44 protein-coding genes and 1 pseudogene (2 of these 45 running past the window's edge) are annotated in these 57,671 nt (G+C 44.8%); 17 read left to right on the top strand and 28 right to left on the bottom strand.

The features are described from left to right. On the top strand, positions 1-1,112 hold the 3' portion of the coding sequence (gene hemN, locus IDJ75_RS03695; RefSeq protein ID WP_191174250.1) for an oxygen-independent coproporphyrinogen III oxidase. It extends 256 nt beyond the left edge of the window; the window shows 1,112 of its 1,368 coding nt (coding positions 257-1,368); the start codon falls outside the window, past its left edge; it ends in the stop codon at positions 1,110-1,112. Here the strand turns inward: hemN and IDJ75_RS03690 are convergent. The 20 genes from IDJ75_RS03690 to IDJ75_RS03595 form a co-directional block, all read right to left on the bottom strand. Then, complete coding sequence (locus IDJ75_RS03690) at positions 1,092-1,841, bottom strand: YoaK family protein (protein WP_191174249.1); 750 nt, start codon at positions 1,839-1,841, stop codon at positions 1,092-1,094. The genes hemN and IDJ75_RS03690 overlap by 21 nt on opposite strands. Before the next feature lie 2 nt (positions 1,842-1,843). Then, positions 1,844-3,625, bottom strand: coding sequence for a hypothetical protein (locus IDJ75_RS03685; protein ID WP_191174248.1), 1,782 nt, complete (start codon positions 3,623-3,625; stop codon positions 1,844-1,846). Positions 3,626-3,700: 75 nt separating this feature from the next. Continuing rightward, entirely contained in the window at positions 3,701-4,051 is a 351-nt protein-coding gene (locus tag IDJ75_RS03680) for a hypothetical protein (RefSeq protein WP_191174247.1), read from the bottom strand. 118 nt (positions 4,052-4,169) lie between these two features. Then, positions 4,170-4,856, bottom strand: a complete 687-nt coding sequence (locus IDJ75_RS03675; RefSeq protein WP_191174246.1) for a sulfite exporter TauE/SafE family protein — start codon at positions 4,854-4,856, stop codon at positions 4,170-4,172. Beyond that, the gene (locus tag IDJ75_RS03670) at positions 4,853-5,266 is read right to left on the bottom strand and encodes a FixH family protein (protein WP_224746468.1); all 414 of its coding nucleotides are present in this window, start codon (positions 5,264-5,266) and stop codon (positions 4,853-4,855) included. The genes IDJ75_RS03675 and IDJ75_RS03670 overlap by 4 nt, the downstream gene beginning before the upstream one ends. 9 nt (positions 5,267-5,275) lie before the next feature. After that, a complete protein-coding gene (gene ccoG / locus IDJ75_RS03665; RefSeq protein ID WP_191174244.1) occupies positions 5,276-6,655 on the bottom strand; it encodes a cytochrome c oxidase accessory protein CcoG in 1,380 nt (459 codons plus the stop codon). A gap of 2 nt (positions 6,656-6,657) precedes the next feature. Further along, positions 6,658-7,572, bottom strand: a complete 915-nt coding sequence (locus IDJ75_RS03660; protein ID WP_191174243.1) for a cbb3-type cytochrome c oxidase N-terminal domain-containing protein — start codon at positions 7,570-7,572, stop codon at positions 6,658-6,660. Further along, a complete protein-coding gene (locus IDJ75_RS03655; protein WP_191174242.1) occupies positions 7,569-7,760 on the bottom strand; it encodes a hypothetical protein in 192 nt (63 codons plus the stop codon). The genes IDJ75_RS03660 and IDJ75_RS03655 overlap by 4 nt, the downstream gene beginning before the upstream one ends. A 4-nt stretch (positions 7,761-7,764) precedes the next feature. After that, positions 7,765-9,897 (bottom strand): cytochrome-c oxidase, cbb3-type subunit I, encoded by a 2,133-nt coding sequence (gene ccoN / locus IDJ75_RS03650; protein ID WP_191174241.1) that lies wholly within the window; start codon positions 9,895-9,897, stop codon positions 7,765-7,767. Positions 9,898-9,991: 94 nt separating this feature from the next. Continuing rightward, positions 9,992-10,150: a cbb3-type cytochrome oxidase assembly protein CcoS gene (gene ccoS, locus IDJ75_RS03645; protein WP_191174240.1), complete on the bottom strand. Its 159-nt coding sequence runs from the start codon at positions 10,148-10,150 to the stop codon at positions 9,992-9,994. Continuing rightward, positions 10,147-12,537, bottom strand: coding sequence for a heavy metal translocating P-type ATPase (locus IDJ75_RS03640; protein WP_191174239.1), 2,391 nt, complete (start codon positions 12,535-12,537; stop codon positions 10,147-10,149). Before IDJ75_RS03640 ends, ccoS begins: the two co-directional genes overlap by 4 nt. A gap of 100 nt (positions 12,538-12,637) precedes the next feature. After that, positions 12,638-13,525 carry a universal stress protein gene (locus IDJ75_RS03635; RefSeq protein ID WP_191174238.1) on the bottom strand — a complete coding sequence of 296 codons (888 nt, stop codon included), beginning with the start codon at positions 13,523-13,525 and terminating at the stop codon, positions 12,638-12,640. Positions 13,526-13,554: 29 nt separating this feature from the next. Then, positions 13,555-15,009 carry a L,D-transpeptidase scaffold domain-containing protein gene (locus IDJ75_RS03630; RefSeq protein ID WP_191174237.1) on the bottom strand — a complete coding sequence of 485 codons (1,455 nt, stop codon included), beginning with the start codon at positions 15,007-15,009 and terminating at the stop codon, positions 13,555-13,557. Between the two features lie 145 nt (positions 15,010-15,154). Continuing rightward, a complete protein-coding gene (locus IDJ75_RS03625; RefSeq protein ID WP_191174236.1) occupies positions 15,155-15,673 on the bottom strand; it encodes a hypothetical protein in 519 nt (172 codons plus the stop codon). A 141-nt stretch (positions 15,674-15,814) separates the two neighbouring features. Further along, positions 15,815-17,245 carry an arabinose isomerase gene (locus IDJ75_RS03620; RefSeq protein ID WP_191174235.1) on the bottom strand — a complete coding sequence of 477 codons (1,431 nt, stop codon included), beginning with the start codon at positions 17,243-17,245 and terminating at the stop codon, positions 15,815-15,817. 50 nt (positions 17,246-17,295) lie between these two features. Continuing rightward, positions 17,296-20,283 (bottom strand): glycosyl hydrolase, encoded by a 2,988-nt coding sequence (locus IDJ75_RS03615; protein WP_191174234.1) that lies wholly within the window; start codon positions 20,281-20,283, stop codon positions 17,296-17,298. A gap of 134 nt (positions 20,284-20,417) precedes the next feature. Further along, positions 20,418-20,729, bottom strand: coding sequence for an L-rhamnose mutarotase (locus IDJ75_RS03610; RefSeq protein WP_191174233.1), 312 nt, complete (start codon positions 20,727-20,729; stop codon positions 20,418-20,420). A gap of 6 nt (positions 20,730-20,735) precedes the next feature. Continuing rightward, positions 20,736-22,205, bottom strand: coding sequence for a GH39 family glycosyl hydrolase (locus tag IDJ75_RS03605; RefSeq protein ID WP_191174232.1), 1,470 nt, complete (start codon positions 22,203-22,205; stop codon positions 20,736-20,738). Between the two features lie 112 nt (positions 22,206-22,317). Then, complete coding sequence (locus IDJ75_RS03600; protein ID WP_191174231.1) at positions 22,318-23,829, bottom strand: RagB/SusD family nutrient uptake outer membrane protein; 1,512 nt, start codon at positions 23,827-23,829, stop codon at positions 22,318-22,320. Between the two features lie 18 nt (positions 23,830-23,847). Next, entirely contained in the window at positions 23,848-26,940 is a 3,093-nt protein-coding gene (locus tag IDJ75_RS03595; protein ID WP_191174230.1) for a SusC/RagA family TonB-linked outer membrane protein, read from the bottom strand. Positions 26,941-27,014: 74 nt separating this feature from the next. Between IDJ75_RS03595 and IDJ75_RS03590 the strand changes: the two genes are divergently transcribed. From IDJ75_RS03590 to IDJ75_RS03575, 4 genes are all read left to right on the top strand, one after another. Further along, positions 27,015-27,152 (top strand): hypothetical protein, encoded by a 138-nt coding sequence (locus tag IDJ75_RS03590; RefSeq protein WP_191174229.1) that lies wholly within the window; start codon positions 27,015-27,017, stop codon positions 27,150-27,152. A 226-nt stretch (positions 27,153-27,378) separates the two neighbouring features. Continuing rightward, positions 27,379-28,938: a family 43 glycosylhydrolase gene (locus IDJ75_RS03585; protein ID WP_191174228.1), complete on the top strand. Its 1,560-nt coding sequence runs from the start codon at positions 27,379-27,381 to the stop codon at positions 28,936-28,938. 177 nt (positions 28,939-29,115) lie between these two features. After that, positions 29,116-30,000 carry an AraC family transcriptional regulator gene (locus IDJ75_RS03580; protein WP_191174227.1) on the top strand — a complete coding sequence of 295 codons (885 nt, stop codon included), beginning with the start codon at positions 29,116-29,118 and terminating at the stop codon, positions 29,998-30,000. Between the two features lie 40 nt (positions 30,001-30,040). After that, the gene (locus IDJ75_RS03575) at positions 30,041-31,066 is read left to right on the top strand and encodes a GntR family transcriptional regulator (RefSeq protein ID WP_191174226.1); all 1,026 of its coding nucleotides are present in this window, start codon (positions 30,041-30,043) and stop codon (positions 31,064-31,066) included. A 135-nt stretch (positions 31,067-31,201) separates the two neighbouring features. On the opposite strand, the gene IDJ75_RS03570 is transcribed toward IDJ75_RS03575, so the two are convergent. Further along, positions 31,202-33,877: an alpha-L-rhamnosidase gene (locus IDJ75_RS03570; protein ID WP_224746467.1), complete on the bottom strand. Its 2,676-nt coding sequence runs from the start codon at positions 33,875-33,877 to the stop codon at positions 31,202-31,204. A gap of 77 nt (positions 33,878-33,954) precedes the next feature. Then, complete coding sequence (locus IDJ75_RS03565; protein ID WP_191174225.1) at positions 33,955-37,218, bottom strand: glycosyl hydrolase; 3,264 nt, start codon at positions 37,216-37,218, stop codon at positions 33,955-33,957. Positions 37,219-37,437: 219 nt separating this feature from the next. On the opposite strand from IDJ75_RS03565, the gene rhaT reads away from it, so the two are divergent. The 9 genes from rhaT to IDJ75_RS03520 all read left to right on the top strand — a co-directional run bounded on the left by rhaT (position 37,438) and on the right by IDJ75_RS03520 (position 49,662). Continuing rightward, the gene (rhaT, locus tag IDJ75_RS03560) at positions 37,438-38,520 is read left to right on the top strand and encodes an L-rhamnose/proton symporter RhaT (protein WP_191174224.1); all 1,083 of its coding nucleotides are present in this window, start codon (positions 37,438-37,440) and stop codon (positions 38,518-38,520) included. 59 nt (positions 38,521-38,579) lie between these two features. After that, positions 38,580-40,697 carry a bifunctional aldolase/short-chain dehydrogenase gene (locus IDJ75_RS03555; RefSeq protein WP_191174223.1) on the top strand — a complete coding sequence of 706 codons (2,118 nt, stop codon included), beginning with the start codon at positions 38,580-38,582 and terminating at the stop codon, positions 40,695-40,697. A 71-nt stretch (positions 40,698-40,768) separates the two neighbouring features. Next, entirely contained in the window at positions 40,769-42,043 is a 1,275-nt protein-coding gene (locus IDJ75_RS03550; RefSeq protein WP_191174222.1) for a TIM barrel protein, read from the top strand. Between the two features lie 12 nt (positions 42,044-42,055). Next, entirely contained in the window at positions 42,056-43,438 is a 1,383-nt protein-coding gene (locus IDJ75_RS03545; protein WP_191174221.1) for an FGGY-family carbohydrate kinase, read from the top strand. Continuing rightward, the gene (locus IDJ75_RS03540; protein ID WP_191174220.1) at positions 43,435-44,169 is read left to right on the top strand and encodes a (Fe-S)-binding protein; all 735 of its coding nucleotides are present in this window, start codon (positions 43,435-43,437) and stop codon (positions 44,167-44,169) included. The genes IDJ75_RS03545 and IDJ75_RS03540 overlap by 4 nt, the downstream gene beginning before the upstream one ends. A 1-nt stretch (position 44,170) precedes the next feature. Beyond that, entirely contained in the window at positions 44,171-45,547 is a 1,377-nt protein-coding gene (locus tag IDJ75_RS03535; protein WP_191174219.1) for a lactate utilization protein B, read from the top strand. After that, positions 45,544-46,140: a LutC/YkgG family protein gene (locus IDJ75_RS03530; RefSeq protein ID WP_224746466.1), complete on the top strand. Its 597-nt coding sequence runs from the start codon at positions 45,544-45,546 to the stop codon at positions 46,138-46,140. The genes IDJ75_RS03535 and IDJ75_RS03530 overlap by 4 nt, the downstream gene beginning before the upstream one ends. A gap of 7 nt (positions 46,141-46,147) precedes the next feature. Next, positions 46,148-48,832: a glycoside hydrolase family 78 protein gene (locus tag IDJ75_RS03525; protein ID WP_191174217.1), complete on the top strand. Its 2,685-nt coding sequence runs from the start codon at positions 46,148-46,150 to the stop codon at positions 48,830-48,832. Next, positions 48,829-49,662: an SGNH/GDSL hydrolase family protein gene (locus IDJ75_RS03520; RefSeq protein ID WP_191174216.1), complete on the top strand. Its 834-nt coding sequence runs from the start codon at positions 48,829-48,831 to the stop codon at positions 49,660-49,662. Before IDJ75_RS03525 ends, IDJ75_RS03520 begins: the two co-directional genes overlap by 4 nt. Here the strand turns inward: IDJ75_RS03520 and IDJ75_RS21435 are convergent. From IDJ75_RS21435 to IDJ75_RS03495, 5 genes and pseudogenes are all read right to left on the bottom strand, one after another. Then, a pseudogene (locus IDJ75_RS21435) lies at positions 49,640-49,714 on the bottom strand (AgrD family cyclic lactone autoinducer peptide); the annotation flags it as partial. The gene IDJ75_RS03520 and the pseudogene IDJ75_RS21435 overlap by 23 nt on opposite strands. An 88-nt stretch (positions 49,715-49,802) precedes the next feature. Beyond that, the gene (locus IDJ75_RS03510) at positions 49,803-51,500 is read right to left on the bottom strand and encodes a hypothetical protein (RefSeq protein WP_191174215.1); all 1,698 of its coding nucleotides are present in this window, start codon (positions 51,498-51,500) and stop codon (positions 49,803-49,805) included. Positions 51,501-51,962: 462 nt separating this feature from the next. Then, positions 51,963-52,877: a helix-turn-helix domain-containing protein gene (locus tag IDJ75_RS03505; RefSeq protein ID WP_191174214.1), complete on the bottom strand. Its 915-nt coding sequence runs from the start codon at positions 52,875-52,877 to the stop codon at positions 51,963-51,965. 9 nt (positions 52,878-52,886) lie between these two features. Then, positions 52,887-53,816, bottom strand: coding sequence for an alpha/beta hydrolase family protein (locus tag IDJ75_RS03500; protein ID WP_191174213.1), 930 nt, complete (start codon positions 53,814-53,816; stop codon positions 52,887-52,889). A gap of 72 nt (positions 53,817-53,888) precedes the next feature. Further along, entirely contained in the window at positions 53,889-54,050 is a 162-nt protein-coding gene (locus IDJ75_RS03495) for a hypothetical protein (RefSeq protein WP_191174212.1), read from the bottom strand. A 130-nt stretch (positions 54,051-54,180) separates the two neighbouring features. Between IDJ75_RS03495 and IDJ75_RS03490 the strand changes: the two genes are divergently transcribed. From IDJ75_RS03490 to IDJ75_RS03480, 3 genes are read left to right on the top strand one after another with little or no spacing between them, the layout of a single operon-like run. Next, complete coding sequence (locus IDJ75_RS03490) at positions 54,181-54,663, top strand: hypothetical protein (RefSeq protein WP_191174211.1); 483 nt, start codon at positions 54,181-54,183, stop codon at positions 54,661-54,663. Then, the gene (locus tag IDJ75_RS03485; RefSeq protein WP_224746465.1) at positions 54,656-55,270 is read left to right on the top strand and encodes a CDP-alcohol phosphatidyltransferase family protein; all 615 of its coding nucleotides are present in this window, start codon (positions 54,656-54,658) and stop codon (positions 55,268-55,270) included. The genes IDJ75_RS03490 and IDJ75_RS03485 overlap by 8 nt, the downstream gene beginning before the upstream one ends. Before the next feature lie 3 nt (positions 55,271-55,273). Continuing rightward, complete coding sequence (locus IDJ75_RS03480; RefSeq protein ID WP_191174210.1) at positions 55,274-56,347, top strand: AI-2E family transporter; 1,074 nt, start codon at positions 55,274-55,276, stop codon at positions 56,345-56,347. Here the strand turns inward: IDJ75_RS03480 and IDJ75_RS03475 are convergent. Continuing rightward, on the bottom strand, positions 56,344-57,671 hold the end of the coding sequence (locus IDJ75_RS03475; protein ID WP_191174209.1) for a cation-translocating P-type ATPase. Its footprint extends 1,336 nt past the window's final position; the window shows 1,328 of its 2,664 coding nt (coding positions 1,337-2,664); the start codon falls outside the window, past its right edge — the gene reads right to left on this strand; it ends in the stop codon at positions 56,344-56,346. The two genes, IDJ75_RS03480 and IDJ75_RS03475, sit on opposite strands and share 4 nt — an antisense overlap.

The raw sequence follows: 57,671 nt of genomic DNA, 5'->3' as shown, positions 1-57,671 counted from the left end.
ACATCAAAGCTGTATTATTGGAATGGGCTATGTACCGCAAGGTTTTTAAAGCTACACCAGTTATCCGCGAACTGCATTTAGGTGGCGGTACACCCACTTTTTTTAGTCCGGAGCATTTAAAGGCTTTAGTGGATGGGATACTTAGCGGCTCTGAGATCCACCCCGAGGCCGAATTCAGTTTTGAAGCCCACCCGGGTAATACAACAGAAGAGCACTTAAAGGTTTTATACCAGCTTGGGTTCCGCAGGTTAAGCCTGGGTATACAGGATTTTGACCCGCATGTACAATTTATTATTAACCGGATACAAAGCTTTGAGCAGGTTAAAACCGTAACAGAGCAGGCAAGGGCCATTGGTTATACATCTATAAATTTTGATTTAATATATGGCCTCCCGAGGCAAACTATAACCGGCCTGCATGATACCATTACATTGGTTAGCCAGCTAATGCCCGATAGAATAGCATTTTACAGCTATGCCCACGTACCATGGATAAAACCCGGCCAACGCAGGTTTACAGAAAAAGATTTGCCCGACGCAAATAACAAAAGAGCTTTGTATGAGCTTGGGCGCCTCCTTTTTACAAATTTAGGTTATCATGAAATTGGCATGGACCATTTCGCGCTGCCAACAGATAGCCTTTACAATGCCGGATGCGAAGGTAAACTACACCGCAACTTTATGGGTTACACCCATCAGTATACACAGTTAATGGTTGGCCTGGGCGTTTCTTCTATAAGCGATACCTGGTATGCTTTTGCGCAAAATGTTAAAAACGTAGAGGAATATACAGCGTTAGTGAATGCCGGCGAATTGCCTGTATTTAAAGGGCATTTTTTAACGCCTGATGACCTTATTATCCGTAAACACATCCTTAATATTATGTGCCGGGGAAACACCAGCTGGAACCATCACCTGCAGCCTTGTATCCCTTTGTTGGAAGGGCTTGAACGTATGGAAGCCATAGCTGACGATGGTTTGGTAGAACTCGACTCTCACAGCCTTACAGTAACACCATTGGGCAAACGCTTTTTACGTAATGTTTGTATGGCCCTTGATGCCAGGCTATGGGCAGATAAACCTGCTACGCAGTTATTCAGCATGGCTGTTTAAAGCGTGTTTTACCCGCCTGTAAAATTTAATGGTTTTTATTCTGAAGATATCTAACAACATGCCAAAAACCAGCAGCCCTGCCGGTATGTAAAAAGTTTTGTAATGCAGGGCGTGGAAAATATAAGATGATGCAATGCATCCGGCGAAAAAGAAAAATATAATTACCAGCCGTAAAAACATCTTACCATATAAAACAGCGTTTTTCTTATCGGTACCTTTACCGTACAAACTGGCGGCCAGCTCAATGCCCAGGTCTGTAAACATCCCGGTTAAATGTGTGGTACGAACCACCGATCCTGATATAATAGATACCATTGCGTTTTGCAAACCCATAGCAAACAGCAGGCTACCGGCAGCAACCCTATTATTTGAAATTGTTGTAGCAAACCAGTGCAGGTTACTACCGGCTACAACCAATATTATAATTTCAATAATAATAGGTAAGGTATAAGCATAACGCTGGTTGCGGCCAACCATATTAATGATCATGCTGGATACAAACGCCCCTGCAAAAAACAGCAGCATCCATGCCCCCACCACCAATGCCGATTGTGTATCGCCACCGGCAAGCTTTTCTGCAAACAAGGCAACATGCCCGGTTACATTTGTAGTAAGCACCATAAACGACAAAAAACCCGCGGCGTTTACAAACCCCGCAGTTAGGGAGAGTAGTGCCGCAAGTTTTATGTTATGAGCGTTAGTACGTTTATGCCCAATATGCTGTAACATCTTTATAAATCAAGTAACGAAAGTTGTTGCTCAGATAGTATTAGTTCGCGATAGGTATTTTCTATATAGGCTTGTGTTTCGTTAGTAAGCTTTGGTATGAGTTGTTTATAGTAATTAATACCCTGCTGCAGCTGCTCTTTAAATTTAATAAGGTACTTGCCTTTTTTCTCGTTCAGGGTTTGAACATACAGGGCAATATCTTTCTTCAAATAATCTATGTACAGGTTAAGCTCATTAATAAATATATTGGGCCTGTTCGTATTTTTCAACAGATCTTCATCACCATAAATATGTTTAACCATCTGCTCTAACGAGTAAATGTTTTTAAAGTAAGCCAGGTTTGGCCCCGGGCAAATGGTAACGGCGGTGCTCTCCTTAGGTTTTAGCAACCCATTCTTAATATATACCGACGCACATAAACCTTCGCACAGGCATACCTTCTCGGTAATGGCTTCATACCTTGCCTGGTATTCGTCATCGTTTATTGCGGCCGCCTGCAGTTCAAATATCTTTAAGGCCTGGTACTTACGTGATGCTGTGCAAATGGGTTGCTCGGTAAATTCGGTGTTGGTACACAAGTACTTTTTGGTACAGGGGCTGCCCGGCCTGCCCTGTTCTATCCTTTGCAATCGCTGGCGCTCGGCCGAACTATTTTTAAAATTATTGAACAGAATACCAAGCGGTGATGAGTTGCTCAAATAAAAATCATCCTGCGTAGCGCCGGCCAGGTGCATTAGCGTTTCATCATCAACATTGGTAACCTCGGGCACCAATAAAAAAGGGCTGCCCCAGCCGGTGGCATCCAGTTGATAATGCTGTATCAAAAAATCATTCTCATTGGCGGTACCTATTCCACCTTGCACGCTTAAACGTTGCGGAGGCATTTTATCGCAAACCAGTCCCTTGGTCAATAACGTCCCCAGGTAAAGCGCGTACAGTTCCTCCTGCATCTCGCCGCGCTTTAATTTAAACTCCTCCAGTATTGGGCCAAGTAACAAACCATCGGTGGCAAAGGCATGGCCGCCACAGTTAAGGCCCGATTCGATCCTGAACTCAGATACCCATAAACCTTTTTTGGCCAAAAATTTTGCCTGTATAAAAGCCGATCGGTAGTCGCTCACCTTTAATATGATCCTTTTTTTCAAGCGCCCGTTTTTATCCGGGAAAAAATCCCCGAACTTTTCTATATAGCTGTACAGGCGCGGGTTCATCCCTGCCGATAACACAACCGACGAATCCAGGTCGCTCATTGCAAAAGCACGCAGGGCCGATAATGCGTCAGAATTTTCGTCGCCGGCATAATCGCCGTTGGCGTCAAAATTCAGCTTATCAACTTTGGCCATAATGTTTACATCAATTGCGCCAACTTGCATCCTTGTTTTTAGGATGCGGCCAAAAATTTGTTTGCTTTCGCCTTCAGGATACTCATTCATCAGTTCATACCCCTGTTTAATGGGCGACGAAACCGGCAACAGGTTAAAATACTGGTCTATATCATTTTCCCCGGTAAACGGCTGCCTCAGCAGGTCATCAAACTGCGTATTCACCAATTCGTTTAACAGGTTCAGGTAAGCAGTTATCCTTCGTGCCCGGGCATCAGGTTCTGTTTTAGCAATGGGGTGGTACAACATATCATTTTGCAGGCAGTGAAACTCGCGCATGCGTTCTATCAAATCGTCATCAACCACCGAAACAACCGACGATATGCCGTATCTGGCAACTTTTAAAGGGGTATCTATTGAAAAACCAAGGCCCAGAACAGGGATATGAAATTTGTGAAGCATAATAATTTTATAAAAATTATGAATTATAAAAAAAAGCGGTGGTTAACCGCTTCAAATTAATTAGGGGTATAAATATTAAATAACAAATGCTAATATCATAGCCAGGTGAATAAGTACGCTGGCTGCGAAAAAGAAGATTGTAGTGCGGATGCCCTCGCCACCCATGTTGGCTATGATATTTGCAAAAAAGCAAAACATGGTTACGCCAAGTACAATTATAGGTGCATTAAAATAGTACATAAGCACTGCGGGTACAGGCAATATCATTACGCCCATAAATATCAGCGATACCATAAACCATAAAGTATGGCGATCTTTCTGGCTATCGGCAAATGCGTTAAATCTGTCTTTTAAAGTTGTGTGTTGGGTATTGGTATGCGTATCTGTGGCCCAGTTTGATGTTGATATTGTTTTAAGAGTTGCCATAATGTTATTGATTTTGTTTCTTACTGATGCAAATATGGCCAGAACAGGATCCTCCTGCCATGATGCTTATCAGCCAAAAATGTGATGGTAGGCACATTTTTAATTACGGTTAATGAGGCTATTTGCAAACCGCAGGTACAGCTTTTATCTGGGGGCTTAAATAGGGAATATTAAGTGCGAGCCCCCTTAAAACAAACCAAACGCCCAGGCAGAGCATAAAGTAAGGTACTGCCCTGTTTAACCTGCGGCGAACGCCTATATTAATAAAGCCGCTGCCAGCAGTAGCAGCCAGCATTAACGGTATGGTGCCCAAACCAAACCAAAACATATACTGCACCGCGCCAAAAACCGATGGCGTATTTACCGCGCCAATAAGTGCTACATATACAAACCCGCATGGCAAAAAACCATTTAGTATGCCTACTATTAAATGGCCCGAGCGTTGCTTTAACGCGTATGCCAATAAATTATTTACCGGCTGTAAAAGCCTGTTTGTAAAGCGCCCGCGTGTAAGTGGTTTACGCATCAGTTTTGATGTGGCTGCCATAATGATTAAAACACCACTTATAATGCTTACACTTTGCTGTAAACCATACAGCCACAACTGCTTACCCAACAAGCCTACCAATAGCCCCAGCAGCGCATAACTAAGCGTGCGCCCCAAATTATAGATAAGCTTATCCATAATAATTAGCCAGCCACGGTTAGGTTGTACGGGTATGGCAAAGGCCAGCGGGCCGCACATGCCTATGCAATGCACACTGCCAAATAAGCCTATTAAAAATGCTGTTTCATTAAAACTCATGGCAACAAAACCTCTTGCTTATATAAATATGCATGGCCATTTGCGGTCCACTCTATTACAAGCTGCCATTGCCCCGCCAACAAACCGGAAAGCGGTATATTTACTGCTGCTGTGCCCGGTAATTCTATCTTCTTATCCAACTTTCCGTCAGATGGCCTTACAAAATTTATTGTACCGTTAACCGGCGTGGCAAATTTTACCTGCAGCTGGGTTTTAGTTAAACCGATGGCTGGTTTGGCATTATCAATAATTACCTGTTTTTCTTTTTTATAATCGGCATCAAAGGCCAGGCCTTTTTCATAATAGCGCTTGTCATAATCATCCGGCTGGCGAAACATAAACACCACCATCCCCACTATGAAGGCCATAAATAAACACATCCCTAATATTATTCCTTTTCCCCAATTCATGATTCTCTTTTAGTTTACAGGACCTATAAATGTTGTGTTAATGGTGGCAAGCACTTTATTTTGCTGCATAACTTTTATGGCTATATCCGTTTTGGCTTTATGGATACTACCCGCCGGTATCATTAAAAAGAATACGGCTTTAGCAGATCCTTCTTTTTCGAGCGCGCCCGGTGCTTGCAGGTATTTAATTTTAACTACGGGGTCGGCAGCAACCAGGGTGATGGTTTGTCGCTTATCGGTCTTGTTAATAATATCCGCATTGTAAACATTACTGATATACCCACCCGCCTGCTCCTGGTAAAGCATGCCAGCCGAACGTAACAGCGTAACATCCACATCGCTGCGCTGAAATACAAACCAGGTGAGCGCACCAAGCAAAATAATTATGATGGCACTATAGCCTGCCATACGCCCTGTAAAAGACGGGCGTTTGTTCCCAACTATCATTTCTTCCGAATAAAACCCGATGAGGTTTAACGGTTTATTGATCTTTTCCATTACGTAATCGCATGCATCTATGCAGGCTGTGCAGTTGATGCATTCCATTTGGTTCCCCTTCCTGATATCTATCCCTGTAGGGCAAACATCTACACATAAGCCACAGTCAACACAATCCCCTTTCGGGGTTTCCGGTCCGCGGGTTAGTTTCCCGCGGGGTTCGCCGCGGGGATAGTTATAAGCAACATTTAAGGTGTGACTATCTGTTAGTACCCCCTGCAAACGGCCATAAGGGCATATTACGGTACAAACCAACTCGCGTACCTGGCTATAAACAAGGTAAAATACAGTGGTAAATATTAAAATGCTAAAAAAGCCCGACCAGTGCATATTAACCGGTTCGGTGATGATCTTTAATAAATTTTCGCTTCCAATAATATAAGCCAAAAATGTATTGGCTATAAAGAAGGAAATAATAAGGAACAGCACATGCTTAACGGTTTTTTTGCTGATCTTTTCTTTTGTCCAGGGCCCGGCATCAAGTTGTTTCCTTTTTTTATGATCGCCCTCTATCCAGATCTCTACCTTGCGGAAAACCATTTCCATGAAGATGGTTTGCGGGCAGATCCATCCGCAAAAGATACGGCCGAATGCTATGGTAAACAGCACCACACAAACTATAAAAGCAAGCATAGCCAATACAAACAAGAAAAAATCCTGCGGCCAGAAAACCTGGCCAAGTATTACAAACCGCCGTTCCAATATATTCAACAGCAATAGCGGCTGCCCGTTTATCCTGATGAACGGGCCTGCAAAAAAAACAATCAGGTAAGCGTAACTTAACCAGCTACGGTATTGGTAAAACTTACCTTTACGAATAAGCGGATACATCCATTTACGGCTGCCGCTTTCTACGGTTAAAGGCTGGTCAATATTATCTTTTACAAACATGTTTATTTCTTAATAACCATTGCGGTTTTCTCTGGAGCACCTGCCGCATCGTCAACCTCTTTTGTTCCCTGTGCTTCTTTAGCGTTTGCGGGATTACTGCCATGTAATGATTTTATATAGCTGGATACATCGGCAATTTGCTTGGGCGTTAACTGTTTTTCCCAGGTAGGCATCCCTTTAGCGGTTATGCCGTACTTAATTGTTTTAAAAATATCTCCTATTTTACCCCCGTGCAGCCAATAATCATCTGTAAGGTTGGGGCCAACAACACCCTGCGCGTGGTCGCCGTGGCATGGCGCGCATGTTTGTTTAAACACGGCCTCACCGGCGGATAATACTGCCGCGTCTGTACTTAGCTTTACGTTGCTTTCATCTACACGGTTTGCAGCCTTTGCCAGGTACAAGGTGCGTTCTTTTGCAGCTATATTCATCTCGGTAGCATATTCGGCGTTTTGCAATTGCCCTATACCAAATACATGGTATATTAAAAGGTAAGCTACCGCAAATACAATGGTTGAATAAAACAATACCATAAACCAGGCCGGCGTTGGGTTATCCAACTCCTGTATCCCGTCGTAATCGTGCTCAATCAGGATTGATTTCTCTTCGGATAATGGCTTAAGTGATAAAAGTTTTTCAACCACATTCACCTTTGGTTTCTTATCCTTCATTTTTAAAGCCTTCTCTTCGGCCAACATATCGACATAGGCCTTACGGCCCATTATGGCCATGGTAAGCACCTTAAAAGTGCGCAATAAAACAAGCAGCACTACCAGGAAAAGCACCAGCATTAACATAATTGCGCCATAGCCCCAATAGTTCATTAACTGGGCCGATGTCAGGCTTTGATCCTCTGCTAAAACAGGTTGTACGGCCAGGAGTATAAAAAATAGTAAGATTGCTTTAAGAGGCTTCATGGCTGCATATTTTTTTCTGTTTCCAATGTGTTATCGTTTAAGGGCATTCCGCTCATGTGTTCTACATGCTGCTTTTTAAGGCGGATAAGTAATACACTTACCACGATGAAGAAGACCATAAATATGCTTAGGGAAAACAACAGGTATTGTTGTGTGCCGGTAATGTGTTCTGTAAACTGCTTAAACATGATATTATTTATTAGATGATACGGTTTTGTTTGCTTTAATATCGGTACCAAGGCGTTGCAGATAGGCTATGATGGCTACTATCTCTTTATCGCTTTTTACTTTAATGTGGTCTTTACCGAGGTTATCGGCAATAGCTTTTGCCTGCTTATCAAGATCACGGTTAGCTATTTTATCGTACCCAATTGCGTATGGTACACCCAGGCTGCGCATGGCATTAATTTTTGATGCCGTGGTGGTGGTATCCAGTGTTTGGTTAAGCAGCCAGTCGTAATTTGGCATAATGCTACCCGGCGACATCAGCCGTGGGTCCATCAGGTGGTTATAGTGCCAGGCATTACCATATTTGCCACCCTCGCGCTGCAGATCGGGCCCGGTACGTTTAGAGCCCCAAAGGAACGGGTGATCATAAACAAACTCGCCGGCCTTGCTGTATTCTCCGTACCGCTCGGTTTCTGACCGGAAAGGCCGCACCGTTTGCGAGTGGCAGTTAACGCAACCCTCGCGGATATAAATATCCCTCCCCTGCAACTCAAGCGGCGTATAAGGTTTTACACTGGCAATGGTTGGTATGTTTGATGATATGGTTAGCGTTGGCATTAGTTCAACAAATGTGCCCACCAGTATAACCAGCAGTGATACAATCATTAACTGAATAGGTTTACGCTCAAGCAAGCGGTGCCAGTGGTCGCCGGTTTGTTTTACGTAAACAGGTTCAAGCGGCATAGCCTCGGCAGCTTCATTGGCAACCAGCTTGCCTCTCAGCGCCGTGCGGCAAAGGTTATAGGCCATTACAATTACACCTAAAAGATACATGCCACCACCAATTGAGCGCATTACGTGCATAGGTAATATGCGCATAGTAGTTTCTAAAAAGTTAGGGTATTTAAGCATGCCTTCGACATTAAACTCTTTCAGCATTAACCCTTGTGTAAAGCCCGACCAATACATAGGCACCGCATAAAACAATATGCCCAGCGTACCAATCCAAAAGTGAAAGGCTGCCATTTTTTTAGAGTACAATTCGGTTTTATAAATGCGCGGTATTAACCAATACAGTATAGCAAAGGTCAGAAACCCATTCCAGCCTAAGGCGCCAACGTGTACGTGTGCAATTATCCAATCGGTAAAGTGCCCTATTGCGTTTACCTGTTTAAGTGAAAGCAAAGGCCCTTCAAACGTGGCCATACCGTAAGCGGTTAAGCCAACCACCATAAATTTCAACACAACATCATCGCGTACTTTATCCCAGGCGCCACGCAGGGTAAGCAACCCGTTGATCATCCCGCCCCAGCTTGGTGCAATCAGCATAACGGAAAACGCCACACCTAACGATTGCGCCCACTCGGGCAATGTGGTATACAACAAATGGTGAGGGCCTGCCCATATATAGATGAATATAAGGGCCCAGAAATGCAGGATACTTAATTTATAAGAGTATATAGGCCGGTTTGCCATTTTGGGTAAAAAGTAATACATCATACCCAGGTAAGGCGTAGTCAGGAAAAACGCAACTGCGTTGTGCCCGTACCACCATTGCACAAGGGCATCCTGCACACCTGCGTATACATAATAACTTTTAAAAGCTGATATAGGAAGTTCAAAAGAGTTTACGATATGCAATACCGCAATGGTTACAAACGTGGCTATATAAAACCATATGGCAACATATAAATGCCGTTCGCGGCGCTTAAATATGGTACCGAACATATTGATACCAAATACAACCCATATAAGCGTTATAGCGATATCAATAGGCCATTCAAGTTCGGCATACTCATGCGAGGTAGTAAGCCCCAAAGGCAAGGTAATTACTGCCGATACAATGATAAGCTGCCAGCCCCAAAAGTGGATACTGCTTAAAATATCGCTAAACATACGTGTTTTTAGCAGGCGTTGCAGGGAATAATATACGCCCATAAAAATGGCATTGCCTACAAAAGCAAAAATAACAGCGTTGGTATGCAGCGGCCTTATACGCCCAAATGTGGTGTATTGGTTACCCATGTTTGCTGCCGGGTGAAATAGCTGTATAGCCACAATGAGGCCCACCGTCATGCCGATGATGCCCCAGATTACGGTAGCTATACCGAAATTGCGTACAATCTTATTATCGTAGTAAAATTTTTCGGGTTGCATAAATGTTCAGTGTATATTGTTTTTGGATGGTGTAAAATTAGGTTTGTGTGTTAGCAGGCGGAATGACGGGCGTTTGCTTAAATAATGACACGGGTCACTTTTTTTCTTCCTGCGGTTCATCATCAAGCAGTATGCGTACGCCCGGGGTGTACATATCGTCATTTTGCCCGGTGCGCTGCGCCCAAAAAAAAGCGCCTAAAAAAACAAGTGCGAGCATAATGCTGCAGCCAATTAAAAAATAAATAATGCTCATGATAATTCTCTTTTTTTTGCTGCCAGGTGCGTGGCAATACTGGTGAATGATATAATAGTTGCCGTGCTAAGCGGCATTAATATGGCGGCTATAATGGGCGATAGCATGCCTGTAACGGCAAAGCTTAAACCAATGAGATTATAAACAACCGATATCAGGAAGGATGCGTGTATAATACTTACCGTATTTTTAGAGAACCGCAGGAACTGGGGAAGCTTATTCAGCGAACGGCCATCCAGTATGGCATCGCTCCCCGGCGAAAAATTGTTTACATTATCGGTAACAGCCACACCTAAATCGCTTTGCTTAAGCGCGCCCGAATCATTAAGCCCATCGCCCATCATCATTACCTTGCGCCCGGCCAGTTGTAATGATTTTATAAAATCGAGCTTTTGCTGAGGCGATGCATTGAACTGCATATAGCCGCTATCTTTAAAGTACGGTAGCAACGCGTTACGTTCCTGGTCGTTATCGCCCGATAAAAGATAGATCTTATACTTTCCTGCCAGGTCTGTTATCTCTTTTAAACCCGGACGGTAAGCCTGTTCAAAGCTTATATACCCCGCATATTGCTCATCAAATTGTATATGCACCCGGGTTGTTATTTTATCTTCTGCTTTTACACGCGGCACATTCACAAACCTGTTACTGCCAATACTAACAAAGTAACCGGCTACATAAGCCGTTATACCCTTCCCGGCGTACTCGCGGTACGATACTACCGGCAACCGCTCGTAATCATTAAACAACTCACATATCTGCCTGCTTAGCGGGTGGCCAGAATTACTGCAAACGCTGTATATGATTTGCTTTTGATAATTTGTAAGGTTTGCATCCACCAATACCCCCGCCCTTCCACCCAGGGTAATGGTGCCGGTTTTATCGAGTACTATGGTATCAATAGCCGCTAAACGTTCAACAATCGCGGTATTTTTAAGATAAAACAAATTTCTATCTAAAACCCCTAACGCTGCCGACATGGTAAAGGGCGTGCTTAAAGCTAATGCACACGGGCAGGCTACTATAAGTACAGCAGTAAAGGCAGCTACCCCTCTGCGTGCATCTGTTGGCAGCCAATAAGCCATTGCGCCAAAAGCTATTATGAGTAGTATAACGGTAAAGTATTTGCTAACCCGCTCGTTAAAAGTTTGCATACGGTTATCCTGTTGGCGGGTAAACGCCTCATTATTCCACAGTTGGGTAAGGTAACTTTGTGATACGGGCTTTATTATATCAAGTTCAATGGCCTCGCCCATTTGGCGGCCACCTGCGTAAATAACTTCGCCAAGTGTTTTATTAACAGGGATAGATTCGCCCGTTACAAAGCTAAAATCTATCCGGGCATCGCCCTTTAACAATATGGCGTCAGCCGGTATGATCTCGTTGTGACGAATCCGTACACGTTGCCCCACCTTTAACCCCGATAGTGGTAATGGGCTTTCTCTATCCCCCTCTATTACCTGCACAGCAACCGGGAAGAATGAACGATAATCGCGTTCGAAAGACAGATGGTAATAGGTTTTTTGCTGAACAAACTTTCCAACCAGTAAAAAGAAAACCAATCCGCATAAGGTATCGGCAAATCCGGCACCTGTATGCGTTAATATTTCGGCTACGGTGCGTATAAATAACACCGCGATACCCAGAGCTAGCGGGAAATCGATATTTAAAACTTTATTGCGCAGGTTATGCCATGCCGATACAAAATAGCCGCTGCCCGAGTATAACAGCACCGGTATAGCAAACAATATATTTAACCAGCCAAAAAACTGCCTGAAATTTTGCTCATAACCAGATAAGCCAAAATACTCGGGGAAACTAAGCAGCATTACGTTACCAAAGCAAAAGCCGGCAACTGCTATTTTTTTTACCAGGTTGTCTTTTTGCCCAACCACCTGGTCTTTCACAATATCATGCAGGCTAATGAGTGGTTCATAACCAATGTCTGACATCAGCTCTACCACCTGCCGCAAGCTCACCTCTTTTTTATTAAAGCGGATGTTTACCTGTTTTTTTATAAAATCAACCCGGCTGTAATAAATGGCAGGGTTTATTTTATGTAGCTGCTCAAGCAACCAGATGCACGAGCTGCAGTGGATGTATGGGATGTAAAGGGTTACAATGGTTTTGGTATCGTCCGAGTAATCTATCAGTTCACTGATGATAGATTCGTTATCCAGGTACCCGAAGCGTTTATCGGTGCGCGCGCGGTTAGCGCCCGGATGGTCGTTGTAATTATAGTAATTACATAACCCGTTGTTTGATAGTATGCTGTAAACCTGCTTACATCCGTTACAGCAAAAGGTTTTTTCGTCAAATTCAATCGCCTTGTTGCAATCGTCTCCGCAATGGTAGCAGGTAGTTTTGGTAAGGGTATCAACAGCCATATATCATCATTAATTGATACCTCAAAAATGCATGACGACAGCCTATTGTAAAATGATGCGGATTTTTATAGAAAGTGATCCGCATCATTTTTTTTGCAGGTTAAAACACCGGCAACGGTGCCTCGGCCTTTACTTTAGGGAAAACCAGCAGCGGAATAGTGATATGCTTGGCAAGCTTTTGTGTGTGGCTTTTATCAAATAAGCTAAACATAACGGGCTTGTGATGTACAATGGCCAGCATATTGGCCTGCGTATGAAGGGAGATCCACTCTAAGCCTTCATCAATTTCTTTGGTTGATATCTGGCGGTAATATATTTTGGGGTAATCTACCTTGCAGGTAACGTCATTTAAAAAACTATCAACCATTTTTTGGTGATCTTGCTTATGCTTACCTGTGTCTGATAAATTGCTGATCAATAACTCGGCATTAAAGGGGCGCACTAAACCCGTTAAAGAATGAATTAAACCTATATCATCCTCGCTAAGGTTGGTGGCAAACGTTACTTTTTCTATGGGCTTAAATGTTGCCGTATGGGGTATTAGTAAAACCGGGAAATCTGCCACATCGATCAGGTCGCGGCTGTTACTGCCTAATAAAAAGCGGCTTACCTTACCCGCACCAGACATACCCATAACTACCAGGCATATCCTCTCTTTTTCTACTGTACTTTTTACCACATCGGTTACCGACCCTGCACCGCAGCATGTATCTACACGCGGATGAAAAGACTGCAGGCTGGTATTATCCCGGTCTTCAGTCATTAACCTGTCTGCAAGGTGTTTTAATTCTTTTAAAACATCTTTTTCAAGGTCATCATAATTATACGCTGGCCAAACCAAATTTGCAGCCATACTGCTTTCTAAAGGCACTTTAATGGCGTTACAAAATTTCACGTTAGCCTTTAAAGTTTTGGCAAGATGTATGGCATAGCGCGCTGCGTTATCGGCAGCTTCAGAAAAATCTGTTGGCACTAAAATAGTTTTCATTGTTGTAGCGGTTTATAGTTTACTGTATGTTAGCGCATGGTTAAAACCGGGCTGTCATTATACAAAGCCATCTCCAGGCTTTTGTCAAGGTTGTATATATCTTTATATATAATGAGTTCCCCTTCTTTCATTTCGCAGGTTAGGTAGGTAATGTTTATTGGCACCTGTTTTTTAAGCTTAAAGTTTTGGTTTGTGTATGCCATAACAGCTTTATGCATATCGGCAATTTTGCTTTCTGCGTCATCATTTTTTAAAAGTAGTGATGCAAGTTTTTCGGCCTGTTCTACCCGTACACAGCCATGGCTAAGCGCACGTTCCTTCTTTTTAAAAAGGCTTTGTTCGGGTGTATCATGCAGGTATACATCGTAGATATTGGCAAACCTGAAAACAATACGGCCTAATGAATTATCGCAGCCGGATGACTGCCTGGCGTAATAATTTTTTGAATTTTTCTTAACGCTTAACAAATTGTTTAAAAGTGGCTCAACGTAAACACCCCTGTTATTATAGATGGCGATGTGGTTGTCCTCCAGGTATTTTGTATTCTTTATGGCTTTTGGCAGCAATTCCTTTGTAAATATATTAGCCGGCACTTTCCACTCGGGCGCGGTTGTAAAGTAACTTATCCCGCTTAACAATGTAGGGGTTGGTGTTGATGGTTTACCTACTATTATTTTAAACAAATAGGTAGTATCGGGTTGGTGAAAACTGAGGGTGTATGTTGGTATGTTAACCTGTATATAACTGCTTTGTTCAACATCAGCCCAGCGCAGCCTTTCCATGTTGATGGCTGCTTTTCTTACATCGGCATCGGGCACCTCATAGCAATCATCAAGCTGTAAACCTTTTACTTTGTACAAGTACCGCTGTAAAGCATAATATTCTTTTGATTTTGGCTGCACAGCTAATACAGCGCTCATAAAATCGGGTTGCTGTATGGCGCTTGCCAGTACCAGTTCCGCATAAACATTCCCGGGGATACCGGCATCTATTTGAGCAGAAGAAAAATTAGGGTTTAACTTACCATAATGCAGGTGATTAATAAAAGCAAGCATGGCATCGGTAAGCATAACATCAAACCTGGCTTTTTGAGCATTGCTTATCTCATTTCCTTTATCCAGCATAATATGGAGCTTGTCGTACAAAAGCTCTTTGGGGTGATAATCATCGTATGATAAGCCAAACTGTAAAACGCAATCTATCATCAACATGGCATCCCATGTTTTCGCAGAATTAACAGGGCCTTTTATCCAGGAAGGTTTATAACCGCTACTCGCGTAAAAACGTTTAACCGAAGCAGGAAAATACAACTCATTGTTAATTGTTTTTTCATGCATCAGCATTGTAATTTCACCAGTAAGTGATGTATCTCTATCTATGCTTTTTGCGTAGCTATGAAACGATAAAAATTGTAACACTACGGAGTAAAGTATAGTTATACCAATTGCTTTAGCCGATTTTATTGATATCATCATCCTTTCCATAACTCGTTGATTTTATAATGTAAAATTGACTTAAAAGCGGCAGAAAATTAGTGACGACGGTCACATATTACCCTGATTGTGAACAAGAAAGGGCAGAAACAGAAAAAGCGCCGTAAAGCGCTTTTTCCGATAAGTGAGAGATAATTTATTTAGTTGATACATTATCCTCATGCATTGCAGTTTCAACAATTGCATAGATCTCTTTCTTTACCTGCCGGTATTGCCTTATAATAGTTGACATGAAGTTTTCTATCAATAATTGGTTCTCAGCAAGCTCTTCAGTAGTATCCGGAATGATGTTCTCTGCTATCATTTCCAGTTTTTTTATGTGATGTGATACCATAACATGTACATGATTTTTCTCTACCTCCATTTTGGATAACAGTTGGTTTGCCAATACCAGTTTATTAAGGTAGCCTTCGTTTGATAACGAGGTGAAATAGTTTTCCATTAGTTTATGAAGAAATTCGGCTTCGAACGTAAGGAATTCAAGGTCAGACAACCATTGTTTTGTAATAACGTAGTACTGTTGTGATCGCTCGGATAACTTTTGGGTGATTTCCATTTTCCAGTTTTTAACTACCGCCAATTTATTGCCGGTATAATGAAGAGATTTAGTGAAATATACACTGTAAAGTTCGGCGTTTGTGAGCAACGTGAACATGACCACCATTGGTTTAAACCATGACCCTGGTCATATTTGGGTAATCTCGGTTTTTAATTAACGGCATAAAAAAGCCATTTCTTAAAAAAAGAAATGGCTTTTTGCATTTTGACCAGGCATTATATTATATCTACGGTGCCTTTAACACACTTGTATCATCTCCATCCCTAATATTTTTGCTAATTTATCAAGCTTGCTGGTAATGTGGCCCACCCCAACCGCGCAATGATGCGCCGGGCCGTGGCTATTCCAATCGTTAACAAACTGGCGGGCACCAACAGGGAATTTGTACCGGCTGTTGGTATTCCCGATCTGCAGAATAGGGCCGCTTACCGATTCGCCTTCGGCAACCAGCATTACCAATTCGCCTTTGCTGTTTTCGAGTATTGAAAGGCAGGTAACAGGCCCGCTTTTAACAGCCATTTCTACCGAAAGCCCGCACCCTACCTTGCCATGATACACCTGCAAAGGCTTAACTTTTGTACGCCCTTCGGCAATGGCAATGTGGCCGGGACCGTCATGCCCCATCAACACTACATCGTCTTTATAATCCATAGCGTAGTATTCGGTAAAAGAGCCACCTGCGCCAAAGCTGTCCATTATCTTCATGGCCTGCGCGTTCTTTATCTCATACTCGCCTGCTACAGGCACACCATTCGCCGTAAGTAACGAGTTGCCTAAAATTATCGAGCTCATGGTATCCTCATTATCGGCATTACCCGTTCCCTTATGGTAATAAGCAAAAGAACCTAACTGGTGTTTAGCCACCAATTTATCCATCGCTACTGATGTTTTGGCGGCCCGTAACAATTCGCCATCGGTGCAATCATCCTGTATGTCAAATTTCGCGCGAAACTCGGCTACACGGCTGTCCGCCTCGGTAGTTGTAACTGTGTTTTTTATAGTGGTCAACTCTTCCACTTCGATATGCTCAAAATGACCGCCAAAGTATTTTATCTGCAGGGTAAGATCTGTGTAGATATCCAACATACCCGAGTAATAATTACCCATGCAGCCCATGCGGTTGTTTTGCATAATATGGGCAACGTTGGCAGCTTCTACCCATTCAATTATTTCATTATTGCTTTCTTCATCGTGCTGCAGCATACCTGTTACCTGGTAAAACTTAATGCCGGTACGTTTAAAAACGTTTGCAATTTCGGGCACGGGACAGGCCGAGCAATACTTCAACCATGTACCTGTCATCTGCGTACGATCATTAAGGTTATTAAAGGTTTCATAATCAATATTATCTTCAGGCGATAGATTGAGTATCACAACCGGTACATTTAATTTTTGTACCACGGGTAAAACTGTTGACGAAAGCGCGTATGTACCCACATACAGGAAAACCAGGTCTACATCCTCCTGCCTGAATTTTTTACCCGTTTCGAAAGCCTTATTCACAGTATCTACTAATCCGGCATTCACAACACGCACGGGCTGATCAGCAAATTTCAAGCATAGTGTTTGCAGGTAACCTTCCAGGCTTGTTTTTAATCCCTCGAATTGTTCCCAATAAACGTCTAATCCTATTCCAAATACTCCGATAGTTAAATTACTGTTGATCATTTTTATAAGTGGTGTTACCTGTTTTAATTTGTTTTAATGTATACGGGGTATTAATCATTTATTTTTATGATGGTAACCGGCCCTGTTAAGCCCGATGGTAATAAAGGTGAACCGGCTTTATACTGCGTGGTTGATGTAAAAGTATAACGGCCGCTGGTACGGGGCTGCCCTTTCAGCAACCACTCGGGCCACTTATCGTCAACAATACCATCATATGGTTTTTTCTCATCACCTATCAGCCGGTTTGGCCAAAGGTTTATCACTTCTATTTTAAGATCGTTATTTTTTGCCCGCACCATTCCGGATATATTTACATGCCACGGGGCTGTCCATACAATGCCAAGGTCTTTTCCATTCAAGGTTACGCGGGCCATGTTATTTACATTTCCGAGGTCCAGATACAATGATCCGGCTGGTGCTTCCTCAAGATCAAACTTTTTATGATACACCGCTTTGCCCGAGTAATATTTTATTCCTTCGTTTTTGTTTTTGGTCCAGTCGCTTAACTCATCAAACTGTACACTTGCCGGGCCGCCCCATATAGGGTCAAAATTCACTTCCCATGGGCCTGTTAGGGTTTGCAGCGTTTTAGTATTAATCCCGATATTGATGCCGGATGATGGCCAGATGTTCTCTTTTGCAAAAACGATGAACGCGCTTTCATAAGCAGCCAACCGAACAGATACCGATGTGCTGCCATTATTCTTCTTAAATTTTGTTATTTTTTTGGTTTTACCGGTCACGGCATCCCACAACTCGGGCGAACCTTTTACGGCACGGAACTGTGCCACAGTATTAACCGGCTTATCAGTTTTGTTTGATACAAAATATATGTCCCAATCTGTACCGGTACGGTGCGTATACCGCAGATCGCCGTTTGCTGTAAAATCGTCAATAACGCCCTTTGATTTGAGGATACCTGCAGTGAGGTTATAATGCGGGTATAGTTTATCGGGGTTATCACTTACAGGTTTACCCCATATCAAAATACCTTCGCCATATTTATGATGAGTTATATTTTCGGGGACAGTACTTGCGCCCCATATGGTTTTACCTAAAGCAACAATCCTTTCATCGCAGGCAGGGTAGCCCACAAGGCTTGGCGAACGTAATGGAGGGTTACCAACAACAGTAGCGCCCAGCTTCACCAGTTCGCCTATTTTGGTCAATAGTTGCGGCGTCATTGATTCATATACCGGCAGTACCAACAACCTGTAACTTGCCCCACCCGGGAATACCACCTGATGGTCTTTCACCGTTGCCTTCATTAACTGGCCTGGCGCACAGCCATCAAAATTATAACCTCTGCGGTCGCCTATGGTATCGCCGCCCACCATTGCCGAAGCCGGCGGCACGAATACCAGCGGAGAACCTTCGGGCGTTAAATAAAGCACATCGGCCACGGTGCGGCCCTGTTGCAGTATATACTGGCTGCGGGTAACGTAGTTATGATAACCGTTAGCCCATGGCCACCAGGTTTGGCTGCGATCCCAATGCACGCCATAAGGCCCCATGGTTGCCCCGGGTTTCAATGAATCGGGCAGAAACTGATTTTGGAACGTGTGGTACACAAAGCGGTTAATACCGGCTGCAAAAGCCCAGTCGCCCTGGTTTTTCATTGATGCCGGGTGTTGTTTCCAGCCTTCATTATCCTGCGCGGTAAAAGCCTCGGCAGGGATCAGCGACTTACCATTAACGTGCCCTATGGATGTAGATTCGATAACGCTGTAGCTTGAATTGAACCCGAAACCTTTGCTCCAAAATTCGGCCATAGGCACATCCGCTACCGATCCAAGTTCGAGGTCGGCCGTTGGCGTCATGTCATACGGTTCGATAGATAGCGACAGGTTATTACGCCTGGCATATTCTTTTACCTGCCTGGCATGGTTATCCAACACAAGTTCCTGCGCAGTTTGCCTCAGGTCCCACAAAAAGCGTTCGCTTTCTTCCAGGCTGCCAACAATATTGCCGGCATAAACCGGGTAATATTTAAGCGGGTCGTACCCTCTCCTTTTAATAAATTCCTGCCTGAACAATCCTGTCCAGTTTTGCGCGCCCATCTCCCAGCTATCCATGTGCAGGCGTTTTAAGCCACCTTTAATATTTTTGTTTGTCCGCCCGGTTTTTCTCAGCAGGTTGCCTACATACTTATCTAAATGATAATTCAGTGCCACGGTATCAAATTTATCAGCCTCGAGGCCTAAACCGGGTACCGGTGCCGGGCGGGTAATAGCCCCGTTATTGCGGCTTACAAAGCGCATAACTGCCCACTTGCCTGATGGTGGCGACCAGTTAAGCGTGCCATCGGGTTGCATTTTTGATGTCAGATCAATTATCTGGGTTTTGATTACTGCATTTTTATTTGCCCTATCATTAGCTGGCGATGGCATATACGGCCTCACCACACCCGAACTATAAGGCGCACGATAATATAAAGCCTTCTCCTCGTAATCTTTAATAGGCTTATCCTGTTCCGTTGCCGGGAAGGCTAAAACTGCTACATCCTGGTAAAATTTCAGCCATTCTTTTTTCACCCCGGGTGTTAAGCCGCCCTCGCCAAAAAAAGGCTTTTTGGGCGGTGGCAGAGGCAAAATAATTTTCTGCTTATCGCCTGCGGTTACTGTAACCTGGCTGGATACCAGGTGCTGCATAGATTGGCTGGCCTTAACCCATGGGCCGCCGCTGCCCGTCCAACCCGGGCCAATGCCTAAAGTTATTTCAATACCCAGGCGCCGGGCCTCTTTTTCGGCATGTACAAAAAGCGATGTCCATTTGTCACTTAAAAACTCTACCGGCCCACTGGGGATACCTACATTCACTTCAAGGAAAATAAGATTACCAATGCCTGCCTTTTTCATCGATTCCAGATCTTTGGTGATGGTTTCTGCCGACATATTGCCATCCATAAAATACCAGTAAACACCCGGTTTGTATTGATCGGCCGGGTGGGCAAAATTTTCCTTTATTGTTTTTAGCTGCGCATTGGCCACAGTAAAGCAACAAAAAGCAATAAGGTATGATAGTATATATCTAAGCATGGGTGGTATTTAATTGTGCGTATAAATGGCTAAGCGGTTTGGGCAAAGTTATATCCTTCACTCAAATTTACTTTATTTATTGCAACTGGTTTTTGTCTGTTATGCGATATGTTTTATACTTTTTGACATAAGGATCAGGGCATCGAAAAAACTTTCTCCAGATCCACCACCACTGGCGATTGACCCGGGTTAACCTCCATCAGATCTGCCATATGCTCCCACCATTTCAGCATCAACGGGTTTTCATGCAGATTAACGACAAGGCCTTCATCAACATGTTGAACCGCTATCAGCGTATCGGTTTCTTTATCTAAGTAGATATTGTAGTTTTTAATACCGTTCTGTTTAAGCAGGGTTACCAGCTCAGGCCAGATGACTTCATGCCGTTTCCGGTATTCAACTTCGCAGCCCGGCTTTAACTTCATTCTAAAAACCACCTGTTTCATATTGTTTTAATTTGCGGTTTTGATTAGCGCTACTGCAAAGGGTTTTAAATCGATGTAGCTGTTTTTTAGTGGAACATACACCGGTTGATTATCTCCTGATATTTCGTCAATAATGGCTATCTGCGCGCCCTTTAATTCGGCAGGTAGTGTTACACGCAAGGCTTTGTTACGTTTGTTAAGCAGCAATATACTTTTGCCGTCAGCATCCTTAAAGCCCTGGGCTAACAGATCATCGCCTTTGTTGTGATCGATGCTTGTATTAACCAGTTTGCTACCGGCTTTTATCTGGTCTTTGATCAGCTTAAGCACCCAAAAACGCGCGTTAGGTTTGTTGTTGATATAATTAACCATGCTCACATCCGGGAACTGCGTTGGGAAACCTACTAACTGTGATTCGCCAATAACATCGATACCGTTTTTGGTGAGTTCGATAAAGAAATAAGCATAAACACTTGCCGACAGGTTCCAATAGCGTGCCGGGATAGGCTGGGTACGCATCTCTTCGCTCACAAATGTGCCCAGTTCATTAATATCTGTTTTTGTATTGGGCGACAGGCGCTTTTTAATGTTTTCTACAAACCTTACCGTATTGATAAAATTCTCGGCCTTATCAAATACGGCGTATTCATAATCCTCAAATTTTTGCCCGCTGTTGGCGCTTGCATAACAATGGTAGGAGATCATATCCAACGGGATACCCGGTTTATGGTTAGCGGGATTCAAAAAGTATTCGAACCACTCCGGCTTTTCATAAGCAAGGCCTAAACCCACAAATTTTGTATTGGGCAAAACCTCTTTAAGCGCCGTAACCATGGCATCGTATATTTTGGTATAGGTTTGCGGCGACATGCTATGTTCCAGATCAGGCTCGTTCAGCACCTCCCAGTAAGGAATCTCGTAATGGTAGCCCGATTTGTGGTATTTGCCAAGCTCGTCTGTAAAACCACCTTTGGTGTACCAGCTCACCAACCGTACGTAATAGTCGGTAAGTTCTTTCATTGTGCTGTCCCTTAACTCGGTACCGCCGCCGTATGCCCAGCTCACCTGGTTGGGGTCTGCCGGATAGGCAACCGGTTTTTCAGTTTTAAACATCCATTGCGGTATGGTGCTAAAATTCATGATGATGGAATGTCCTTTGGTGGCTTCCAAAAAGTCTATGGTCATGGGGTCTATCAGGCTAAAATCCCATGATGTTTTTGTTGCTGTTGGTGGCTCAAGCTCCGCTACAGCTAATTTGGGGTACGGGAACCATGGCACGTAGCGCACAAAGTCGGCATTCAGCTCTTTAACGGCTTTAAACGATGCATCGTGCATGGCGGCCTTGCGGCGCAGCATTGGGTTGCCTACCACCTGTAAGGTAGGTGTAGATATTGAGGTGGATACCTCATCAGCCCAGTTTACCTTTAGCTGCGGCGTTTGCGCGTTGCAAATACCCACTGCAATTAAGGCAAGGTTTATGGTAATAAATTTCTTCATCTTTATTAAATTAATAAACAACCATCAAAACTGTATATAATACTTTTTTAGAAAGGCAGGAAGCACCATTTACCATCGGCAACTCCCTGCAACTTTCAACCAATTACCAATATTAGTACCCGGGGTTTTGTGTTAAGTTCTTATCCAGGAACAGTTGCCTGTCTGGTATAGGGTATAGTGCTTCATACCCATCAAATTTGTAATCGTTGCCGGTAAACGGTACACCGCCCCTATCCACGGTAGGCGATGCTTTTTCTGCCTGCCCATGCGCGTTTAAAAGCGTTACCATCTGCGCATTTGTTAGCGAGCGTTTCAAATCAAACCAGCGGTCGTTCTCAAAGGCAAGCTCTACGCGGCGTTCATGCCTGATTGCTGAGCGGAAGGTTTCCTGGCTTAAACCGGATAAGCCGCCAAGGCCTGCTCTATCTCTAACCTGGTTAATATACTGATAGGCATTAGCAGGGCCGCTTTGCTCATTAATAGCCTCGGCCAGCATCAGCAATACGTCTGCATATCTCAGCACCGGCCAGTTGTCGTCAGTTCTGCCCACAACCGTATGCGCGTGGTTATATTTAGCCACATACGGAATGGCTACAAACACACCTTTATCAGTTGTATAGCCTTCTTTTAGGGAAACGGCTTTACGCTCGTCACCAGCTTCAAACTCGGCTATAATACTTTTTGTAGGGATATTCCAACCTTGCGGGCGACTGGTAGGGAAACCGGTTACGGCACCTTCCGAACCCCTTGGCGCGAAAATGTATTCAAAGTTGCTCCACTCGCTCACCTTATCGCTACCCAGGTACTGTACTTCAAATAAAGATTCGCTGTTGTTTTTGTTGGCTGTAGAAAAAACATCGGCATACTTATTAACAAGCGAATAACCTAAAGTTAGTATTTGGCGTAAGGTACTTTCTGCTTTCGGATAGTCTTTCCTGGTCAGATATACCTTGCCCAATAAACCTAATGCCGACCCTTTTGAAGCACGCCCCACATCCCCTCCGGTATAGGTGCTTTTTGCAGGAAGGTTGGCAGCCGCATCGGTTAGATCTTTTATGACCTGCGCGTAAACATCATCCTCCGAACTGCGGGCCGTAGCAAAAGCATCCGAAGCGTTGGCAAGTGGCTCGGTAACTAATACAACCGGGCCAAAATAACGCACCAAATTAAAGTAATAGTAAGCACGGATAAATTGCAACTCACCTTTATACTGGGCCTTTTTCTGATCGCTTATCGCGGTTACGCCATCTATTTTAGATAAGGCCACATTAATATTGTAAAGCGCGTTGTAAGACTGATTGTACATGTCGGCGATGTTAACGTTTGTTGCCGTTACATTCCAAAACTCAAACGCTTCAACACGGTCGGTTTGCCCCCTGTCTGATGGGTCGAGCTGGATGGTCGTATTGTCTGACGACATTTCGGCGAAAACGTACTGGCTGTTTACATTGTCCTGCATAGAGCTGTATGCACCGCTGACCGCCTGTTTTATCTGATCTTCCGTCTGATAAAATTTATCAGCGGATTTCTTTGTAGGATCAGACAGATCAAGAAATGATTTTTTGCAGGCTGATGTAACCGCCAGAAAACCTAATAAGATTGATATTTTATATATTTTTTTCATCGTGTCGGTTCTTTTAAATTAAAAATTGATTCTGGTGCCGATTGATATAGTGCGTGGTACCGGGTACGATTCGCCGTCCCTTCCCGGGCTTATCACATCATTACCGTTGTTAGTCCTTGCGGCGTTAACCTCGGGGTTGTTACCCGGGTATTTGGTGAACAGGAAGGCGTTATCCACACTGACAAAGATCTTGGCGTCGAAAACATTTTTGATGCGTGGTATGGTGTAACCCAGTGTGATATTTTTTATCCACATGTAGTTGCCACTATATACATAATATGAGTTAGCCTCGCGTGTAAAATAATAAGTGTTTGAGCCGGGCCATTTACCAGCGCCCGGGTTTTGCGCGGAGCGCCAGCGGTTCTGAACATCCGACAGTACGTTAAACACACCATCAATATTAGCCAGGTTCATATCAACCGCACGGTAAATTTGCCCGCCCGATGAGCCGTTCAATAACATGCTCAGATCAAAGCGTTTGTAGCCAACATTCCAGTTCCACCCCCAGGTAAATTTAGGATTAGGATTACCTATCACCACCATGTCTTGTGTATCGTATGATATCTGCCCGTCGCCATTGCCATCAAAATACTGGTAAGTGCCGGGGATGTTATTGGCGTTATGCGGGGTGGCATCAATTTGCGCTTGTGTTTGGTAAATACCAAGCACTTTAAACCCGTAGAACATCCCTATTGGCTGCCCTACTGTGCTTATATTGTATCCGTCATAAAAGGCACCGGTAAGCAATGAGTTCCTATCGCCATCAATTGACAGTACTTTGTTCCTGTTGAAAGAGATGTTGAAACCTGTGTTAAAAGTAACATCGCCGTATCTGTCGCGGTAGTTTACGCCAAGTTCAAGCCCTTTGTTTTCCAGTTTACCAATGTTGGTGATGATGTTTCCGAAGCCTGCAACAGCGGGGACCTCTACATTAAGCAGCATGTTGGTGGTTAATTTACGATAGTACTCTGCGGTAAAATTTACTTTTCCTTTCAAAATACTCAGATCCATACCAATATCCAGTTGCCTTGATTGCTCCCATCCCAGGTTTGTGTTTGGGAACGAACCGATGGTTGCGCCTGGCACAACTGTACCGCCCAGCACATAATTACTTGCGTTAATATTTGCCTGCGAAGTGTAGTTACCGATGTTATTGTTACCGGTGATACCATAACTTGCCCTGAATTTAAGGTCATCCAGCCAGGTAAGTTTTGGGAAAAAGTTTTCCTGCGAAATACGCCAGCCCACAGACGCCGAAGGAAAACTACCCCAACGGTTATTGCTGCCGAAACGGGAACTGGCCTCGCGGTTAAACGCTGCTGTGAACAGGTACTTATCCTTGTACGAATAGTTAACCCTCGATAAAAAGCTTTCGATGGTAAATGCCGCCATGCCTGCGCCACCGCTCAACTGGTTAGCTGCTGAAACATATTCCACCAGGTCGTCGGGGAAGTCTGCCCCGGTTGCGTTGCCTGTGTTTACCGAATTTTTTTGAAATATATGGCCAACCGTTACCTCCAGTTTATGATCTTTAAACTTTGGTGAGTAGGTTAACAGGTTATCCATACCATAGTTTAAATAGTTGTAAAAGTACTCGCTGCCACTTGCCAAACGCGGAGGCGGGCTGTTGAACCCGGCCAATGTTGAGGGACTAAAATCATGGTTGCGCATATCATCAACCATACCGTTTATATTGGTACGAAAGTTCAGGTCCTTTAAAAACTTAACATCTATATAAGCATTGGCAGTAACGTTGCTTTTGTATTGCCTGTGTTGCTCCTCGTTAAGGCGCTGCACCGGGTTGGGGAAACCAAAAATGTTATCATGGCCGCCTATATAGCTGTTGTAGCTACCGTCTTCATTATATACAGGTTCGCGCGGATCCATCAGCAAAGCCTGGTCAACAATGTTGCTGCCAAAGCCGCCGGCAATTGCATCGGCGTTTTTTGCCCATGAGTACGCCCCTGACAGGTGTAAACCAAAGTTTATAAAGCTATTGGGCCTGCCGTCAAGGTTTGCCCTTGCAGTAACCCGGTTAAAGCCGGTATTGATCAGTGAGCCATCCTGTTTAAGATACCCCATGGAAATAAAAGAGCTTGATTTTTCGGAACCATTGGTTAACGACACGTTGTAATCGCTAAACGGCGCGTTTTGACGCAGGATCTCTTTATACCAATCGGTAGAAATTTTTGTCTGCTCCGGGTTTCTGAAATCGGCAGGAATTTCGCTTTCCAGCGGTTCCCTGTTTTGAAAATACCTGATCTTATCAGAAAACACATCCTTTTGAAACTGTGTAAACTGCGGGCCGTTTAGTACATGGATGCGCCTGGAATCGGGCACGTTTGCAAAACCGTTGTTGGTAGTAACCGATAGTTTATAGCCATCTTTTTTACCACTTTTGGTTGTTATTAAAACAACCCCGTTGGCTCCCCTTGATCCGTAAACGGATGTAGATGCCGCATCTTTAAGGATGGTGATACTTTCAATATCGTTCGAATTTAGTGAATTGCCCACGTTGGTACCCACCGGGAAACCATCAACCACGTACAATGGGTCGCTATTTGCACCCAGTGAGCTGTTGCCGCGGATCTCTACCTGCAGCTCCTGCCCCGGCTGTCCCGAGGTTTGTTTGGCTACAACGCCCGGCGCCTGCCCCTGTAAAAGCCGCCCAACATTTGATGCCGGGATGCCTTGCGATTTAGAAAGATCTACCTGCGAAACTGCCGCGGTAATATCGGCCTTACGCTGTGAGCCGTAAGCAAGTACAACTACTTCCTTTAGTCCTTGTGAGGATGCTGACATTTTGATAGTGAGACTGGCATCATCGCCCAAAACTACGGCGCGTTCGGTATAGCCTATATATCTGAATATTAGTGTCGCGCCTTTATTGGCGTTTAGTTTAAAACGGCCATTAACATCTGTTTGGGTGCCGTTGGTAGTACCTTGCACTGATACAGATACGCCTACCAGCGGCTCTGATGAAGTGGCATCGGTTACAGCGCCCGACACGGTTGCCGCCGTTTGCGCAAAGGTTGGCAGGTAACATAAAAGCGATAAAGCCAGTATGAGCAAGTGCCTGCCGGTTACAAAAAGTAAAAGTCTTTTTTTCATAATTTTTGGTTAGTTATTGTTTGATTAGCTTATAGGTTTTAATTTTTTGCACAGCGATTTTTTACACCATAGGCATGCTAATTATCTTATTGTCGGTTTATATTTTTGAGCGCAAAGGCAACGCTGCGGTAGATGCAGGGATGCTTTGGTTATTATTGGTTTTCAAAAGTATTTCAATGCTTTCTGCCGTAAATACAGGTTTTGATATTTGATTTATACATTTTGATAATTTTCAACACATTGTTAAACAGCGATTTATTTTCAAATTCTCAATACGTATACCTTATAAAAGAAATTGATGCAGGGTGCAAAAAGATGTCAGAAAACACATCACTTTTATCAAATGATGTAAAGAAGGAATTAATAACTTACCGAAATTAGCAGACAAGAAAACCATTTTACAAACCGGCGGTCCCTGCCCTATAAAAACTGTAAACGATGAAATTTAACCGGACAAATTTATTCCCGATATTCTTATGTCTATTATCCTCATTGATCTATGGGTTTATTCCGGATGCGGCATTTGGCCAGGGCAAACGCCAACCTGCCAACCTGGTGATCACCAATTTTGACAAGCAGGGCAATCAAATTATCCGCTACAGTAAAGTGGGCGATGCTATTGATGCACACGATGGCGAAATAGCTTTGTTTAACGGCACCTATTACCTGTATGGCACCAGCTACGATTGCGGTTTTGAGTGGGGAAACAAGAACGCGCCATTCTGTGGTTTTAAGGTGTACTCGTCAAAAGATATGCTGAACTGGACGGACAGGGGCTTTTTGTTTGATGCCAAAACCGAGGTTTGGCAAACCCGCTGCAACGGCAATACTTACGGGTGCTTTAGGCCGCATGTGATTTTTAACAGCAAAACGCAATTGTACGTACTATGGATAAATGTTTATGATAATGTATCGGGTTACCGCGTTTTTACAAGCAAAACACCTTTTGGCCCGTTCACAGAAGTTGCCGAGCCAAAGCTGGCGGTAAACTCAAACGCGCCGGCCGCGGGCTTAAACAATGGCGACCATGATACTTTTATTGACGATGATGGCACTGCCTACCTGGCTTATACCGACTGGCGCACAAAAGGCACCATCGTAATTGAAAAACTAAGCAGCGATTACTTAACCGGAACCGGCGAAGTTGTAACCTCAGTTACCGACGGGCAAACCGAGGCACCGGGCATGTTTAAAAGGAACGGCATATATTACGTGGTTTATTCCGACCCTAACTGCGGTTACTGCTCGGGCACAGGCACATCGTACAAAACAGCTAAATCGCCGCTTGGGCCATGGTCGGCAGGGAAAAAGATAAGTGATAACTCCTGCGGGGGGCAGCCTTCTTTTGTATCAACCATAAAACTAAGCTCGGGCAATGTTTATCTGTTTGGCAGCGACCTGTGGAACAATGCCGCCAAAAATGAAGCGCTTGCCAATTATTACTGGGCTCCGCTTACTTTTAATGCCGATGGCTCCATCATCCCAATGACTTGCGACCAGACATTTAAGGTTACCGGCAGTAAAGTGGAAAGGATACCGGCTACAGACGTTAAAAACAGCAGCACCAAAGGCCTGCCTGATATAGCCGGTGCAACTAAGCGATCGCAAACATTTTTGGCAGAGCGCAGCGGCATTTTAAAAACAGTATATCTGCCCGTATACAAAACGGGCAATATCGACGCGGACTTGCAGGTATGTATTTATCGTGCCGATGCACATGGCAAACCTGAAGGTAAAGCCCTGGCCAATAAAAGCATCCCTGCAAAAGCAATAGGCTGGTCGGTTAAACGGCAGGCTGTTCATCCGGGGGTGAAATTAACCAAAGGTGTGGCTTATTGCATTGTGCTTTCTTCGGCCACAAGTGCAGGCAGTTATGGCTTTACATACAATAATAACATAACAAGTAATCCGCAATTATCATTCGGTAAATTACAGGGAGACACCTTAGTGGCTGAGGAAGGCAAGCAATTAAATTTTAAGCTCATCGTTACCCAATAAGGCCCTCAGCAGAAATAAAATTCACTTTTTGATATTTTGTTTATACTTTTTGATATTGGCCTTGTTGGTGGGGAAATAGTTGTTATTTTTAATATATAAACCACTACTATCAGGTATTGCCACATAATCCATGCGGCATACTATGTACCAATTATTTATTATAGTAGCGTATTCAAAATGATCAATTATTACAAATATTTGCCTGTAAGCCGCGAGGACGAGAACTGGGGCCTGTGTGTTTTAAATACAGGCTGTACCCATATCGAAGCCACAGGTTTGTACCCTTATAAAACCCACCCCGCCCATCATTATTTTAACTGGGCCATTGGCCGGGTATTAAACGAATACCAGATTATTTATATCACCAAAGGTAAAGGCATCTTTGAATCTGACAGCTGCAAAAGGCGCGAGATAAAGGCCGGTACCATCATCATCCTTTTCCCTGGAGAACGTCACCGCTATAAACCCGACAGCGAAACCGGCTGGGATGAATACTGGATTGGTATGAAGGGGGATATTATTGATAACCTGGTGAAGAAGAACTTTTTGAGGCCCGATAATCCAACCATTTATATAGGGTTTCATGAAGGCATTTTCAACCTGTTTAACAGTATTATTGAAGTAACCAAAAGAGAGAATACGGGCTACCAGCCACTCATTTCGGGCGCGGCACTACACCTAATGGGTAATTTTCACTTTATTTTTAAGCAGGACGCGGTAGAGTGCGAGGAAAAGGAAACCATCATTAATAAAGCAAGGCTATTGTTCCGCTCAAACATCACAAATGATTTTTCGCCCGAGCAAGCTGCGGAAGAGTTGCAGGTAGGTTACTCGTGGTTCCGAAAAGCTTTTAAAAGCTATACCGGGCTTTCGCCTGGCCAATATTACATCCAGCTAAAAGTAGAGCGGGCTAAAGAGCTTTTGAACAACCCGGAGATCCCGATCAAGCAAATTGCCTATGATCTTAGGTTCGATAGTTATTTTTACTTTTCAAAAATGTTTAAAGAGAAAACCGGCATCCCCCCTACCGATTATCGTAAAAGGGCATTAGGATCGTTATAGCTATTCAAAAGCCAAAACAACTGGTATATTTACCGTATCAATGAGAAACTACTTAAAAATACTGCGGATTGACGAATATTCAATTACACCGTATTACGCTCAGATCTATAATTCTATCCTGCGGGCTATTGAAGATAAGCTGATAGATAAAGATGATATCCTGCCTTCTATAAACGACCTGAGCATTGCGCTTGATATTTCAAGAAACACCATCACCCGCGCTTATAACGATCTTAAAAAAATCGGTGTTATTAACTCCGTTCCCGGCAAAGGTTATTTTATATCCAATACCCGGGTAGACCAGTCGGTTAAAGTGCTATTGCTATTTAATAAACTGAGCAGCCACAAAAAGTTACTGTACGATGCCTTTGCTGGTGCGCTCTCTCAAAAGGCATCTATCGATTTTTATATCTACAACAGCAACTTTAACTTCTTTAAAAAGCTACTACTGGAGAAACAGGAGAAATATGATAAAGTAGTTATCGTTCCCCATTTCAGGGACAAAGCAGATAACGCGTTCGAGGTAATAAACGAAGTACCCAAAGAAAAACTTATTCTGCTGGGCAAACTGGTGGACGGTGTTACCGGCGAATTTGGGGCGGTTTACGAAGACTTTGAGAACGACATTTTCAACGCGCTTGTTAACCTGATAGAAAAGATCAGGCAGTACACCTCACTAACTATCATTTTCCCGAAGCAAAGCTATTTCTCTACAGATATACTGATCGGTTTCCTGAATTTCTGCAAGGTTTATAACTGCGATTACGATATCATATCCGACCTGAAAACCCAACCGATCCAAAAAAGCACTCTCTATATCACCCTTACCGAGGACGACCTGGTAGAACTGATAGACAAAGCACTGAGCCTGGAATATAAAGTTGGCGAGGATGTGGGCATTATCTCCTACAATGAAACAGCCCTAAAAAGATTGATATTGAACGGCATCACCACCATATCAACCGATTTTAGGTTTATGGGCGAAAAAGCCGCCGAGTTGGTATTGAATAACTCGAAAGAACATTTGAAAGTGCCGTTCAATACCATTATCAGAAAATCGTTATAAACAAAAGATTCCTCATAGTCGCTCGACTCCAGCCGGGTGAGGTTATTATAAGGCCTCCGGCCGCATATTTACGGCGGCAAGATGCCGCTGAATAGTCGCTCGGCTGGAGCCGAGCGACTGCATAAAATCAATCCGTTAATTCGTTATTTTAAACTGATAACTTCCTGCCGCTATTTGATAGTTCGCACTGTTATTTATTAAAACATCCCCCTGGTAAACCTTTGATTTACCGGCATTAGGGAATGTAATGGTAGCCGATGAGTTTGCCGGGATAGTTACGTTATAAATAACATTCTGCCCCTTTCTTGCCCACGATGATACAATTTTACCGTAAGGCCCGTCGTGCGATGCATTGAAAAATTCAAGGCCCGATACAAAATTCGGTTTTAGCAATACATTTTTAAACCCGGGATGTGCTTCATCAGGTAGTATACCGCCAAGTCCTTTAAAAAACCAGCCACCAATTTCGCCAAACATCATGTGGTTTAATGAGATATCCCTTTCGGCTTTGATGTTCCAGTTTTCGTAAAGTGTTGTTGCACCGTTAACAATCCACCAGCCCCATGACGGGTAGGTATCCTGCGCTGCCAGCTTGTACGCTGTTTCGGCTTCGCCATTATTGCTTAAAGCATTTAATACGGCTTTGGCGCCTAAAACACCCACATCAATATGCATGTTATCAGCAGCGACACGCTTCGCTAAATTTTCGGCTACCTGGGTTTTATACTGGTCGGGTACTATCCCCCATTGTAAAGCCATGCTCAATTCGGTTTGTACTCCATTGCCGTAAATACCGGTTGCTTTGTTAAAGTATTTATCGTTAATGGCCTTTTTGATCTTAGTGGCTAAGGCCGAATAAAATTGATAATCGGCCTGTTTCCCAAATAGTTTAGCTGCCTTTGCCAAAATTGTAGCATCAACATAAAAATAAATAGACGACGTATACTCTAACGATGATGACGATTTAACCGGCACCCAATCGCCACGGCCAAAAGTGGTTAACCCGCCCACGCTTATGCCATTAACATAATTAACATACGCACGTATATTATTGTAATTATCGGACAAAGCCTTGCTATCACCGTAGAACATATAAAGGTTCCAGGGTATAATGGCTATGGTGCTCGTCCAGTCGGTACCGTTTGCCGTGCCATAACCCCAGCCACCTGTCGGGATAATATCAGGCAGTACACCGTTTGGCTGCTGCTCGTCGCGGTGATCGGCCAGCCATTTTTCGTAAATGGTGATGCCGTCAAAGTTAAACAGCCCGGTCTCCACAGCAAAGTGGCCATCACCAGTCCAGCCGTTCTTCTCGCGCTGTGGGCAATCGGTTGGATAACCAAACAGATTGGATAGGTATGAGTTATTTGTAGCCCACCACAATTTGTCTATCAATGGGTTTGATGAACTTATTTTACCCGTGGCCGGTACATCGCTGTGCATAAAATATCCCACAACATCCTCTTTCTTTAATTCAAGCGGTTTGCTGCTCGTGATCTCCACATATTGGAAGCCTTTGTAGTTGAACTTCGCCATAAATTCAACAGTACCTTTCCCGTTCAGGGTTACAATATCCGTCCCGAACGGGTCGCTTTTATCTTTAGGGCGATAGTAAACGTCAATGTTCGACATATCTACATGGCCGTTAGCATAAAGCCTCTCGCCGTGTTTAATGCGTACTACAGTGCCGCTTTCGCCGTTAAGTCTTACTTTGGTTACACCCGAAATATTCCTGCCCAGGTCAACCACATAAGTGGTATCATTAAACTTGTTAATAGATTTTGCAGCTATCTCGTCAACATTACGGATTGGCTGCATTACCTGGCTAACAATTTGTTTGGATGGGGCTGCACGCAGGTCTACCTCTTTCCAATCTTTATCGTCAAAGTTTGGGGTATTCCAGCCCGGTAATTCCAGCCTGCTATCGTAATGTTCGCCGGTATAAATACTGTTAAAGGTAATAGGGCTATAGTGTGTTTTCCAGCTATCGTTGGTGCCTACAATGGCCGTGGTACCATCATCATAGGTTATCTTCAGATCCATGCAAAAGGTTGGCCTATTGCGCCATGGGGCGCGGTCAAAATTCCAAACCGCTATGGATTGCATATTATACCAGCCGTTACCCAATAGTACGCCAATGGCATTTTTGCCTTGCTGCAACTGGTTGGTAACGTCGTAACTCACATACAATGTACGCCTGTCGAAACGGGTGTACATCGGGTCGAGCCTATGATTACCTATCTTTTGTCCGTTAATATATAGTTCATACAAACCACCAACGGCAATATATGCCCTTGCCAATCTGATCTTTTTCCCCGCGGTAAAAGCTTTGCGGAAATATGGCGCAGGTAGGGTATTGATACTGGCCGGATCACTTATCCACGATCCTGTCCAGTTGTTAATGCCCATTAATCCGGTCTCGAAGTTGCTTATGTGGCTATCCGGCAGTTTTGCACCTGCACGGTTCCAGGTACGCACCAGCCAGTAATATTTAGTTGATGGCTGCAAAGCTTTACCGCCGTAAGTAATATTACTGGCAGATGAATTTATCTTACCCGAGTTCCACGCCGTAGGGTTTTTCGCTAACTGAACAGAATCTGTACCCACAAGCACCTGGTAGGCTGTTTGGGTAGCGCCATTACTGCGGTCTTCCATTTGCCAGGAAAGGCGCGGGTGTTGTTCGTCTACACCAATCGGTGTTTCTAAATGTTCGCACTGTAAAGCAACCGTGCGGGTTTGGGCATAAACAGTAGCGCCGGCAAGCGTGTTAAAAAAGAATGTTAACGCTAAAATGTAATGTGAACGGTTCAAAATCTTCTTATTTTATTTGATTAAACTTATTTAATCCCCTCAAGAGGGGAATCGCGCAGGCCTTCGCTTTTTTCTTTCTACTTCTGCTCAACAACCTCAATCTTCACCGGCCCTAATAAACCCGATGACTCTAATTTATCTGTCGGTTTAAACTTGTTATTACTCAGCCAGGTAATCCGTTCAGACTGGGGCAGTTTAGTATCACCAATCAAACGGTTCACCCAGGTGTTTACCACTTTTATCTCCAGTTTATTCTCTCCTTGTTTTAGTGCATTGGTTATGTCAACCTTGTAAGGGGCGGTCCATGCGCCGCCAATGGCTACGCCGTTTACGGTTACTTTGGCTATAGCCTTTGCCATCCCGAGATCAACAAATACCTTCTGGCCTTTTTTTACAGCGGCTAATGTAAATGTATTATTGTAAAATGCCGGGCCCGAGTAATAACGGATGCTATCATTAGGGTTTACCGACCAGTCGCTTAAGGTATTAAATATAACAGGATTTGCCGGGCCGCGCATTTTACTGTCGAATTTAACCGACCATGGATTATCAATAATTATAGTTTGCACAGCCGCAGCATAATTAGGGTTGGCCGGTACCGCAGTTTGCGCATCCTGCCTGAATATAATGAAAGCGCTTTCAGTCGGGGCCAATTCAAGTGGTACGGTGGTAACATCTCCTGTTTGGGTATACGATGGTAATTCCCGTACGCTTCCGCTAACCGGATCCCATAACTCCGGGCGTTTACCCATGATGCGGAACTGTGGTGCAATTTTAACCGTTTTATCTTCCTGGTTGGATATAAAGTATATCGAGCCCTCGTCCAATTTCCGGTGAATAAACAAGGTTGAGTTATTATCCGTGATCCTTGTATCCGGGATAACCTTAATCAGATCAAGCGCTTCCTGCATCTGCATATTGCTGATCACCATCCCCTTGCCTACGCGGTGTGTTTTTATGGATGAACCATTGATATTACCCCATAATTCGTCAGCAAGCTTAGTAACCTGCGCATCGGCTGCCGGGTAATTTTGCAAACTTGGCGATGTTAAAGGTTTTGGGCCTAAAACAACCATACCCTGCTCTACCAGTTGTTTTATCTTAGATAACAATTCCGGGCGAATAGTGGTTAGCTGCGGCAGTACCAAAATGCTGTAGCTCATACCATCAGGCAAAACCATTTTACCATCCTTTACGCTCAGCCTGGTTTTTATTACTTCGCCGTTAATATAATCAAACGAATATCCCTGTGGCAGTTTAGGGTCTTGCACGCCCGTCATTTTTGGTGCGTCCTCGCTTATAAAATAGGCTACATCCGCAACATATTTACCCTGCTGCAACATCATGTTGCAACGTTTAATATATTTCAGGAATATATCCATATCATAAAACCATGTGTTTAACCGGTTAAATTCTGTACCAAAAAAAGCGTTAACACCGGGTGCTTTATCTTCATAAGGCTGGCTGATGTACACGTGCATCAGGGTGTTGTTAATGCCCTCGGTAAAAAAACGGTCGGCACGTTGTTTCAATAATGCCGGGTAACGCGCAAACGGGCCACCCGCGCAAGTAAATGATTCGGCCGACACCTTAGTTTTTCCATAAATATGCGCAGCAGATGAAGCCGCACGGTTCTCAATATCGCCAAGCATTCCCTCGCTCCAAAACTCACCGCCAACCTCGTCCGACTGCCCGCCGTACTGTAAAAACTCGCCCGGGAAACCCCAGTGTCCATAGTTCTCCAGCCAGGTGGTAAGCCCGTGCTGGTGGCTGATATCGCGCAGGCCGCCAACATAATCATAGGCTACCCTGTCGGCAATAAAGCGGCGCAGATCCCAAAGGAAACGGTCTGACTTATCCTCGCTGCCCACTACCTTGCCCTGTAAAACCGGGATGTATGGCGTTGGGTCGTAACCGTAATTTTTTTCAAATTTTTCAACCAGGCCGTCCGTCCAGTTCTGGCCACCAGTTTCATAGCTATCCTCTACAGTTACCTTCCATGTTTTACGGTCGGCCGCCGGTATGCGTTTAATGATCTGGCCCAGGAAAGCGTCAAAGTGAGCGGCTATATGCTCTTTACTCATTTTATCTGCCTCCAAACCGGTACCCTGGGCCGAGGCCGGGCCGTTGGTTACCTTGGTTGGTGTCATCCCGGTACGTTCAATTATCCAGTTCCCGGCAGGCACCTGCCAGTTAAGCATACCATCTGCAGCCATGTATTTGGTTACATCAACCACTTTTGCAGGGTCTATCACATATTTATTATCATCAATAACAGGCTGCGGCGTCCATTGGTAAGCATCCCAATAAGGGAACGGTGTTTGCCACATTTTACCCAGCGTCTTTTCTATATAATTTTCTACTACCGGGGCTGATGAAAGTTTTACTTCCGCTATAACTGCGTTTTCGGTCCTGGTAAACAGCAAACGGAAACTATCTGATGATGTAGCCGGGATAGAAATTGCACCCGGTCCGTACGGGTTAAAACCCACGTTGGCGGCATCATTACTGCGATCAACCCTGAAATGTTTTACGGTTATATACGTGCCGTTCTTTTTAACCTGCAGGTCGCCTTCCAGCGTCATCCCCCTGCGTGCAGGGACAATAACAAGGCTACGGGCGGTATATTCCTGTTTGGTATTAATATCTATGGTATATGGTTTGTTACTGTCCAAAAACACAACTGTAGAATCGGCACCATCGGCAATCTTAGCCAGGTCTTTAATAAAAGGCTCTGAGCTTACCACAGGTTTCAGGTCGCGGATGTCTTTGATATAATCTGCGCTAACCGGGTAAGCGATCACTTTAACATCCTGGAAATTCTTTTCGGGCTTTGCCAACTGACTGTTAAATTTATAAGGCCCCTTTACCGCTATTTGTGATGATGTTAAGTACCTCATAGCCTGTTCAGGTTTCACCCATGGCCCGCCGGACTGGCTCCAGCCCGGGCTGTTAAAGATGCCTATCTCGATATTAAGCTCGGTAGCCCTTTTTAATGCGGCATGCAAAACCTCCCACCATTCGTCTGTAAATATCTTTATTTTACCTGCAGGTATATCATCCTGCCATATATTACCAATAAAGGCCCGGTTGATGCCTACCTTTTTCATCGATTCCAGATCGTGGATCACACCTTCTTTTGAGATATTATCCGAAATCCAGTACCAGTAAATGCTGGTTTGGATGCTATCCGGCACAGTTATAAAGCCCGTTTCCAACCGGGCCATAGGTTTAGCAGCAACCGATTGGGTAATTTGCTTTTTGGGTGCACAAGCGTTAAACACAAAGCTTATCAGTAATATAAATACACAAGATACACTCAGCTTTTTGGTAATAGGCATCAGTTATTAATTAGGTACGCGTTAGCGGTATTGGTTAATTGGTGCTTACCGGGTAAGCATTTTCGAAAGTATCTTAAATTATCAATTCAACTATGCCCAGCTATACCATTGATTATTGCCGACCTATTTAGATTTGAGAAGGTAACAGATAGGGATGGTTAAACAAACCGTTACCTTTATCATTGCCTTAACCATTATAATAAACCCAATTCCTAAATTATGCAAGCAATCTTCGGTGTTATATTTCACTTTATCGGTGGTTTTGCCTCCGGCAGCTTTTACATCCCTTATAAAAAAGTAAAGGGCTGGGCCTGGGAAAGTTTCTGGATAGTAGGCGGCATCTTCTCCTGGTTGATCGTGCCACCTGTAGCTGCATGGTTAACCATCCCTAATTTTACAGATATCATTGCCCAAACAAACGGGCAGATCCTTGCGCTCACCTATTTCTTTGGTTTGCTTTGGGGCATAGGCGGTTTAACTTATGGCCTTGGTGTGCGTTACTTAGGGGTATCATTGGGCAGTACCATTATACTGGGCCTGTGTGCGGTGTTTGGTTCTATCATCCCATCGGTTTATTATAATTTTTTCCCAAAAGAGGGTAAGGATAGCTTCAGCATGATGCTGCATAGCAACTGGGGCCAAATGGTTTTACTGGGCATTGTAATTTGTGCCTTAGGTATCATCATTTGCGGAAAAGCAGGTACGCTTAAAGAAAAAGAACTATCTAAAAACAAAACCGTAGCCGAAGAGAATAAAGAATACCGTTTTGGCCTTGGCATTTTTGTAGCCATTGTATCGGGTGTGTTAAGCGCCTGTTTTAATTTCGGTATTGAGGCCGGCAAATCAATGGCCGATACCGCGAATGAAGCATGGAAGGTATTACACCCAAACGCGGGCAATTTCCTGTTCCAAAACAATGTTATTTATATAGTAATACTTTGGGGTGGCCTTACTACCAATTTCATTTGGTGTATGATATTGAACGCCCGTAATAAAACCTTCAGTAACTATACCGATGGGCAAAAGCCGCTGTTAAAAAACTACATCTTTTCGGCCCTGGCGGGTACTACCTGGTTTTTGCAGTTCTTTTTTTACGGCATGGGCGAAAGCAAGCTGGGCAATGGCGCCAGTTCGTGGATACTGCATATGGCCTTTATTATCCTCATCGCAAATACCTGGGGCTTATTGTTAAAGGAATGGAAAGGCGTTAGTAAAAAAGCAATATATACAGTTATAGCCGGTATAGCTACCATCATCATATCGGTTTTGGTGGTAGGTTATGGCAACTCAATAAAGCCTTAAAAATAAATAACAATACAACAATAAGAAATCAACAATTCGAAAATCAGCAATTTAAACATATGTCTACTACAACACAATTTAAACATGTAAGCTACTTATGGGACGATGCTAAGGCGGCAGCTTTAGCCGGAGACGAGGTAGCTTTACTGATATACCGTTCAAACCTTCTTGGCGCCGATCTGCGGTTGACCAACTACGGCGGCGGCAACACTTCATGCAAGGTAACTGATAAAGACCCTTTAACCGGTAAAGAGGTTGAAGTAATGTGGATCAAAGGCTCGGGCGGCGACATCGGTACGCTTAAAAAGAGTGGCCTGGCTGCATTATATGTCGACAGGTTGAGGAGCCTGAAAAACGTTTACCGTGGCATTGAGCACGAAGACGAAATGGTTGAACTGTTTAACCACAGCATTTTCGATCTTAACTCCAAAGCGCCATCTATTGATACCCCGTTGCATGGTTTCTTACCCTTTAAACACATCGACCACCTGCACCCAGATGCTGCAATTGCTATCGCGGCAGCAAAAGACGGTGAGAAGATAACGCAGGAACTGTTCGGCGGTACTATTGGTTGGGTAGGCTGGCAACGCCCGGGTTTCGACCTTGGCTTGCAACTGAAAGAATGCCTTGATAACAACCCCGGCATCCGTGGTATCATGCTGGGCTCGCACGGGTTATTCACCTGGGGCGATACCGCTTACGAAAGCTATATAAATACGCTTGAGGTAATCGAAAAATGTGCCGAATATTTAGAAGAGAACTACGGTAAAAAAGCGCCTGTATTTGGGGGCCAAAAACTGGAAAGCCTTGCTGCGGATGATCGTAAAAAACAAGCGGCGGCTTTAGCTCCTATTCTGCGTGGTTTCTGTTCATCAAAAACATCGATGATAGGCCACTTTACCGATGATGCCCGCGTACTGGAGTTTATCAACTCAAACGACCTGGACAGGTTGGCCCCACTGGGAACAAGCTGCCCCGACCACTTTTTACGCACCAAGATCAGTCCGCTGGTATTAGACCTTAATGCTGCCGACGACCTGAGCGATGTAGCTGCTTTAAAAGAAAAACTTACACCTGCATTTGAGGCCTACCGCCAAATGTATACCGATTACTATAACACCTGCAAACATCCCAACAGCCCTGCTGTGCGCGACGCCAACCCCGTAGTAATACTTTACCCGGGTGTAGGGATGTTCACCTTTGCTAAAGACAAACAAACCGCGCGTGTTGCCGCCGAGTTTTATACCAATGCCATCAACGTAATGAAAGGCGCCGAGGCTATCTCTGAATACACTTCTCTGCCACGCCAGGAAGCTTTTGATATTGAATACTGGTTGCTGGAAGAAGCTAAATTACAACGTATGCCAAAACCAAAAGCCTTATCGGGCCGCGTTGCTTTGGTAACCGGTAGTGCCGGTGGCATTGGTAAAGCCATTGCTAAAAAGTTTGTACAGGAAGGTGCTGTTGTTATACTTAACGACATGAACGCCGAGCGTTTAGCCGGTGCAGGAGAAGAGTTTAAAGGCCTTTTTGGTAAAGATGCTTACGCTTTAGCGCAGATGGATGTTACCAACACCGACCAGATAAAGGCGGCTATGGATATCGCAGCACTACAATTTGGCGGTGTAGACCTGATCGTAAATAACGCGGGTTTATCTATCTCAAAAACCATTGGCGATACCACAGCTAAAGACTGGGACCTGCTTTATGACGTTTTGGTAAAAGGCCAGTTTTTTGTTACCCAGGCTGCGGTATCTGTAATGAAAAAACAGGATATTGGTGGTGATATTATCAACATTGTAAGCAAGAACGCCCTGGTAAGCGGCCCTAACAATGCCGGTTACGGCAGCGCGAAAGCGGCGCAATTACACCTGAGCAGGCTAAACGCGGCCGAGTTGGGCGGCGATAAGATCCGTGTGAACGTGGTTAACCCGGATGCCGTAATAAGCGATAGCAATATATGGGCAGGCGGCTGGGCCGAAGGCCGCGCCAAAGCTTACGGTATTACTGTTGAAGAATTACCGGCTTACTACGCAAAACGTACATTACTGAACGAAACCATTTTACCTGATGATATAGCTAACGCCTGCTTCGCATTTGCAGGTGGTTTGCTCAACAAGTCAACCGGTAATGTGCTTAATGTTGATGGCGGCGTTGCCACAGCATTTGTACGATAAGTAATAGAATATCCAGTCCCCCCGGCAAACCAATGGCCGGTGGGGCTTTACACCTACATAAACCAGAGAAGATGCAGATAGAAAAATATGTAATTGATGAGCACAACCATCAGTTAGCCAAAAAACATCAGCGCAATTTTGAGCACGTAGCAGCCGATGTAAATAACCTCGATAACGTTTTAACCAAGCTGCAGGCCTTTAACATCGCCATTCCAAGCTGGGCCTTGGGCACCGGCGGTACACGCTTTGGCAGGTTTAGCGGCGGCGGCGAGCCACGCAGCCTGGAAGAAAAAATTGAAGATGTTGGCGTTATCCACGCGCTTAACAGATCAAGTAATTCTATTTCGCTGCATATCCCCTGGGATATTCCTGATAATGCTAATTCTATAAAACAACTGGCAGCACACCTGGGCCTTCATTTTGATGCGGTAAACTCTAACACCTTCCAGGACCAGGCGGATGCAGCACACAGTTACAAATATGGTTCGTTGCATCACGTAGATAAAGCGGTGAGGGCGCAAGCTATAGAACATAACATCCAGGTAATTAATTACGGTAAGGAGCTTGGCTCAAAGGCTCTGTCGGTTTGGTTGTCCGACGGATCAAACTTCCCCGGGCAACTGAACTTCAGGGAGGCTTTTCAGCGCACGCAAAAGAGCTTACAGGAGATCTACAACGCACTGCCAAACGACTGGAAGATCTGGATAGAGTACAAACCATTCGAACCGAATTTTTACTCCACTACCATCGGCGACTGGGGCCAATCTTTACTGTTAGCCAATAAACTGGGAGATAAGGCGGCTACTTTGGTTGATCTTGGCCATCACCTGCCAAATACAAACATCGAGCAGATCGTTTCCCTGCTGTTGATGGAAGGCAAACTTGCCGGTTTCCACTTCAACGATTCTAAATATGGCGATGATGATTTGACCGTTGGCAGCATCAACCCATACCAGTTGTTCCTGATATTTAACGAACTGGTTGAAGGTATGGATGCCCGCGGCATGGAGCATGCAACATCTATCGGCTGGATGATTGATGCATCGCACAATGTTAAAGACCCAATAGAAGACTTATTACAATCGGTACAGGCTATAAAAATAGCTTACGCACAGGCATTACTGATAGATACGGAGGCTTTAAAAGCAGCACAACAAGGTAACGACGTCGCGCTTGCACAGGAGATATTACAACAGGCATACCGCACAGATGTACGCCCGCTGATAGCAGAAGCAAGTTTGCAGGCAGGTGGTTCGCTCGATCCTATCAGCGCTTATCGTAAGATAGACGTTAGGAATAATTTGATAAAAGAACGCGGCTTAAAAACAGTGGCAACAGGCTTATAAAACAAAAGCGATATGAGTGCGATACCCGTTATAGCCATATTTGATGTTGGGAAGACCAATAAAAAGCTGTTCCTGTTTGATGAGAACTACCAGATAGTTTTTGAGAAAACAGCCCGCTTTTTAGAAACTGTAGATGAGGACGGCTACCCCTGCGAAAACATTGAAAGCCTCAGGCTTTCGGTGTTCGATTCGTTGAGCGAGGTTTTCCGCATGAATGAGTTTAAGGTAAAGGCGGTTAATTTTTCTGCCTATGGCGCAAGCTTTATTTACGTGGGCGAGGATGGCAAACCGCTTACCCCACTATATAACTACCTAAAAAGTTATCCGGAAGAATTAAGCGAGCAATTTTATGCCAAATATGGCGGTAAAGACCTGGTGAGTGTACAAACCGCATCGCCGGTGCTGGGCAGTTTAAACTCCGGCTTGCAGCTGTACCGTTTAAAGTATGAACAGCCTGAAGTTTTTAATAAGATAAAGTACGCTCTGCATTTACCGCAATACATGAGCTATCTGCTCACCGGCAAAGCCTGTTCTGACCTTACCAGCATTGGCTGCCATACCTGCCTGTGGGATTTTGAAAAAAACCGCTACCACGAATGGACACAGCATGAAGGCATCGCGTTAAAATTGCCGTCGATACAACCTGCTAACAAAGTATTGCCCGCCCTATTCCCCGGCAATAATTATAAGGTAGGCGTTGGCCTGCATGATAGTTCTGCCGCGCTGATCCCTTACCTGGTTAACTTTAATGAGCCTTTCGTACTCATCAGTACCGGTACCTGGTGTATCAGTTTAAACCCTTTTAACCAGTTGCCTTTAACTAAAGAGGAATTAAAAGATGATTGCCTCAGCTATCTGCAATACCAGGGCAAACCTGTAAAAGCATCCCGGTTATTTTCGGGTTATGAGCACGAGCAGCAGGTTAAAAGGATTGCCGCACACTTTAAAACCGATGTGATCAAATACAGGAATGTAGCGTTCGATCCCGAGATCATCAGTTATCTGAAAGCAAAAAAACAAACGGTTACGCAGGATGCAAACGCCAAAACATCGGCTTTTGAGAAAAGGGATTTATCCGAATATCACAATGATATAGAAGCATATCATCAACTGGTACTCGACCTGATAAACTTACAGGTTTACGCTACGCAGCTGGTGCTGAAAGGCACCCCCGTAAAACGCATATTTGTTGATGGCGGCTTTAGCAAAAACAGTGTTTTTATGCACTTGCTTGCTTTGGCTTTTCCAACAATTGAAGTATTTTCGGCATCCATGGCGCAGGCTACAGCTGTAGGTGCGGCATTGGCCATCCACAAAGAGTGGAACCGGAAACCTATACCAAACGACATTATCCAATTGAAATATTATTCGGCCAGTCAAACCATTAGCATATGAAAGTTGGTTTGTTTATCCCTTGTTATGTAGACCAGTTTTACCCCGGCGCGGCAATTGCCACCCTGCAATTGCTCGAAAAATTGGGCGTAACTGTAAGCTACCCTAAAAACCAAACCTGTTGCGGCCAGCCAATGGCCAATTCGGGCTTTGAGCATCTTACAGGCGGGTGTAATGAATTATTCATTAAAAACTTTGCGGAGTTTGATTACATTGTTGCACCATCGGGTAGTTGTGTGCTGCATATCAAAGAGCATTTACATAGCCACGAGCATGAAGCCGGTGCGGCAGGCATCAGTAGCAAAATATATGAGCTCAGTTCGTTTTTAACCGATGTTTTAAAAGTAGAGTCATTACCCTCCAAATTCCCGTTTAAAGTTGGGGTGCACCAAAGCTGCCACGGGCAGCGCGGCTTACACCTATCGCAAATGAGCGAGTTGGTGGCCGCACCATTTTCAAAACCTCACAGTCTTTTAAAAATGGTGAAGGGAATTGAGATAGTCCCCCTTAGCCGTATTGACGAATGCTGCGGTTTTGGCGGTACCTTTTGCGTTGCAGAGGAAGCCGTATCTGCCAAGATGGGCAAAGACCGGGTGGAAGATCATTTAAGCCACGGCGCGGAGTTTATTACCGGGGTGGATATGTCATGCCTGATGCATATGGAAGGAATTTTAAACAGGCGTGGCAGCAAAGTAAAAGTGCTGCATTTAGCCGAAATATTAAACGCCGACTGATATGCATACGGAAACAAAAGACCACGCAGAATTAGCAGACGTATTCAATAAAAACGAAGCACGTGTAGACTGGCACGATGAAACCCTTTGGTGGATCCGCCAGAAGCGCGATAAAGCCGTTAACCACCTGCCCGAATGGGAATTATTAAGAGAAACAGCCTCGCAAATAAAAGACAACGTATTATCAAACCTGGCCGGGTACCTGGTGCAGTTTGAAGAAAACGCGCAAAAAAATGGCATCATAGTACATTGGGCGGCAGATGCGGATGAGCATAATAACATTGTACTGGGCCTGCTGCATAGCAAGGGCATCACCAAAATGGTAAAAAGCAAATCGATGCTTACCGAGGAATGCCATTTAAATGATTACCTGGAGAATAACGGCATTGAGGTGATAGACTCTGACCTGGGCGAGCGCATTGTTCAGCTGGCCAAAGAACCGCCGAGCCACATCGTTTTGCCTTGCATCCACAAAAAGAAAGAAGAAATAGGTGATCTTTTCCACCTGCATTTAGGTACGCCGGCAGGTAACGCCGACCCACAATTTTTAACAGAAACAGCCAGGCAGCACCTGCGCGAAACCTTTTTAACCCGCAGGGCGGCCTTAACGGGCGTAAACTTCGCGGTTGCCGAAACCGGCGAGTTTGTGGTTTGCACCAACGAGGGCAATGCTGATATGGGCGCACACCTTGCCGAGATCCACATTGCCAGTATGGGGATAGAGAAGATCATCCCAAAACGTAAAAACCTGGGCGTATTTTTAAGGCTGCTTACCCGCAGTGCTACAGGGCAGCCCATTACAACTTATTCCAGTCATTTTAGTAAACCAAGAGAGGGTACCGAGATCCATATCATTATTGTTGATAATGGCCGCAGCAAACAGCTTGGTCGCGAGGATTTCCGAAACTCGCTAAAATGCATCCGTTGCGGGGCGTGTATGAATACCTGCCCGGTTTATCGCCGCAGTGGCGGGCACAGTTACCACAGTGCCATCTCAGGCCCAATAGGCGCTATACTGGCCCCAAACCTGGATATGGAAAAATATGCCGATCTGCCCTTTGCATCTACGCTGTGCGGGTCGTGCTCAAACGTATGCCCGGTAAAGATCGATATCCACCAGCAGCTTTATAAATGGCGGCAGGTTATTGTACAAAACGGGTACGCCCCGGCAGGCAAAAAAGCAGCCATGAAACTCATGAGCTTAACCTTATCATCACCTACTGCTTATCACATTGGCGGCAAGGCAGGCAGGTTTGTGATGAAATATGCGCCATTTGCGGTAAATAATAAACTGAACCTCTGGTATAAACAGCGCGATATGCCCGAACCACCGAAAGAATCGTTTGGGGAATGGTACGCAAAAAACAGGAAGGCATGAGCACAACAAGAGAACAAATCCTGAACGCCGTACGCGCTAACCAGCCTGCCTTAAAGGTGTTGCCGGAGGTAGTAATCCCTGCGGATAGCATCAACCTGCAGGCTAAATTTACCGAAACGCTTACCACTATTGGCGGCAAGGTGATCAAAGCGGGTAGTTACGGTGATATTATCGATTATATAAAAAGTATTAACAAGGCCGGTGATCGCGTGATAAGTTCGGTTGCCGGGCTGTCAGATGTTATCTTATCAGGCAATACATCGCCCCTGCCCCATTCTCTACAGGACGTAGAACTGGCTATCATAAAAGCTCACTTTGGCGTGGCCGAGAACGGTGCGGTTTGGATAACCGAATACCTGTTAAGCCAACGGGTTTTACCATTTATTTGCCAGCACCTTATTGTTATTTTAAATGCGGATGACCTGGTGGCCAATATGCACCAGGCCTATGAAAAAATCGGTAATGAACATTACGGGTACGGCACATTTATAGCCGGGCCGTCAAAAACCGCGGATATTGAACAATCACTTGTTTTGGGTGCGCACGGCTCCCGCAGCATGACTATATTTTTAATCAAACCACCCTCAGATTAATTTTACAATGATCAAAAACCTACTTACATTATCGCTATGCCTTGTTTTGGGATCAAGCTGTTTTGCACAGTTAAGCGCAGAACGGCTGCTTACCGAAAACGAGAACGACCCTAACAGCATTGATATTAAAGCGCCCCGCTTTAGCTGGCAAATTGCAGCCGGTAATGCAAAAAACGTATTTCAATCGGCGTACCAGGTCAGGGTATATACGGCAGCTGATAATAAGCTGATCTGGAACAGTAACAAAGTTTCAGGCAGTCAATCCATATATGTAGCTTATAAAGGCCCGGCGTTAACCTCACGCACGGCCTATATTTGGCAAGTGATGGTTTGGGATAATAAGGGGCACGCCTCTCCATGGAGCAAAAAAGCTACGTGGCGCATGGGTTTATTGTCGCCAACAGATTGGAAAGCAAGCTGGATAGGCCCCGGTTATACAGGCGATACCGTTAACAAACCAAGCCCTATGTTTCGCAAGGGCATTACGCTTAACAAAACGGTAAAAAGCGCATTTGCTTATATAACCGCCCATGGCTTATACGAAGCGCAAATAAACGGCGCAAAAATTGGCGACGAGTACCTAACACCGGGGTGGACAAGCTACCACAAACGCCTGCAATACCAGGCTTATGATGTTACCAAAATGCTGGTTAAAGGCCCAAATGCCATCGGCGCTAAGGTAGGCAGCGGTTGGTACCGCAGCACGCTGGTATCCAGCCCCAACCATTATGGTAAAGATGTGGGCTTATTGTTTCAGTTAGAAATTACTTATACCAATGGCACACATGAAACCATTGTATCTGACGGGAGCTGGAAATCGGCTACGGGCGAGCTAAGGTATGCCGAGATCTATAATGGCGCTACCATAGATGCCCGCCTGGTACAAAAGGATTGGGCCAAACCCGGTTTTAATGACAGCCAATGGACTCCAGTAAAAGTGCAGGATTATGGTAAAGAGAACTTAATAGCAACTTACAACGAGCCTGTAAAAAAACACGAAACCTTTAAAGCCCTAAAAGTAATTACAACCCCAAAAGGCGAGAAGGTGATAGACTTTGGGCAAAACCTGGTGGGCTGGGTAGAGGTAAAAGCCAATGGCAAAGCAGGCGATACGATAAAATTGTCGCACACAGAAGTTTTGGATAAGGCAGGCAACTTTTACATTGAAAACCTGCGGGGCGCAAAGGCGCAAAACATATACATCTTAAAAGGCGGGGGCGACGAATACTTTGAGCCGCAGTTTACCTGGCAGGGTTTCCGGTACATCAAGGTTGAAGGTATTACGGGGGATTTAAACCTGGCTAATTTTACCGCGGTGGCCGTTTATTCGGATATGGAACCTACTGGCACATTCACCACATCAAACCCGATGCTGAACCAGTTGCAGCACAACATACAATGGGGACAGAAAGGCAATTTTTTAGATGTGCCTACCGATTGCCCGCAACGCGATGAACGCTTAGGCTGGACAGGCGACGCGCAGGTGTTCTCGCGCACGGCATCGTTTAACATGAACGTGCACAACTTTTTTACCAAATGGCTGAAAGATGTAGCCGCCGACCAGAACAGTGACGGCAGCGTGCCGCATATCATCCCGGATGTATTTAAGCAAAACGATGGGCAAAATGGCGGCGCTACCGGCTGGAGCGACGTAGCCACGGTAGTGCCGTGGAATATGTATTTAGCCTACGGCGATAAAGAACTGCTGCAAAACCAATACCCAAGTATGAAAGCCTGGGTTGATTATATGCAGAAGAAGGCTAAAAATAACCTTTGGAACACCGGGTGGCACTTTGGCGACTGGCTATTTTACAGTGTAGAGAACGACCTGGACGGCATGTCGGCAATAACGAGCAAGTATTTGATAGCGCAGTGCTTTTACGCCTATTCAACCCAATTATTGATAAACGCTGCCACCGCTTTAGGTAATAAAACCGATGCTGACCATTACACACTATTGCTGCAACAAATAAAGGCGGCATATGTAAACGAGTATGTAACGGCAAACGGCCTCATCTCGTCTGACACGCAAACCGCTTATGCACTTGCTTTAACATTTGATATGCTGCCGGAACAACTGCGCGAGCAAGCTGCCGGAAGATTGGCTAATAACATAACCCGTTATGGCAACCACTTAACCACCGGCTTTTTGGGCACGCCCTATTTATGCCACGCTTTAAGCAGGTTTGGTTATGCCGATGTTGCTTATAAACTGTTGCTGCAGGAATCTTACCCCTCGTGGTTATATCCTATTAAAATGGGCGCTACCACCATTTGGGAAAGATGGGACGGTATTAAACCCGATGGCAGCTTTGAAACGCCGACCATGAACTCCTATAACCATTATGCTTACGGCGCCATTGGCGATTGGATGTACCGCGTAACATCGGGTATTGATACCGACCCTGACGGACCGGGTTATAAAAAAATAATTATTAAGCCTACCGTGGGTGGTAAGTTAACTTACGCCAATGCCAGTTACCAAACGCCTTATGGCAAACTAACATCCAACTGGAAAATAGACGGTGATACCTTTTACCTTGATGTTGATGTACCGGCCAACACCACCGCTACCGTTTTTGTGCCCGATTACAATGAAAAAGAAGGTTATAAAACCAAACAGATCGGCTCCGGAAGTTATCATTTCACCAGTAAATCGTTTATAAACCCAGTTACGCATACTAAACCATGAAAAAGTACCTGATTGTATTAGTAGCCGCATTTTTGCTTTGTTCGTTCACCCAAAAAGAAGTGACCTGGGTAGCCATTGGCGATTCTATCACTTACCTGAACGATCATGCCGATGAAACCGGCAACCGGGTTACCAAAGGTTATTTAACCGGGGTTACCGAACGGTTACCTAATATAAAATATATTAACCAGGGGCATAACGGGTGGACATCGGGCGGTATTGCCGAAAATATAGAAAAACTGGGCCTCGTTAAGGCCGATGTGTACTCTATTTTTTTAGGCACAAACGATTGGTGGGGAGGCAGGCCTGTTGGCACGATAGAAGATTATAAAAATGCCACGGGTAATATAACCGTGTATGGGTCATTCCGCATCATCGTCAACAAGATCCGCGGGTTGAACGCGCAGGCCAAAATAGTTTTGATAACCCCCATGCAGCGCAACGATTTTGTTTACATAGCCGATGCCAATAACAACGCTTATGGCTCGTACAAAAAGAAAAACGGGCAATCTCTGGAGGAGTTTGCGAATGCAGTAATAGCAATAGGGAAATACGAGAACGTGCCGGTTGTAGACCTGTACCATGACCCATCGCTAAAAATTGAGAACCTGGTTAATTTCAAGCGGTTAAAAGATCCTAAAACGGGTGAGTATACGAACTATACCTATCCGCAATCAACAGAAGTACCATTCAACCCCAAAACTGATGATTACCCCTACCCTCCTGATGCAGTAAAACTTACCTATGATGGCCTGCACCCGTCTGATAAGGGGAATGAGATAATCGCCAAAAGGGTTGTGAGAGCTTTTAAAAAGCTGGGCATTCGCTAAAAAGAGTTTCAAGTCCCATCGGGACTTTTGGTTGGTAGAAAATGCATAAACAATATCACGAGGTGTTACTAAACGATATTTACCAACCAAATGCGCCTAACGGCACATCCGCAATGATAAATTTTCACATCATATAACACTTACCATTTCGCTTGCCCTGCAAAGTTGAGTGTTAAGGCATTAACTTTGGGGCTTACCCTAAAAACATTGCCTTTATCATTATCCGAGAACTTGCCGTTTGGTGTAGTGATAGCATAATTTAACCCTTGGAACTGGCAGCTTATCGCATTAGTGCCAATGGTTTTAAAGGGCAGTTTGGCCTTTTCCGATACATTCAGGTCTAAAAACCAGTTATCGGCAGCTTTGCCTGTTACTTTAACAGTTAATTGCCTTTCGTCTAAGTCCATAGTTAACGTGCCTTTCCCTGCTTTTAGCGGCCATACAATATGGAGCTTGCCGGTTGCGGGGTTTGTTACCTTTGGCTTACCGCCTGTTAGCAGCACTTCTTTGCCATCCTCAATGGTTTTAAAGCGCAAGCCTGCAATATCTTTTGGGCTGCTCCACAAGTAGCCGTCGACAAACGGGAGGGTGTAAAACGAGCATACGTTGGTTTCTACTTTTTTGGTAAGATATTCTGATGGCAATTTTTCGTTAAACAGGTGGATATCCCTGAAACGCAGTGTACCGTCTTCCCAAAGTAAATTGGTGCGGTAAAACCTGCTGTTAAACCAAACTGTTTTGCGGTTGCTGTTTCCAATATCATTATTAACTGTCATAGACGTTGCCGGGGTTGTTTTATAGCGCTTGCGGAACCATGTGCCCGATTCAACCAGGGTTTCAACCTTAATTTTCTTCTCGTCGCGCAGTTTGGCTATCAGGGGCATCTGTATCTCAAACCCTTTCGACATGGCATCCCAGGTAAAGGAGTTTTCCTGCCCGGCCTGCGTATAAGCAAACTCCATCGATTCACCTTCAACCAATTCTTTGAAAAACCAGTCCACCCATTCGGCGCTGCCGCCCGCTTTTGGGTAAACGGGTTCAAGGGTTATTACGCCCTGCCAGGTAGTGCCAAAGCCGGTATCGTACTGCCTTACCGGGTCGCTGCCCAGCATCCTGAATATGGGCACCGGGATTTGGTTTTTCTCGTTCTGGGCAGGCATATATGAATTTACCTTGCTCGGGTAGTAAGCCTGGTTCCAGTAGCCGCCCCAAAGGGTATAACCATCGGTACCATACTGGTCTTTACAATTGCTCGATGCTACGATATGGTACTTTTGATACATGTAGTTAAGCGTATGCTCATCAATAAACCACGAGCCTGCCGTTTTTGGGTAATATCCATAGATCTTTTTAAAATCTGCCATATAAACGTCGGTCAGTTTTTCCCTTTCTTCAGGCGTGTAACCTGTAGAGAAGCCAATGTTGGCATGCCAGTCCCATGGGTAACGGCCGCGCCATTTTAGCCCGGCTTTCTCTACCATTGGCTGCGGAATTTCCCACCAGGCGCCAATCTCGTAACTATCTGCAGGCAGGCTCTTCAGCAGCTTTTGGTACCTGGGATCCATCAGGGCATCATACTGCAACAAAAATGTGCCGCGCAACTTGTACTTGTTCATGATCTCTACCTGTTTTACCACGGTTTGGTATAGCACATCCTCGGTTACGGCGGGGTCGCGGGGTTCAAGCAGCCTTATAAAATTTACTATGTTAACGATCTTAGGCTTGTACCTGGGTTTAACAGGTTTCTTATCGTCTATCCCGGTTATTGTAAACGAACTCAGTATTAAAATGAAAGCTATAGCTGTTATAAACGCTGCTGAATATTTATGATGCTTCATATCGTTGTTAATCTTCCCTATCAAAAGAGGTAATTTTATAATTATAGTTGTTTTTAAGATTTTGGCAACTGATGCTGTAAATTAAAATAAAAACAGGCAGGTAAGTGTACCCATCTGTTTGTGGCATGATTGATTTACTGCCCTGCTTTTGAAAAATATCAAAAAATACAAAAAATGCCCGCCAATTCCTTTCCAGATAATTGTTCGCGATTAACTTTTAGAATTTTCAATTTGTATGTAGTAAATGGATAGTTGTTAAATTAAAAATAAGAAGCAAGTAGTTTGATAGGTAACAAGAACCTTGGCTTTACAAAGGGTTGTTAAGGGGATAATTAATGAAAAAAACCTTAAATCGATGATTTAAGGGGTATTCTTACCATGATTCTGAAACTGATCATCTCTAACTTGTTCTAACCAGCCCGCCACATTGTTATTTGGATGATACCGTGTGCTACGTATGCCTTAATTAAAAGAACGCCTGAAATCCAAAGGTGACATCGTGGTTTTGAGCTTGAAAAATTTGCTAAAAGACTGGGGATGTTCGAATCCTAATTGATAGGCTATCTCGCTTATCGAAGCCGGGTTGGTCGATAACTGTTCCTTTGCTTTTTCGATGAGATGGTTATGAATGTGCTGTTGTGCGTTTTGCCCCGTAAGTGATCGAAGCATATCACCTAAATAACTGGCACTGACGTTTAACTGTTCTGAAAGAAATTGAACAGTAGGAAGCCCTTGCTTTTGTATGTTTGGCGACTTAAAATAAGTGTGCAAGACTTCTTCTACCTTTTGAAGCAGATCGCTGCTGACCGCCTTACGGGTGATGAATTGCCGGCTATAGAACCGGTTGGCATAATTCAGCAGCAATTCGATCTGAGAAATAACCACGTCCTGGCTGAAATTATCGATTCTGCCATTTAATTCTTCTTCAATACTCTCAAAAACAGCAATGATCGTGGTTTTTTCTTTTTCTGATAAATGCAGCGCTTCATGGACAGAATAAGAAAAAAAGCCATATTCTTTGATCTTTCTGGCGAGTTCGTAACCCAATAAAAAATCCGGATGGAAAAGTAAAGTATAACCAGATTGATCACTGAGTGCTTCGTGGGCTCCCGTAATTTGGTTCGGCGAAACAAAAAACATTCCGCCCTCGTCAAAATCGTAGTAATGCTGCCCATATTTAAATTTTCCCTGGAAGTTCATCTTATAGGATATCTTATAAAAATTTAAAATGTGGGGACTGGGAAGTCTTTCCAGCGGGATTGTACCACTGGCGTTATTGATCAAACTTACCAAAGGGTGCATAGGTGCCGGTATGTCCAGCAGCTTATGCATCCTTGATAAAGAATCGAATCGATGGTTAGCTATTTCGTCCTTCATGATGTTTGTTTATGATTTACTTTCAATGCTGCCCAATGCACCCTGCACGCCGTTAAGGGCTTTCTTTGCTTGTTCCCAACTTAGATCATTCGGATTGAATGTACTACGAATATAGGCAAGAATACTCTCACACACAAAGGCAACACGCTCGGGATTTTCATCACTTGTCTCGCGGGCATCATAACCTGATATCCCACCAAAAATATGCTCGGCGCCAAACACGGTCAGTAAGTCCTTCGGTCCGGGGCTTTGATAATAAGCGTCTGCTCTCCAATTTTCCACATCAGAGAACATGAGGTTAATGTCTTTGTCCCCGTTCACAATCAGTGCCGGCAAGGTCATGGTGCTGAAATCGCCGGCGGCCAACACCGGATAATGCTGCCTGTTTACTCCGTTAAATCCTTCGGGGCCACCGCTCACGCCGATCAGGACCTGGGCTGTTATCCGTGGTTCTATGAAATTCACTGTTTTACCTGTTGCAGGGTCAGTTACATCCATACCAGCCAGCATGGCAACCGTGTGCCCCCCCATGGAGTGGCCGATGGCTGCTACTTTTGATTTATCTACTCTGCCGGTTAACCCTGGTACGGTGGAGATAATTTCGTCTAAATGATCCATGATAAATTTCATGTCGGTTGCCCGTGAACTCCAAAATAAGGGCGCTTCAGGAAGGGACGCGGGAAGCGCGAGTGCTCTGGAGTTTTGGTGAGTGGGTTGGATGACAACAAACCCCGCTGCTGCAAAAAAATCTACCATGGGGCCATAGCCTTTGTACGAAGAAAGAAAATTAGAGGGGCCGTGGCCATGCGAAAGCAGAATAACCGGCAGGTTGTTACCGCTTGCAGGAGCAGAAACTTTTATTTCAAGGTCTACGTGGCGACCGGCAACGGGTAAGACAACCGGGCTAAAGCTCACAATGGGTGTTTTTGACTGTTTCATTTTTTATTGATTAAATTTTGATAAGTCAAAGGTCCGCAACCTTCGGGTCCCCGGCGTAGTGAAATCGGGGCATTACTTAGCCAAACTCCGGAAAAGATCCAGCGCGGCGGCCGTTGTTGTAATAGGTATGGTAAAGCAAAATATCGTATTCAATTGAGGAGCAACTTTTGCAACAGTTTTTGCGGCATGGTCCGCATTTTCCGAAAAATCGGTGAGCATCAGGATCACCTTCATAGCGGCGTTTCTTAGATCCTAAAATTGGCGTTTGAATGGCTAAAAACAAGTGACGAGGATCATTAATTAGCTTGATAACAATTATTTACCCCGCGTGCACAAATATTGATCTTCGGTAAAAAACAATATTATGAACCAGACCCACATTCATCTGCTGATCACCCACCTGCCGATTGTCGGTGCTGTGCTGGGAGCCTTTGTTTTGGCCCATGGGATATGGAGAAAAAGCAATACGACTTTGATAGCTGCCTATAACCTGCTCATTATCTCTGCCATAGGCGCCGGTATCGCTTATGCAACCGGCGAAGGTGCCGAAGAAACGGTCGAACATTTACAGGGTATATCGAAAAACGTGATCGAAGAACATGCGGAGTCTGCCTTGATTTCGCTCGTCAGCTTATTGATCACGGGCGGTATTGCCGCCATCGGACTTTTTGTTACACTCAAAAGCACTGCGTTCAATCGACCGGTCGCACTGCTTGCACTGACCGCGGCATTAGTTAGCTTCGGATTCATCGCCCGGACAGGCTATTCAGGCGGGCAGATCAGGCATACCGAAATCGGAACGAACACGACATCTCCGTTGAAAAGTGATGACAAGGATAATGACTAAACCAGCCATGCCGAACAAGCCCATACATAAACCCAGTTATTATATGGTCAATGCGATCACCTTTTACAGGTTATTGGCAGCTCCGGTACTTTTAACCTTATTATTCAATGACCGTCTTGCCGTTTTTAAATGGCTGTTAGTGGTAAGTTTCCTTACCGATGCGATTGACGGCTATTTGGCCCGCAGGTATAAAGTGACCAGCGCCTTCGGTTCCATTCTGGATTCAGTTTCAGACGACCTGACCATCGCGGTAGCAATCATTGGGATAACTTTGGTGAATCCGGAATTTCTGCGGAAAGAACTGGTACTGGTCGCAATACAGGTCCTACTCTTTGTCACACAGATCTGTTTTGCACTGATCCGTTATCATAAGATCAGTAGTTTTCATACCTACCTGGCCAAATTTGTCACCATTTTCCAGGCTATATTTCTGGTAGTTTTCTATTGGTTGCCTGAACCGGTCTATGCGCTGTTCTACGCGGTATCAGCCCTGACCATCCTCGATTTATTGGAAGAGATCATGCTCGTCCTGGTGATTCCCCGTTGGGAAACGGACGTGAAAGGGCTGTATTGGGCAATTAAAAAACGTGCTTTACAGAAAGCATAGGCGATGATGGAAAAAGAAATGCCAGCCACCATAAAGCGGGCCATCGAACTCATTGGCCTGTTCGTCCTGGGAACGATCGTCGTAGCCGGGCGCACGATCATCATGCCTTTGTTAATGGCTTTCTTTTTCAGCCTGGTGCTTTTGCCGGTATTCCGCTTTTTCCGGAAGATCAAAGTTCCTGAAGTGATCGCGGTCTTTTTGCCGATCTTATTATTGACCATCGTCGTAGGCCTGCTGATATGGCTGTTCTCCAGCCAGGTTAGTGCCCTTCTGGATGATTTCCCGAAGATACAGCATACCGTAGCCAAACACCTGGATAACCTGAGTATCTGGATCAGCCGGTCTTTTGGCTATTCTCCGGCAGAGCAGGTAAAATTCATCAATACGGAGAGTAAAAAACTCTTCAGTTCCCTGGGCGGCGTTCTGAGCGGTGCAGCGGGGTCTTTGTCGGGTATCATCATCTTTGTGGGCCTGTTGCCCATTTATATCTATTTTATTATGCTGTACCGGAACCTTTTTATCCGGTTCACGCTGATGTGGTTCCCCAAAAACCAGCACCTGCAAGTCGAAGAGGTCATCCGGCAGACCGAAGTGATGGTTAAAAACTACCTGATCGGCCTGCTGATACAGATTACCTATATCATCATCCTTTTAAGCGGCGGCTTGTGGCTGTTTGGTATACAGAATGCCTTGCTGATCGGGATCATCTTTGCTTTTCTGAACCTCATTCCTTACCTGGGCGCCCTGATCGGTAATATCCTGGGCATCATGCTGACGCTGGCGTCCTCAGAAAGCCTGGCGGATGTCCTGATCGTGCTGGCCACGATCACGGTTGTGCAGTTCCTGGACAATAATATTTTGATGCCGCGTATCGTGGGTTCACAGGTCAGGATTAACCCGCTGGTTTCTATCGTTGGCATTATCGCCGGCGGGGCTATGGCCGGTCTCTCGGGCATGTTCCTGGCGATGCCTTTGCTATCCATTTTAAAGCTCGTATTTGACCACACCGAAAATTATAAGCAATGGGGCGTCCTTTTAGGCGACGACCGTCCATCAAAAAGCCAGCTGGAAATTTAGGCTGTTGGCAGGCTTTCCTTCTTTTTAAAGATTTTGTAAAATTGGAAAATAATCAGTGGCAGCAGGCTGATGGACACAGCAACCAACCACAAGTTAAGCGGAATTACCGAAAGCCCTAAAACCAGGCGCAGGCCGGGCACAGCGAAAACCAGCAGGATGAGGCCGCTGCAGATCATGACCGCCATCCATACCCATTTGTTCCTGGTAATTTCGTTGGTTAAAAAGCCGGAGCCCGGCGATGACATATTGAACACATGGAATAACTGCGCAAAGGTCAGCGTGATAAAAGCGATATGATTACAGGTAAGGTCATCACTGTGCAGTACGGTTTTGCTGTAGGTGACCGCGATGATCACGGCAGCGGTGATGGAAGCTGAATAAAACGCCATGCGCACCCAGTCACTGCCTGTTACCATGGGTTCGGCAGGGTCTCTTGGCGGCCGGAGCATGACCGTCAGGTCACCGGTGCCTAAACCCAGCGCCAGTGCCGGAAAGATATCGGTTACCATGTTCAGGAAGAGGATCTGGAGCGGCAGTAAGGTAGCGCCTGGCATAATCATCCCCAACAGCGTCACAATGACGATCTCGCTCAGGTTACAGGATACCAGGTACACCACGAACTTTTTAATATTCTGAAAGATCTCCCTGCCATGCGCCACCGCACGGGCAATGGAGGTAAAAGAATCATCCTTTAAGATGATATTAGCCGTCTCTTTCGCCACCTGGGTCCCCCTGATGCCCATGGCTATACCAACATCTGCTTTCTTTAACGCGGGCGCATCGTTGATCCCGTCGCCTGTCATTGCTACGATGGCGCCCGCCTGTTGGAATACTTCTGCAATCTCTAGTTTTTGCGCTGGCGAGGTCCTTGCAAAAACGGCGGTATCCAAAATCCGCTGCCGCCAGGCCGGTGTCAGTGCTCCGGCAGGAGGCAGTTCCTTTCCGGTAATCACCGCCTTATCAGTTTCATCGATCAGGCCAACCTTGCGGGCAATGTTCAGCGCGGTTTGCGGATGATCGCCGGTAATCATAACCACCTTGATGCCCGCCTGGCGGCAGTTAAATATAGCGCCTTTGATATCCAACCGCGGCGGGTCCATAAAACCGGCCATCCCGATATAAATGAGGCCATTTAAAAGGTCCTGCGGGTCAGCTGGCTTACCGGTGTGATAAGCGAACGCGAGCACCCGTAACCCGCTGGCCGCCATTTTTTCAGCTTTTAAGAGCAATGCCTCCCGGGATCGGGCATCCAGATCTTTGATCAGTTTACCCGATTGTAGCTTTGCGCACCTTTCGAGCAACCGCTCGACTGAGCCTTTAGCAG

The organism is Mucilaginibacter rigui (genome assembly GCF_014773275.1).
Classification (GTDB): domain Bacteria; phylum Bacteroidota; class Bacteroidia; order Sphingobacteriales; family Sphingobacteriaceae; genus Mucilaginibacter; species Mucilaginibacter rigui_A.
Note: the sequence above shows the minus strand (reverse complement) of the source record. Positions and strands in the feature narration are given on the sequence as shown.

Bases quoted from the DNA above. Each gene is read 5' to 3' on its own strand.
- IDJ75_RS03690 (WP_191174249.1), bottom strand. From the start codon at position 1,841: ATGTTACAGCATATTGGGCATAAACGTACTAACGCTCATAACATAAAA.
- IDJ75_RS03685 (WP_191174248.1), bottom strand. From the start codon at position 3,625: ATGCTTCACAAATTTCATATCCCTGTTCTGGGCCTTGGTTTTTCAATA.
- IDJ75_RS03680 (WP_191174247.1), bottom strand. From the start codon at position 4,051: ATGGCAACTCTTAAAACAATATCAACATCAAACTGGGCCACAGATACG.
- IDJ75_RS03675 (WP_191174246.1), bottom strand. From the start codon at position 4,856: ATGAGTTTTAATGAAACAGCATTTTTAATAGGCTTATTTGGCAGTGTG.
- IDJ75_RS03670 (WP_224746468.1), bottom strand. From the start codon at position 5,266: ATGAATTGGGGAAAAGGAATAATATTAGGGATGTGTTTATTTATGGCC.
- ccoG (WP_191174244.1), bottom strand. From the start codon at position 6,655: ATGTTTGTAAAAGATAATATTGACCAGCCTTTAACCGTAGAAAGCGGC.
- IDJ75_RS03660 (WP_191174243.1), bottom strand. From the start codon at position 7,572: ATGAAGCCTCTTAAAGCAATCTTACTATTTTTTATACTCCTGGCCGTA.
- IDJ75_RS03655 (WP_191174242.1), bottom strand. From the start codon at position 7,760: ATGTTTAAGCAGTTTACAGAACACATTACCGGCACACAACAATACCTG.
- ccoN (WP_191174241.1), bottom strand. From the start codon at position 9,897: ATGCAACCCGAAAAATTTTACTACGATAATAAGATTGTACGCAATTTC.
- ccoS (WP_191174240.1), bottom strand. From the start codon at position 10,150: ATGAGCATTATTTATTTTTTAATTGGCTGCAGCATTATGCTCGCACTT.
- IDJ75_RS03640 (WP_191174239.1), bottom strand. From the start codon at position 12,537: ATGGCTGTTGATACCCTTACCAAAACTACCTGCTACCATTGCGGAGAC.
- IDJ75_RS03635 (WP_191174238.1), bottom strand. From the start codon at position 13,525: ATGAAAACTATTTTAGTGCCAACAGATTTTTCTGAAGCTGCCGATAAC.
- IDJ75_RS03630 (WP_191174237.1), bottom strand. From the start codon at position 15,009: ATGGAAAGGATGATGATATCAATAAAATCGGCTAAAGCAATTGGTATA.
- IDJ75_RS03625 (WP_191174236.1), bottom strand. From the start codon at position 15,673: ATGTTCACGTTGCTCACAAACGCCGAACTTTACAGTGTATATTTCACT.
- IDJ75_RS03620 (WP_191174235.1), bottom strand. From the start codon at position 17,245: ATGATCAACAGTAATTTAACTATCGGAGTATTTGGAATAGGATTAGAC.
- IDJ75_RS03615 (WP_191174234.1), bottom strand. From the start codon at position 20,283: ATGCTTAGATATATACTATCATACCTTATTGCTTTTTGTTGCTTTACT.
- IDJ75_RS03610 (WP_191174233.1), bottom strand. From the start codon at position 20,729: ATGAAACAGGTGGTTTTTAGAATGAAGTTAAAGCCGGGCTGCGAAGTT.
- IDJ75_RS03605 (WP_191174232.1), bottom strand. From the start codon at position 22,205: ATGAAGAAATTTATTACCATAAACCTTGCCTTAATTGCAGTGGGTATT.
- IDJ75_RS03600 (WP_191174231.1), bottom strand. From the start codon at position 23,829: ATGAAAAAAATATATAAAATATCAATCTTATTAGGTTTTCTGGCGGTT.
- IDJ75_RS03595 (WP_191174230.1), bottom strand. From the start codon at position 26,940: ATGAAAAAAAGACTTTTACTTTTTGTAACCGGCAGGCACTTGCTCATA.
- IDJ75_RS03590 (WP_191174229.1), top strand. From the start codon at position 27,015: ATGCTAATTATCTTATTGTCGGTTTATATTTTTGAGCGCAAAGGCAAC.
- IDJ75_RS03585 (WP_191174228.1), top strand. From the start codon at position 27,379: ATGAAATTTAACCGGACAAATTTATTCCCGATATTCTTATGTCTATTA.
- IDJ75_RS03580 (WP_191174227.1), top strand. From the start codon at position 29,116: ATGATCAATTATTACAAATATTTGCCTGTAAGCCGCGAGGACGAGAAC.
- IDJ75_RS03575 (WP_191174226.1), top strand. From the start codon at position 30,041: ATGAGAAACTACTTAAAAATACTGCGGATTGACGAATATTCAATTACA.
- IDJ75_RS03565 (WP_191174225.1), bottom strand. From the start codon at position 37,218: ATGCCTATTACCAAAAAGCTGAGTGTATCTTGTGTATTTATATTACTG.
- rhaT (WP_191174224.1), top strand. From the start codon at position 37,438: ATGCAAGCAATCTTCGGTGTTATATTTCACTTTATCGGTGGTTTTGCC.
- IDJ75_RS03555 (WP_191174223.1), top strand. From the start codon at position 38,580: ATGTCTACTACAACACAATTTAAACATGTAAGCTACTTATGGGACGAT.
- IDJ75_RS03550 (WP_191174222.1), top strand. From the start codon at position 40,769: ATGCAGATAGAAAAATATGTAATTGATGAGCACAACCATCAGTTAGCC.
- IDJ75_RS03545 (WP_191174221.1), top strand. From the start codon at position 42,056: ATGAGTGCGATACCCGTTATAGCCATATTTGATGTTGGGAAGACCAAT.
- IDJ75_RS03540 (WP_191174220.1), top strand. From the start codon at position 43,435: ATGAAAGTTGGTTTGTTTATCCCTTGTTATGTAGACCAGTTTTACCCC.
- IDJ75_RS03535 (WP_191174219.1), top strand. From the start codon at position 44,171: ATGCATACGGAAACAAAAGACCACGCAGAATTAGCAGACGTATTCAAT.
- IDJ75_RS03530 (WP_224746466.1), top strand. From the start codon at position 45,544: ATGAGCACAACAAGAGAACAAATCCTGAACGCCGTACGCGCTAACCAG.
- IDJ75_RS03525 (WP_191174217.1), top strand. From the start codon at position 46,148: ATGATCAAAAACCTACTTACATTATCGCTATGCCTTGTTTTGGGATCA.
- IDJ75_RS03520 (WP_191174216.1), top strand. From the start codon at position 48,829: ATGAAAAAGTACCTGATTGTATTAGTAGCCGCATTTTTGCTTTGTTCG.
- IDJ75_RS03510 (WP_191174215.1), bottom strand. From the start codon at position 51,500: ATGAAGCATCATAAATATTCAGCAGCGTTTATAACAGCTATAGCTTTC.
- IDJ75_RS03505 (WP_191174214.1), bottom strand. From the start codon at position 52,877: ATGAAGGACGAAATAGCTAACCATCGATTCGATTCTTTATCAAGGATG.
- IDJ75_RS03500 (WP_191174213.1), bottom strand. From the start codon at position 53,816: ATGAAACAGTCAAAAACACCCATTGTGAGCTTTAGCCCGGTTGTCTTA.
- IDJ75_RS03495 (WP_191174212.1), bottom strand. From the start codon at position 54,050: ATGAAGGTGATCCTGATGCTCACCGATTTTTCGGAAAATGCGGACCAT.
- IDJ75_RS03490 (WP_191174211.1), top strand. From the start codon at position 54,181: ATGAACCAGACCCACATTCATCTGCTGATCACCCACCTGCCGATTGTC.
- IDJ75_RS03485 (WP_224746465.1), top strand. From the start codon at position 54,656: ATGACTAAACCAGCCATGCCGAACAAGCCCATACATAAACCCAGTTAT.
- IDJ75_RS03480 (WP_191174210.1), top strand. From the start codon at position 55,274: ATGATGGAAAAAGAAATGCCAGCCACCATAAAGCGGGCCATCGAACTC.